At 71.6% G+C, this 55,206-nt stretch carries 55 protein-coding genes and 1 other RNA gene (2 of these 56 running past the window's edge); 28 read left to right on the top strand and 28 right to left on the bottom strand.

Annotated features, from left to right (window positions below; translation table 11 throughout):
• The 4 genes in view from EDC34_RS10115 to EDC34_RS10100 are tightly spaced (at most 10 nt apart) and all read left to right on the top strand, a layout consistent with a single transcriptional unit that may run on beyond the window.
• A protein-coding gene (locus EDC34_RS10115; protein ID WP_114960593.1) for a cytochrome ubiquinol oxidase subunit I crosses the window boundary here: on the top strand, window positions 1-258 show its final stretch. It extends 1,356 nt beyond the left edge of the window; the window shows 258 of its 1,614 coding nt (coding positions 1,357-1,614); its start codon lies off the left edge, out of view; the stop codon is at window positions 256-258.
• Window positions 251-1,384, top strand: a complete 1,134-nt coding sequence (gene cydB / locus EDC34_RS10110) for a cytochrome d ubiquinol oxidase subunit II (RefSeq protein ID WP_114960594.1) — start codon at window positions 251-253, stop codon at window positions 1,382-1,384. Before EDC34_RS10115 ends, cydB begins: the two co-directional genes overlap by 8 nt.
• Complete coding sequence (gene cydX, locus EDC34_RS10105; protein WP_114960595.1) at window positions 1,384-1,509, top strand: cytochrome bd-I oxidase subunit CydX; 126 nt, start codon at window positions 1,384-1,386, stop codon at window positions 1,507-1,509. Before cydB ends, cydX begins: the two co-directional genes overlap by 1 nt.
• Before the next feature lie 10 nt (window positions 1,510-1,519).
• A complete protein-coding gene (locus EDC34_RS10100; RefSeq protein WP_114960596.1) occupies window positions 1,520-1,780 on the top strand; it encodes a cyd operon YbgE family protein in 261 nt (86 codons plus the stop codon).
• A gap of 25 nt (window positions 1,781-1,805) precedes the next feature.
• Here the strand turns inward: EDC34_RS10100 and EDC34_RS10095 are convergent, their stop codons facing one another.
• The 10 genes from EDC34_RS10095 to EDC34_RS10050 all read right to left on the bottom strand — a co-directional run bounded on the left by EDC34_RS10095 (window position 1,806) and on the right by EDC34_RS10050 (window position 12,339).
• Window positions 1,806-2,936 (bottom strand): NAD(P)/FAD-dependent oxidoreductase, encoded by a 1,131-nt coding sequence (locus EDC34_RS10095; protein ID WP_114960597.1) that lies wholly within the window; start codon window positions 2,934-2,936, stop codon window positions 1,806-1,808.
• On the bottom strand, window positions 2,933-3,451 hold the full coding sequence (locus tag EDC34_RS10090; protein WP_114960598.1) for a protein tyrosine phosphatase family protein: 519 nt from the start codon (window positions 3,449-3,451) through the stop codon (window positions 2,933-2,935). The genes EDC34_RS10095 and EDC34_RS10090 overlap by 4 nt, the downstream gene beginning before the upstream one ends.
• 91 nt (window positions 3,452-3,542) lie before the next feature.
• Window positions 3,543-3,983, bottom strand: a complete 441-nt coding sequence (gene trxC / locus EDC34_RS10085; protein ID WP_114960599.1) for a thioredoxin TrxC — start codon at window positions 3,981-3,983, stop codon at window positions 3,543-3,545.
• A gap of 42 nt (window positions 3,984-4,025) precedes the next feature.
• Window positions 4,026-5,330 (bottom strand): NAD(P)/FAD-dependent oxidoreductase, encoded by a 1,305-nt coding sequence (locus EDC34_RS10080; RefSeq protein WP_114960600.1) that lies wholly within the window; start codon window positions 5,328-5,330, stop codon window positions 4,026-4,028.
• A 106-nt stretch (window positions 5,331-5,436) separates the two neighbouring features.
• Complete coding sequence (locus tag EDC34_RS10075; protein WP_114960601.1) at window positions 5,437-5,862, bottom strand: phosphate-starvation-inducible PsiE family protein; 426 nt, start codon at window positions 5,860-5,862, stop codon at window positions 5,437-5,439.
• Between the two features lie 33 nt (window positions 5,863-5,895).
• The gene (locus EDC34_RS10070) at window positions 5,896-6,369 is read right to left on the bottom strand and encodes an OsmC family protein (protein ID WP_114960602.1); all 474 of its coding nucleotides are present in this window, start codon (window positions 6,367-6,369) and stop codon (window positions 5,896-5,898) included.
• Between the two features lie 78 nt (window positions 6,370-6,447).
• Complete coding sequence (locus EDC34_RS10065) at window positions 6,448-9,687, bottom strand: efflux RND transporter permease subunit (protein WP_425477481.1); 3,240 nt, start codon at window positions 9,685-9,687, stop codon at window positions 6,448-6,450.
• Window positions 9,680-10,771, bottom strand: a complete 1,092-nt coding sequence (locus tag EDC34_RS10060; RefSeq protein ID WP_162797707.1) for an efflux RND transporter periplasmic adaptor subunit — start codon at window positions 10,769-10,771, stop codon at window positions 9,680-9,682. The genes EDC34_RS10065 and EDC34_RS10060 overlap by 8 nt, the downstream gene beginning before the upstream one ends.
• Window positions 10,758-10,964 (bottom strand): YgaP family membrane protein, encoded by a 207-nt coding sequence (locus EDC34_RS10055; RefSeq protein ID WP_114960605.1) that lies wholly within the window; start codon window positions 10,962-10,964, stop codon window positions 10,758-10,760. The genes EDC34_RS10060 and EDC34_RS10055 overlap by 14 nt, the downstream gene beginning before the upstream one ends.
• 85 nt (window positions 10,965-11,049) lie before the next feature.
• Window positions 11,050-12,339, bottom strand: coding sequence for an NAD(P)/FAD-dependent oxidoreductase (locus EDC34_RS10050; RefSeq protein ID WP_114960606.1), 1,290 nt, complete (start codon window positions 12,337-12,339; stop codon window positions 11,050-11,052).
• Between the two features lie 156 nt (window positions 12,340-12,495).
• Between EDC34_RS10050 and EDC34_RS10045 the strand changes: the two genes are divergently transcribed.
• A complete protein-coding gene (locus EDC34_RS10045; protein ID WP_205388073.1) occupies window positions 12,496-12,846 on the top strand; it encodes an ArsR/SmtB family transcription factor in 351 nt (116 codons plus the stop codon).
• A 27-nt stretch (window positions 12,847-12,873) separates the two neighbouring features.
• On the opposite strand, the gene recG is transcribed toward EDC34_RS10045, so the two are convergent.
• From recG to EDC34_RS10015, 6 genes are all read right to left on the bottom strand, one after another.
• Window positions 12,874-14,961, bottom strand: a complete 2,088-nt coding sequence (gene recG, locus EDC34_RS10040; RefSeq protein ID WP_114960607.1) for an ATP-dependent DNA helicase RecG — start codon at window positions 14,959-14,961, stop codon at window positions 12,874-12,876.
• Between the two features lie 111 nt (window positions 14,962-15,072).
• Window positions 15,073-15,453, bottom strand: a complete 381-nt coding sequence (locus EDC34_RS10035) for a RidA family protein (protein ID WP_114960608.1) — start codon at window positions 15,451-15,453, stop codon at window positions 15,073-15,075.
• Window positions 15,454-15,528: 75 nt separating this feature from the next.
• Window positions 15,529-17,712 carry a RelA/SpoT family protein gene (locus EDC34_RS10030; RefSeq protein ID WP_114960609.1) on the bottom strand — a complete coding sequence of 728 codons (2,184 nt, stop codon included), beginning with the start codon at window positions 17,710-17,712 and terminating at the stop codon, window positions 15,529-15,531.
• 137 nt (window positions 17,713-17,849) lie between these two features.
• The gene (gene rpoZ / locus EDC34_RS10025; protein WP_114960610.1) at window positions 17,850-18,149 is read right to left on the bottom strand and encodes a DNA-directed RNA polymerase subunit omega; all 300 of its coding nucleotides are present in this window, start codon (window positions 18,147-18,149) and stop codon (window positions 17,850-17,852) included.
• Between the two features lie 134 nt (window positions 18,150-18,283).
• Window positions 18,284-18,901 (bottom strand): guanylate kinase, encoded by a 618-nt coding sequence (gmk, locus tag EDC34_RS10020; RefSeq protein WP_114960611.1) that lies wholly within the window; start codon window positions 18,899-18,901, stop codon window positions 18,284-18,286.
• A 17-nt stretch (window positions 18,902-18,918) separates the two neighbouring features.
• Window positions 18,919-19,782: a YicC/YloC family endoribonuclease gene (locus EDC34_RS10015; RefSeq protein WP_114960612.1), complete on the bottom strand. Its 864-nt coding sequence runs from the start codon at window positions 19,780-19,782 to the stop codon at window positions 18,919-18,921.
• A gap of 73 nt (window positions 19,783-19,855) precedes the next feature.
• Here EDC34_RS10015 and rph point away from each other — a divergent pair, with 73 nt between their 5' ends.
• The 6 genes from rph (at window position 19,856) to pepQ (ending at window position 26,583) form a co-directional block, all read left to right on the top strand.
• Entirely contained in the window at window positions 19,856-20,584 is a 729-nt protein-coding gene (gene rph / locus EDC34_RS10010; RefSeq protein WP_114960613.1) for a ribonuclease PH, read from the top strand.
• Window positions 20,581-21,171 (top strand): RdgB/HAM1 family non-canonical purine NTP pyrophosphatase, encoded by a 591-nt coding sequence (gene rdgB, locus EDC34_RS10005; RefSeq protein WP_114960614.1) that lies wholly within the window; start codon window positions 20,581-20,583, stop codon window positions 21,169-21,171. Before rph ends, rdgB begins: the two co-directional genes overlap by 4 nt.
• 9 nt (window positions 21,172-21,180) lie before the next feature.
• Entirely contained in the window at window positions 21,181-22,362 is a 1,182-nt protein-coding gene (hemW, locus tag EDC34_RS10000) for a radical SAM family heme chaperone HemW (RefSeq protein ID WP_240311110.1), read from the top strand.
• Between the two features lie 144 nt (window positions 22,363-22,506).
• A complete protein-coding gene (locus EDC34_RS09995) occupies window positions 22,507-24,849 on the top strand; it encodes a DUF1631 family protein (protein ID WP_162797708.1) in 2,343 nt (780 codons plus the stop codon).
• Complete coding sequence (locus EDC34_RS09990) at window positions 24,839-25,180, top strand: PilZ domain-containing protein (protein WP_114960616.1); 342 nt, start codon at window positions 24,839-24,841, stop codon at window positions 25,178-25,180. The genes EDC34_RS09995 and EDC34_RS09990 overlap by 11 nt, the downstream gene beginning before the upstream one ends.
• Before the next feature lie 65 nt (window positions 25,181-25,245).
• Window positions 25,246-26,583, top strand: a complete 1,338-nt coding sequence (gene pepQ / locus EDC34_RS09985; RefSeq protein WP_205388074.1) for a Xaa-Pro dipeptidase — start codon at window positions 25,246-25,248, stop codon at window positions 26,581-26,583.
• 47 nt (window positions 26,584-26,630) lie between these two features.
• On the opposite strand, the gene EDC34_RS09980 is transcribed toward pepQ, so the two are convergent.
• Both EDC34_RS09980 and EDC34_RS09975 read right to left on the bottom strand, forming a co-directional pair.
• Window positions 26,631-27,953: an aminopeptidase P N-terminal domain-containing protein gene (locus EDC34_RS09980; protein WP_114960617.1), complete on the bottom strand. Its 1,323-nt coding sequence runs from the start codon at window positions 27,951-27,953 to the stop codon at window positions 26,631-26,633.
• A 10-nt stretch (window positions 27,954-27,963) separates the two neighbouring features.
• The gene (locus EDC34_RS09975; protein WP_114960687.1) at window positions 27,964-28,497 is read right to left on the bottom strand and encodes a UPF0149 family protein; all 534 of its coding nucleotides are present in this window, start codon (window positions 28,495-28,497) and stop codon (window positions 27,964-27,966) included.
• Between the two features lie 96 nt (window positions 28,498-28,593).
• Between EDC34_RS09975 and EDC34_RS09970 the strand changes: the two genes are divergently transcribed.
• The 10 genes from EDC34_RS09970 to EDC34_RS09925 all read left to right on the top strand — a co-directional run bounded on the left by EDC34_RS09970 (window position 28,594) and on the right by EDC34_RS09925 (window position 36,331).
• Window positions 28,594-30,891 (top strand): putative bifunctional diguanylate cyclase/phosphodiesterase, encoded by a 2,298-nt coding sequence (locus tag EDC34_RS09970; protein ID WP_114960618.1) that lies wholly within the window; start codon window positions 28,594-28,596, stop codon window positions 30,889-30,891.
• Between the two features lie 9 nt (window positions 30,892-30,900).
• Window positions 30,901-31,122 (top strand): TIGR02449 family protein, encoded by a 222-nt coding sequence (locus EDC34_RS09965; RefSeq protein WP_114960619.1) that lies wholly within the window; start codon window positions 30,901-30,903, stop codon window positions 31,120-31,122.
• Window positions 31,119-31,406, top strand: a complete 288-nt coding sequence (locus tag EDC34_RS09960) for a cell division protein ZapA (protein WP_114960620.1) — start codon at window positions 31,119-31,121, stop codon at window positions 31,404-31,406. Before EDC34_RS09965 ends, EDC34_RS09960 begins: the two co-directional genes overlap by 4 nt.
• A 68-nt stretch (window positions 31,407-31,474) precedes the next feature.
• Window positions 31,475-31,658, top strand: a non-coding RNA gene (ssrS, locus tag EDC34_RS09955) — 6S RNA.
• 31 nt (window positions 31,659-31,689) lie between these two features.
• The gene (locus tag EDC34_RS09950; protein ID WP_240311111.1) at window positions 31,690-32,283 is read left to right on the top strand and encodes a 5-formyltetrahydrofolate cyclo-ligase; all 594 of its coding nucleotides are present in this window, start codon (window positions 31,690-31,692) and stop codon (window positions 32,281-32,283) included.
• A gap of 10 nt (window positions 32,284-32,293) precedes the next feature.
• On the top strand, window positions 32,294-32,764 hold the full coding sequence (locus EDC34_RS09945) for an EVE domain-containing protein (RefSeq protein ID WP_114960621.1): 471 nt from the start codon (window positions 32,294-32,296) through the stop codon (window positions 32,762-32,764).
• Between the two features lie 55 nt (window positions 32,765-32,819).
• Window positions 32,820-33,467 carry a ribose-5-phosphate isomerase RpiA gene (gene rpiA / locus EDC34_RS09940; protein WP_114960622.1) on the top strand — a complete coding sequence of 216 codons (648 nt, stop codon included), beginning with the start codon at window positions 32,820-32,822 and terminating at the stop codon, window positions 33,465-33,467.
• A gap of 54 nt (window positions 33,468-33,521) precedes the next feature.
• Complete coding sequence (locus tag EDC34_RS09935) at window positions 33,522-34,199, top strand: TetR/AcrR family transcriptional regulator (RefSeq protein ID WP_114960623.1); 678 nt, start codon at window positions 33,522-33,524, stop codon at window positions 34,197-34,199.
• A 132-nt stretch (window positions 34,200-34,331) separates the two neighbouring features.
• Complete coding sequence (locus EDC34_RS09930) at window positions 34,332-34,985, top strand: protein-L-isoaspartate O-methyltransferase family protein (protein ID WP_114960624.1); 654 nt, start codon at window positions 34,332-34,334, stop codon at window positions 34,983-34,985.
• Window positions 34,986-35,002: 17 nt separating this feature from the next.
• Entirely contained in the window at window positions 35,003-36,331 is a 1,329-nt protein-coding gene (locus EDC34_RS09925; RefSeq protein ID WP_114960625.1) for a TolC family outer membrane protein, read from the top strand.
• 86 nt (window positions 36,332-36,417) lie between these two features.
• Here EDC34_RS09925 and waaA read toward each other — a convergent pair whose 3' ends face one another.
• The gene (waaA, locus tag EDC34_RS09920; RefSeq protein ID WP_114960626.1) at window positions 36,418-37,707 is read right to left on the bottom strand and encodes a lipid IV(A) 3-deoxy-D-manno-octulosonic acid transferase; all 1,290 of its coding nucleotides are present in this window, start codon (window positions 37,705-37,707) and stop codon (window positions 36,418-36,420) included.
• Between the two features lie 43 nt (window positions 37,708-37,750).
• On the opposite strand from waaA, the gene lpxL reads away from it, so the two are divergent.
• Window positions 37,751-38,659 (top strand): LpxL/LpxP family Kdo(2)-lipid IV(A) lauroyl/palmitoleoyl acyltransferase, encoded by a 909-nt coding sequence (gene lpxL / locus EDC34_RS09915; RefSeq protein ID WP_114960627.1) that lies wholly within the window; start codon window positions 37,751-37,753, stop codon window positions 38,657-38,659.
• On the opposite strand, the gene EDC34_RS09910 is transcribed toward lpxL, so the two are convergent.
• From EDC34_RS09910 to EDC34_RS09890, 5 genes are all read right to left on the bottom strand, one after another.
• Entirely contained in the window at window positions 38,650-39,969 is a 1,320-nt protein-coding gene (locus EDC34_RS09910; protein WP_114960628.1) for an O-antigen ligase family protein, read from the bottom strand. The two genes, lpxL and EDC34_RS09910, sit on opposite strands and share 10 nt — an antisense overlap.
• Window positions 39,966-41,075, bottom strand: a complete 1,110-nt coding sequence (locus EDC34_RS09905) for a glycosyltransferase (protein WP_114960629.1) — start codon at window positions 41,073-41,075, stop codon at window positions 39,966-39,968. Before EDC34_RS09905 ends, EDC34_RS09910 begins: the two co-directional genes overlap by 4 nt.
• A gap of 13 nt (window positions 41,076-41,088) precedes the next feature.
• Window positions 41,089-41,292: a zinc-finger domain-containing protein gene (locus EDC34_RS09900; RefSeq protein WP_114960630.1), complete on the bottom strand. Its 204-nt coding sequence runs from the start codon at window positions 41,290-41,292 to the stop codon at window positions 41,089-41,091.
• A 63-nt stretch (window positions 41,293-41,355) separates the two neighbouring features.
• A complete protein-coding gene (locus tag EDC34_RS09895; RefSeq protein ID WP_114960631.1) occupies window positions 41,356-42,063 on the bottom strand; it encodes a pirin family protein in 708 nt (235 codons plus the stop codon).
• Between the two features lie 37 nt (window positions 42,064-42,100).
• The gene (locus EDC34_RS09890; RefSeq protein WP_114960632.1) at window positions 42,101-42,691 is read right to left on the bottom strand and encodes a malonic semialdehyde reductase; all 591 of its coding nucleotides are present in this window, start codon (window positions 42,689-42,691) and stop codon (window positions 42,101-42,103) included.
• Between the two features lie 102 nt (window positions 42,692-42,793).
• On the opposite strand from EDC34_RS09890, the gene EDC34_RS09885 reads away from it, so the two are divergent.
• The gene (locus EDC34_RS09885) at window positions 42,794-43,762 is read left to right on the top strand and encodes a mitochondrial fission ELM1 family protein (RefSeq protein ID WP_114960633.1); all 969 of its coding nucleotides are present in this window, start codon (window positions 42,794-42,796) and stop codon (window positions 43,760-43,762) included.
• Here the strand turns inward: EDC34_RS09885 and glnE are convergent.
• From glnE to groES, 4 genes are all read right to left on the bottom strand, one after another.
• Window positions 43,736-46,561, bottom strand: coding sequence for a bifunctional [glutamate--ammonia ligase]-adenylyl-L-tyrosine phosphorylase/[glutamate--ammonia-ligase] adenylyltransferase (glnE, locus tag EDC34_RS09880; protein WP_114960634.1), 2,826 nt, complete (start codon window positions 46,559-46,561; stop codon window positions 43,736-43,738). The two genes, EDC34_RS09885 and glnE, sit on opposite strands and share 27 nt — an antisense overlap.
• A 416-nt stretch (window positions 46,562-46,977) precedes the next feature.
• A complete protein-coding gene (locus tag EDC34_RS09875; RefSeq protein ID WP_114960689.1) occupies window positions 46,978-48,606 on the bottom strand; it encodes a phytoene desaturase family protein in 1,629 nt (542 codons plus the stop codon).
• A 108-nt stretch (window positions 48,607-48,714) separates the two neighbouring features.
• Window positions 48,715-50,352 (bottom strand): chaperonin GroEL, encoded by a 1,638-nt coding sequence (gene groL / locus EDC34_RS09870; RefSeq protein ID WP_114960635.1) that lies wholly within the window; start codon window positions 50,350-50,352, stop codon window positions 48,715-48,717.
• A 52-nt stretch (window positions 50,353-50,404) separates the two neighbouring features.
• Window positions 50,405-50,695: a co-chaperone GroES gene (gene groES, locus EDC34_RS09865; protein WP_114960636.1), complete on the bottom strand. Its 291-nt coding sequence runs from the start codon at window positions 50,693-50,695 to the stop codon at window positions 50,405-50,407.
• Between the two features lie 185 nt (window positions 50,696-50,880).
• Here groES and cutA point away from each other — a divergent pair, with 185 nt between their 5' ends.
• The 5 genes from cutA to accB all read left to right on the top strand — a co-directional run.
• Window positions 50,881-51,204 (top strand): divalent-cation tolerance protein CutA, encoded by a 324-nt coding sequence (cutA, locus tag EDC34_RS09860; protein WP_114960637.1) that lies wholly within the window; start codon window positions 50,881-50,883, stop codon window positions 51,202-51,204.
• Between the two features lie 4 nt (window positions 51,205-51,208).
• Window positions 51,209-53,533: a protein-disulfide reductase DsbD family protein gene (locus EDC34_RS09855; RefSeq protein WP_114960638.1), complete on the top strand. Its 2,325-nt coding sequence runs from the start codon at window positions 51,209-51,211 to the stop codon at window positions 53,531-53,533.
• A gap of 17 nt (window positions 53,534-53,550) precedes the next feature.
• Window positions 53,551-54,150: a TlpA family protein disulfide reductase gene (locus EDC34_RS09850; RefSeq protein ID WP_240311112.1), complete on the top strand. Its 600-nt coding sequence runs from the start codon at window positions 53,551-53,553 to the stop codon at window positions 54,148-54,150.
• Window positions 54,151-54,282: 132 nt separating this feature from the next.
• The gene (aroQ, locus tag EDC34_RS09845; RefSeq protein ID WP_114960639.1) at window positions 54,283-54,723 is read left to right on the top strand and encodes a type II 3-dehydroquinate dehydratase; all 441 of its coding nucleotides are present in this window, start codon (window positions 54,283-54,285) and stop codon (window positions 54,721-54,723) included.
• A 26-nt stretch (window positions 54,724-54,749) separates the two neighbouring features.
• Window positions 54,750-55,206 carry the 5' portion of an acetyl-CoA carboxylase biotin carboxyl carrier protein gene (gene accB / locus EDC34_RS09840; RefSeq protein WP_114960640.1) on the top strand. It continues 26 nt past the right edge of the window, so 457 of the gene's 483 nt are visible here — the first part of the coding sequence; its start codon is at window positions 54,750-54,752; its stop codon lies off the right edge, out of view.

The following is a 55,206-nucleotide window of genomic DNA, read 5'->3' as shown; positions in this document are numbered from 1 at the left end:
GCGATCGACGGCGTGCTGCCGACCTTCCTCGGCGTGTCCTCGACCAGCGCGGCGCAGGTGACCGGCAGCCTGGTCGGGTTCGTGGTGCTGTACACCACGCTGGCGGTGTTCGACGTGTTCCTGATGCGCAAGATGGCCAAGGCCGGGCCGGAGGGCCTGAAGCTGTGGCCGCTGCCGCAGGCACGGATGGCGCACGAGACCGAGGCCGCGGCGCCCTCGCAGAACAATCCGCAGACCAAGGAGAACGGCCATGTTTGATTACGGCACCCTGCGCGAGATCTGGTGGCTGCTGCTGGGCGTGCTGCTGATCGGGTTCGCCCTGACCGACGGCTACGACCTGGGCCTGGGCGCGATCTACCGCTTCATCACCCGCGACGACACCGAGCGGCGGATGGCGCTGGAGGCGATCGAGCCGCACTGGGAAGGCCACCAGGTGTGGTTCATCCTCGGCGGCGGCGCGGTGTTCGCGGCCTGGCCGATGCTGTATGCGGCCTCGTTCTCGGGCTTCTACTTCGCCATGCTGCTGGTGCTGCTGGCGCTGATCCTGCGTCCGGTCGGCTTCAACTTCCGCAACAAGGTGGAAAACCCCGCCTGGCGCAATCTGTGGGACTGGGCGCTGACGGTGGCCGGCGCAGTGCCGGCGCTGGTGTTCGGGGTCGCGTTCGGCAACCTGTTCCTGGGCGTGCCGTTCCACCTCACCGACAGCCTGCTGCCGGTGTACGACGGCCACTTCTTCGGCCTGTTCCACCCGTTCGCGCTGCTCGCCGGCGTGGTCAGCCTGGCGATGCTGGTGATGCACGGGGCCAGTTTCGGTGCGATGAAGATTGAAGGCGCGGTGGGCGAGCGCGCGCACAAGGTCGCCAGGGGCGCGGCGATCGTCACCCTGCTGGCCTTCATCGCCGCCGGGGCGTGGCTGAGCGTGCTGCCGGGCCACGCCATCGTCAGTGCGGTCGCGCCCGATGGCCCGTCCAACCCGCTGCACAAGCAGGTGGCGGTGACGGCCGGCACGTGGCTGGCCAACCAGCAGGCGCACCCGCTGCTGTGGCTGGTGCCGTCGCTGGCCGCCGCGGCGATGCTGGCGGTGGCCCTGCTGCGCCGGCGCGTGGCCGGCTTCGTCGCCAGCTGCCTGGCGGTGGCCAGCATCATCCTGACCGCCGGCATCGCGCTGTTCCCGTTCCTGCTGCCCTCGTCCACCAACCCGGCGCACGGGCTGACGGTCTGGGACGCCTCGTCCAGCGCGCGTACGCTCGGGATCATGCTGTTCGCGGCGGTGGTGTTCCTGCCGCTGATCCTGGCCTACAGCACCTGGGCCTTCCGCATCATGCGCGGGCAGGTGACCCGCGCGCACGTTGAAGAACAAGCCCGCAATGGAGGTGGCTACTGATGTGGTACTTCTCGTGGATCCTCGGCATCGCCTTCGCGGCGGCCTTCGCCATCCTCAATGCGATGTGGTACGAGATGAAGAGCGACCGCGCGCGCGGCGTGAAGGCCCCGTTCGAAGCGCCCTGAGTCCCGCACGATGGCGCGCCTGACCTCGCTGCTGTTGGGCGCGCTGCTGGCGCTGGGGCTGCTGTTCCTGCCCGCCGCGCGCGGGCGGGAACTGAGCCCCGCCGAGCACGGCTGGATGACCCTCGTGCTGCTGGCGGTGTGCGCGCTGTTCGTGCACGGCAGCGGCTTCCGCTTCGAGTCCGGCGTGCTGCGCCGGCTGTTTTACCCGTGGCTGCTGTGGCCGCTGGCACTGCTGTGCACGGCAGGCTTCGCCTGGCGCGCCGCGGGCTGATCCGTCCACGGCGCGCGCGCGGCGCTCAGCGGTACTGGCGCAGGTAGCGCTTCTCGAACGCCGCCTTGGCCCAGTGCATCAGTCGCAGCGGCGGCAATGCGCGCGCGCGCTGCCCCTTGCGGCTGACCAGCAGGCCACGATCGAGGGTATCCACGATGCAGATCAGCTCGGCGGTGAACGTCTCCTCCACCGGCTCGCCGCGCAGGGTACGCAGCAGGTTGCGCGCGGCCACCCCGGCCTGCAGGTCGGCCTGGTGCGCCTGCTTGGGCAGCCAGTCCGGACCGGGGAAGCTGCCGCCGTCGCCGGCCACGAAGGTGCAGGCCACGCCGGACACCCGGCACTGCGCATCGCCCCGCACGAACCCGCCCGGCGAGCGCGGCAGCGCCGTGGCATCCAGCCATGCCTGCCCGGTCAGGCCAGGCATGAACAAGGTCATCGCGCTTTCCAAGCGAGTGCGCTCCAGCTGCACCGCATCGGCCTCGAAGCGCACCGGTTTTTCGCCCAGCACGGTGTCGATGCCGCGCTTGCGCATCTCGGCCAGGAGCATGCCCACCGCTTTCTCGCCCAGGCGCGCACCCGGTTTGTCCGACGGGCTGAAGAACACCAGGCGGAACCGCTCGCGGCGACGCTGCCTGCGCAGCAGGGTGTCGATGCCGAACGCGAACTCGAACACCGGGCCGCCGCGCATGGCGACCGGCTCGTTCGGGTTGGCGCCGAAACCGAAGCACAGGGTGCCGCCGTCCAGCGCGGCCAGGCGGTCGCGGATGGCCTCGCCGGCGGCGATGCCGTCGCACGGGATGATCGCGTGCTCGATCCCCGGCAGCTTGCGCAGGAAGCGCGCACCGGTGGCGATGATCAACCCATCATTGACGACCTCGCCGGCATCGGTGTGCAGCACCCGCGCATCCGCCGACAGGCCGGTGGCATGCGCCTGGTGGAAGCGGATGCGCTGGCGGGTGAGGAAGTCGTGCAGGGGCACCACCAGGTCCTCGCGGCGGCGGGTGCCGGCCGGCAGCCAGATGCTGCCCGGCAGGTAGTGCAGCTCGGCGCGCGGCGCGACCAGGGTCAGCTCCGCCTCGGGCGCGTGCCGGCGCAGGGTGCGCAGCGCGGTCAATCCGGCGAAGCCGGCGCCGACCACGGTGATGCGCGGCTTCATTTCGCCTCCGGCGCGTCCAGGCCCAGCACTCCGCGCAGCGTCCCGCGCAGGCCGGTGACACCGGCCTGCTCACCCAATTGCAGGGCGCGGGCGGGCGGGAGCGCATCGAAGCGCTCCTGCTCCAGCGCCAGCAGGGCGCCGGCGCGGTTGCCGCTGGAGCAGTGCACCAGCACCCCGCCGTGGGCCGGCGCCAGCACCGCGTGCAGGGCGCGCGCATTGGCCTCGGTCAGGCCCTTGCCACCCTCCACCGGGATGTTGACGTAGCGCAGCCCGGCGGCGCGCACTTCGGCCGCTTCATCGCGCCCCTTCAACTCGCCGGGCAGGCGCAGGTCCACCACCGTGCGCACGCCGCGCGCCTTCAGCACGCGCCAGTCGCCCGGTGCCGGCTGGCCTGAGGTGTACAGCCCCGGCAGCGGCTCGTGCAGTTGGACTTCGGTCACCGCCGGCACCGGCGCATGCGCGCAGCCACCGGCCACGGCCACCACCAGCAGCGGGCCCAGGATGAGATGCGGCATACGCCTCCGGACGCCCAGAACCCGTGGCGGCAGGGTCAAGGAGTGTGGCTGCTTCGGGAAACGGGGATCGACCATGCTGCCCCTCTCTTGCTCAAAGATACTGGCGCGTCCAGCGCACGATATCTGCCACGCCCATCGCCCCGGCCTGCCGCGCCAGCTCGCGCCCGCCCTTGAACAGGGCGAGCGTGGGAATGCTGCGGATGCCGAAACGCGCGCCCAGCGCCGGCTGCGCCTCGGTATCGACCTTGGCCAGACGCACGTATGGCTCCAGCTGCGCCGCCGCGGCCTCGAACTGCGGCGCCATCATCCGGCACGGGCCGCACCAGGGCGCCCAGAAATCGACCAGCACCGGCAGATCGGCGCGCTCCACATGTGCATGGAAGCCGGCCTCATCCAGCGCCACCGGTTTGCCCGGAAACAGCGCCGCGCCGCATTTGCCGCATTTGGGATAGTCGCCCAGTCGCGCCTGCGGCACGCGGTTGAGCGCGTGGCAGGCCGGACAGGCGATGAGCAGGGAGTCGGGATCGTTCAAGCAGGGCTCCTTTGGCCGCGCGCGGGCGCGGCCGGGTGTGGGTCATCCGGTATGGCCCTCGGCCAGCAGTTCGGCCAGGTCGAGGCCCCAGTCCGGGGTCTTGCCGTGGGTCTGGAAGAACAGGTCGCGGTAGCGCATCTTCAGGAAGTAGGCCATCCGCCCCATCTTCAGCACCGCGGTATCGCCGCCGTACCAGGTGTTGGAGCGGATGTAGAAGGCCTTGCCGCCGCCCATGTCGCCGATGCAGTACACGACCGGCTGCAGCGGCCTGTCGGCCTCCTCGGCAGTGAGCGCGCCGAGGTCCTTCGCGATCTGGCGGCCGACGATCTCGGTCTGCTGGTGGCCGATCGCGCCGAGCTTGGGCACGGTCACCGCCGCCGCATCACCCGCTGCGAACACGCTGGGGTAGTCGGGGTTGCGCATCAGCAGGTCGGTCTTCACGAAGCCCATGTCGTCGCAGATCGGCAGGCCTTTCAGGAAATCGTGCGCGACCCAGTCCGGGAAGATGATCTTCAGCTCGGCCTCGACGCTGCGGCCGTCCGCGAATTCGATGCCGTCGGCGGTGAGGCGGCGGATGTCCTGGGTCTTGTTCATGTAGTGGAAGCCCATGCCGGAGGCGATCTCCAGCAGCTGCTTCACCACCGTTTCGCCGGCGTCCTCGGCGATCAGCTCGGCCGGAGTGAACACGGTGACCTTGTCCGGCCCGCCCAGGCCGTGCTTGCCGAGCCAGGTCGCCATGGACAGCATCACCTCCACCGGCGGGCCCTCGCAGGCGGCCAGCGCATCCGGGATGCTGCCGCCCGGATACGGCTGCAGGCCCTTGGCGCCATTGCCCTGGTGGAAGCGCGCGGAGCCGATCGCCACCGGGCCGCCGCGGTAGCCGCCGCGATGCAGGTACTCACGCAGGCGGTTGCCGTGGTAGAGGTCGGACACGGTGTGCCCGAATTCGGCGAAGCCCTCGATCGCGTCGTAGGCCAGGCGGTTTCCGACCGCGATCACCAGGTAGTCGTAGCCGATCGCCTGGGTCTCGCTGCCGGGGCGCTCGTTCGGCACGAACTCCACCCGCTTGCGGTCCACGTCGATCGCCTTGACCTCGCCCTGCACGAAGGCGATGTCGTCCTTGGCCAGCACCTCGCGCAATTCCATGCGCTGGCGCAGCGCGGGGTCCTGGTCCTCGAACACGTCGGCCGGGATGTTGGGGACGAACAGCAGGTAGTCCTTGCGGTCGATCACGGTGATCCGCACCGACGGCCCGGCGAACTGGCGCACGCGCTGGGCGCTGGAAAGGCCGGCGAAATTGCCGCCGAGGACGAGGACGTGCGGGCCGATACTGGAGGGCGATGCCATGGGCGTGACTCCTTGGGGGAAGTAAGGCCAGCTTGGGCGCGACGGCGTTATCCGCAGGCGAAGGCCGATGCCGCTTGGCTGCCCGCGGATGAACGTGCGCGCAACGCTAGATCGCCTCGTCCTGTCCGTAGGGAAAGCGGGTATGGCCGTAGCGCACCACCAGCACGGCCGCCGCCAGCACCAGGATCGCCCCGGCGCCGGCCAGCAACGCCCACGGCGCGGCCAGCGAGGTGTCGGTCATCATGTGCCGGGCCACGCCGACCATGGCGATGTACAGCGGCATGCGCACCGACATCTTGCCCTTGCTCCAGTACATTCCGACCAGCGCCACCATCTCCAGGTACATGAACAGCAGGAGCAGGTCGGGGATGTCCACCTTGCCCTTGCCGAGCATGTGCAACACCTCGGCCACCATCGCCACCAGGGTGGCGGCCAGGATCACCATCAGCCCGGCGCGCTCCAGCAGGCGGATCGCCTGGCCCACGGTATGCACCGGCCGCGCCAGCGCCGGGGTTTTTCCGTCATCGACCATTGCTGCCTCCTCGCGCCGCCCGCGTGGCCTGCCTCAGTTACCGGGGATGAACTCCGCGCCGTCGGCATCCACCACCTTCACGTCCACCTGCATGCCCTCGCGCACGCTCTGGGTGACGATGCAGAACTGCTCGAACTGCGCCAGCACGCGGTCGAAATGCTCCATCCCGGCGGCGGCATCGGACAGATGGATGGTCACAGTCGCCTGCGGGATGCGCCAGCGCCCGGCCGCGTTGCGCGCCTTGTGGGCGACGATCTCGGTGCGGATCGGGCCGGGTGCGTTCTTGAACTTGCGCAATGCGAACAACAGGCTGGAGGACAGGCAGTTGGCCACCCCTGCCAGCAGCAGGTGCGAGGGATTGGGGCCGCTGCCGCCGCCCAGCGGGGCCGGCTCGTCGCTGTGCAGCGCCTCCAGCCCGGTGCCTTCGAAGCTGATCCGGAACGCGTACGGGCCTTCCTGTTCCAGCAGCAGGCGGATGCCCTCGCCGGTGCCTTCGCCTTCGCTCATGCCATGCCTCCTGTTCGCGTAAGCCTTCGTGGTCGTCGCGGCGCGCCACCCGGTCGCACGGGGGCCGCGCCCGGTGGTTCAAGCACTCGCCGCCCTGGCCAGCGCGTGCTTGCGCAGGACGTAGTACAGCAGCGGGATCACCACCAGCGTGAGCAGCGTGCTGACGAAGATGCCGAAGATCAGCGAGATCGCCAGCCCGTTGAAGATCGGGTCGTCGAGGATGAAGAACGCGCCCAGCATCGCCGCCACGCCGGTCAGCACGATGGGCTTGGCGCGCACCGCGCAGGCATCGATCACCGCCTCCACCAGCGGCACCCCGCGCGCGGTTTCCTGGTTGATGAAGTCCACCAGCAGGATCGAGTTGCGCACGATGATGCCGGCCAGCGCGATCATGCCGATCATGCTGGTGGCGGTGAACTGCTTGCCCAGCAGCGCGTGCCCCGGCATCACCCCGATGATGGTCAGCGGGATCGGCGCCATGATCACCAGCGGCACCAGATAGCTGCGGAACTGCGCCACCACCAGCAGGTAGATCAGCACCATGCCGGCCGCATAGGCAATGCCCATGTCGCGGAAGGTTTCATAGGTGATCTGCCATTCGCCATCCCACTTGACCGCATAGTCGCTGGTGTCTTCCGGCTGCGCGATGAAGGTCTGCGCGAGCTGCTGGCCATTCACCTTGGTGTGGTTGAGCTGGCCGACGATGCCGAACATGCCGTACAGCGGGCTGTCCAGCTTGCCGGCCTCGTCCGCGGTGACGTACACCACCGGCAGGCCGTCCTTGTGGTAGATGGCCCCATCCCAGCGCGCCTTCTCCACCCGCACCAGCTCCGACAGCGGCACCAGCTGGCCCTGCGCGCCGCGCACCTTGAGCGCCAGCAGCGAGGACAGCGCGGCCTGGTCCTGCGCTGGCAGGCGCAGGCGCACCGGGCGCGGATACTTGGACACCCCGTCATGCACATAGGTGGCATCCAGCCCGGACACGCCCATCGCGATGGCGTCGGCGATCGCCGATTGCGGCACGCCCAGGCGCGCGGCACGCTCGCGGTCCACCACGATCTGCTCGCGCGGGGCGTCGGCTTCCACCGTGGTGTCGATGTCCACGATGCCGTCGGTGGTGGCGAAGCGCTCCTTCGCCAGCGCCAGGCCCACCTTGCGCTGGCCGGCGTAGTCCGGCCCGTACACCTCGGCCACCAGCGGCGACAGCACCGGCGGGCCCGGCGGCACTTCCACCACCTTCACCGAGGCGCCGTACTTCTGCCCCAGCTTGGCCAGCATCGGCCGCATCGCCAGCGCGATCTCGTGGCTCTGGCGCTTGCGGTGGTGCTTGTCCACCAGGTTGATCTGCAGATCGCCCATGTAGCTGGCGTTGCGCAGGAAGTACTGGCGCACCAGGCCGTTGAAGTTGATCGGTGAGGCGGTACCGGCATAGCCCTGGTAATTGAGCACTTCCGGCACCGTGTCCACCGCCGCGGCCAGCTCGGTGAGCAGGGCATTGGTCTGCTCGAGCGTGCTGCCCTCGGGCATGTCCACCACCACCTGCACCTCCGACTTGTTGTCGAACGGCAGCATCTTCAGGACCACCAGCTTGAACACCGCCAGCGAGGCCGCCAGCGCCACCAGCCCGACCATCGAGGCGAACAGCAGCCCGCGCCGGCGCCCGGCGCGCTCGCCGCGCAGGAACGGCGACATCACCCGCTCGAACAGGCGGTGCAGCCAGGTGGCCTGCTTTTCCTCGTGGTCGTGGTCGGTGTCGGCGGCGTGCCCGTGGCGGGCCAGCAGCTTCAGCGACAGCCACGGGGTGACGATCAGCGCGATCGCCAGCGACAGCAGCATGCCGACCGAGGCGTTGATCGGGATCGGGCGCATGTACGGGCCCATCAGCCCGGTGACGAACGCCATCGGCATCAGCGCCGCGATCACGGTGAAGGTGGCCAGGATGGTCGGCCCGCCGACTTCGTCCACCGCCGGCGGGATCGCCTCGAACAACGACTTGCCGTCGCGCGCCATGTGCCGGTGGATGTTCTCCACCACCACGATGGCATCGTCCACCAGGATGCCGATCGAGAAGATCAGCGCGAACAGCGACACCCGGTTCAGGGTGAAGCCCATGACCTTGGACGCGAACAGGGTCACCGCCAGGGTCAGGATGACCGCGGCGCCGACCACGATGGCCTCGCGCCAGCCGAGCGCGAACAGCACCAGCAGCACCACGCTGCCGGTGGCGAACACCAGTTTCTGGATCAGCTTCTGCGCCTTGTCGCTGGCGGTCGCGCCGTAGTCGCGGGTCACGCTGACGTGCACGCCGGCCGGGATCAGTTCGCCCTTGAGCTGCTGCAGGCGCTGCGCGATCGCGTTGGTGATGTCGCTGGCGTTGCTGCCGGGCTTCTTGGCGATGGCGATGGTGACCGCCGGCGCGATGCCGGCCTGCGGGCCGGTGCGCCCGGGCGGAGCCCCGAACCAGACGTAGCGGGTGGGAAGATCCCCGCGCGGCTCGATGCTGGCCACGTCGGAGAGCAGGATCGGCTTGCCGTCGCGGCTGCCGATCACCAGGTTGGCGACATCATCGGCACTGGCCAGGTAGCGCCCGGCGGTCACCGGCACCGCGCCCTGCGCGGCGTCCACGCGCTCGCCGGCCTGGTGCACCAGGTTGGCCGCCTGCAGCGCTTGCGCGAGGTCGTTGACGCCCATGCCGTAGGCGGCGAGCTTGGCCGCATCGAGTGTCACCAGCACGCTCTGGTCGGGCGCGCCGATGGTGTAGATGTCGCGGGTGCCGGGGATGCGCTTGAGCTCGGCCTCCAGCGTGTGCGCGACCTCCGCCAGCCGGGTGGCGTCGGTCTGCGGGTCATCGCTCCACAGGGTGAGCGCCATCACCGGCACGTCGTCGATGCCCTTGGGCTTGACGATCGGTTGGCCGACGCCGGCGCGCTGCGGCAGGAAGTCGGCATTCGAGAACACCTGGTTGTACAGGCGCACCAGCGCGGGCTGGCGCTGCACGCCGACCTCGAATTCCACCGTCAGCACGGCCACGCCGGGACGGCTGATCGAATAGACGTGCTTGACGCCTTCGATCTCGGACAGCTTCTGCTCCAGCGGCGTGGCCACCCACTGCTCGACGTCGCGGCTGCTGGCGCCGTCGAACGGGACGATGACGTTGGCCATCGTCACGTCGATCTGCGGCTCTTCCTCGCGCGGGGTGATGGCCACCGCCAGCAGGCCCAGCAACAGCCCCATGACCGCCAGGATCGGGGTCAGCGGGTTGTTCTGGAAGGCCGCGGCCAGCCGCCCGGAGATGCCCATGCGCGCGCGCTCAGTCACGGCCGCCTCCCGCCTTGCGCTGGGCCGCCAGCGCCTGCAGCGCGGCGACCGGGTCGCGCACCACCACGTCGCCCGCCTTCAGGCCGGAGATGACTTCCACGCTGTCGCCGACGCGCGCGCCCAGGCGCAGCTGGCGCAGCAGCAGACGGCCGTCCTGCACCACGTAGGCGCCGGCCAGCTCGCCGCGCTGGGCGACGCTGGCGGCCGGGATGCGGATCGCGGCGGCGGCCTCGGCGGGGCCGGCGGCATCCGCGGCGAACACCACCTTGGCGGTGGTGCCGGGCGCGACCGGCGGGTCCAGCGCGGGCAGGTTCACGCGCACATTGACGCTGTGACTGACCGGATCGGCCGCGGGAAACACGATCACGCTCTCCGGCTTCACCCGGCGCCCGTCGGCCAGGGTGACGGTGGCAGCCGGATCGCGGCGGATCGCCTCCGCGCGGCTCTGCGGCACCGCCACTTCGATGCGCAGTGCCTCCGGCGCGTACACGCTCATCAGCGGCATGCCCGGGGCGACGGTCTCGCCCGGCTCCACGTCGCGGCGCGCCACCACGCCCGCATAGGGCGCGCGCACCACGGTGTAGGCGGCCTGCTGGCTGGCCTGCGCCAGCGCGGCGGCGGCGGCGTTGCGGGCGGCCACCGCGGCATCGCGCGCGGCGCGGGCCTGGTCGATCTGCGCCTTCGACACGTACTGCGCGTCGGCCAGCGCGGCGAAGCGGCGGTAGTTCTGCTCGGCCTCGGCGGCATTGGCCTCGGCCGCGCGCAGCTGCGCGCGCGCCAGCTCGGCGCCGGCCTGCTGCTCCACCGCGGTGATCCGCAGCAGCACGTCGCCGGCCTTGACCGGCTGGTTCACGTCCACCAGCACCGCCTGCACGCGGCCGGCGGTCTGCGCGGCGAGGTCGGCGCGGCGCACCGCCTCGACCACGCCGTCCCAGCCGCGGCCGTGTAGGCCCTGCCCGGCCTCGACCTTGAAGGTGGCGAGATCGCGGGGCAACGCGGGAATAGCGGCCGGCTTCTCGCCGCCGCAGGCGGCCAGCGCCAGCGCCAGCAGCGACGGCAGCAGCAGGCGCTTACTGGAACGCACAGCCGCCTCCACGCACGCCCAGCTTCTTGAAGATCATCGCCGCCGGGCAGAAGCCAGTGAAGCTGGCCTGCAGCATGTTCAGGCCGATGAAGGCAGTAAACAGCAGCCACCACGGCGAGACGAAATACACCAGCGCCACGCTGATCAGGATCATCACGCCGGCGAAGGCCATCACGGCACGGTCGAGGTTCATGGGGGTGTCTCCTTGCGAATGCTTTGGAATGGGCGGGCGCGGGGTGCGCGCCCGGGGTCGGACAGGAAAGGCGCGGGCGCGGCGGTCAGGACGGGCGCTTGCCGTCCTTCAGGCGCTCGATGCCGAGCAGGCCGAGGATGTGCTTTTCATAGATCGGCTCGCTGGTGCCGTTGCGCATCTTGTAGAGGAAGTATTTCTCGAAGCCGATCTTGGCCAGGTGCACCCACTTGCCGATCTTGGTCCAGGTGACGTTGCGCGGCGGGATCTGCGGCAGCGCCACGAAGGCCGCGCCGGTATCGCCCATGTCGGCCAGGCACACCGCGTTCCAGGTGCCCTCGAAGTCGGGCGTCTTGCCCTCCAGCTCGGCCTTGATGTTGCGCACGATGGTGGTGACCATCGACTCGATCATGAAGCCGGTCTTGGGCGCGCCGGTCGGCACCGGGGTCGCCTCCACCGGCGGGATCGCCACGCACACGCCGGCCGAGAAGATCTTCGGGAACTTCGGGCTGCGCTGGTGCTTGTCCACGATCACGAAGCCGCGCGGGTTGCACAGGCCCTCGACCGCGGCCACCGCCTCCACGCCCTTGAACGCCGGCAGCAGCATCGAGAACTTGAACGGCACCACCTGCGGCTCCAGCGGCTGGCCCTTGGCGTCGTGCGGCACCACGGTCATCTCGCCCTCGCGCACCTCGGCGACCTTGGCGTTCTCGATCCACTTGATGTGGCGCTGGCGCATCTCCGATTCCATCAGGCCCTTGGAGTCGCCGACGCCGCCCAAGCCCATGTGGCCGATGTACGGCTCGCTGGTGACGAAGGTGATCGGCACCTTGTCGCGCAGCTTGCGCTTGCGCAGGTCGGCGTCGAGGATCATCACGAACTCGTAGGCGGGGCCGAAGCAGCTGGCGCCCTGCACCGCGCCGATCACGATCGGGCCGGGGTTCTTCAGGAATTCCTGGTAGGCCTGCCACGCGTGCTCGGCGTGCGGCGTGGTGCACACCGACTGGGTGAAGCCGCCGTCCGGGCCGGTGCCGGGCACTTCCTCGAACGCCAGCTTCGGGCCGGTGCAGATCATCAGGTAGTCGTAGCCGATGCGCTCGCCGGTGCCGGTGATGACCGCATCGCCCTCGGCGTCGATCTTGGCCACGCCATCGCCGTTGAAGCGGATGCCGTGCTTGCCGACGTAATCGGACACCTTCAGCGTGATGTCCTCCGGCTTGCGCCAGCCGACCGCCAGCCAAGGGTTGGAGGGCGTGAAGCTGAACATGTCGCCCTTGCCCACCAGCACGATCTCGTGCCCCTTGCCCAGCACCTCGCGCAGCTCGTACGCCGCGCTCATGCCACCCAGCCCCGCACCCATCACCACGATCCTGGCCATTGTCTTGGTCCCCGTTGTCGCCTTCCGGCAGTGTGTCGATAATTTAGGCGTTGCTTATATTAGTGTCAACTGATATAAAATCAAGCCTGAACCCACCCCCGGCAGCCGCCGGCCATCGCTGGCACACTTCCGCCCTTTCGACGCCATCCCCCGACCATGAGCAAGGCCCGCCGCCCCACGCCGCCGCCATCGCTGGACCCGGAAGCCATGCGCGAGCACGCTTCCGACGCGGCCCAGCTGCTGCGCACACTGGCCAACGACAAGCGACTGATGCTGCTGTGCCTGCTGGTGGCCGGCGAGCGCTCGGTCAGCGAACTCAATGCCAAGGTGGAATTGAGCCAGTCCGCGCTCTCCCAGCATCTGGCGGTGCTGCGCGCGGACGGGCTGGTGAGCACCCGGCGCGAGGCGCAGACGATCTACTACCGGCTCGCGGACGGCCCGGCCCAGCGCATCCTCGGCATCCTGCACGACATCTATTGCGGCAATGCCCAGGCCTGCCCGGCCTGAGCGCTCGCCTGCGATCAGGCCCCGCGTTCAGGCCGCGGCATAGCGCGCGGCGCCACCGACCCAGCGCGCGATGATGCGTTCGGCCACGTCCGGGGCTTCGCCCAGCAGGCGGTCGGCCAGCGCATGCACCTGCGGCAGCAGGTCGGCATCGCGCACCAGGTCGGCCATGCGGAAGCTGGCCAGCCCGGTCTGGCGGGTGCCCAGTAGCTCGCCCGGGCCGCGCAGCTCGAGGTCTTTTTCCGCGATCACGAAACCGTCGTTGGTCTGGCGCAGGGTGTCCAGGCGCTGGCGCGCCAGCGCCGACAGCGGCGGCTGGTAGAGCAGCACGCAGGTCGAAGCGACGCTGCCGCGGCCCACCCGCCCGCGCAATTGATGCAGCTGCGCCAGGCCCAGGCGCTCGGCGTTCTCGATCACCATCAGCGAGGCGTTGGGCACGTCCACGCCGACCTCGATCACGGTGGTCGCCACCAGCAGGCCGAGCGCGCCGTCCTTGAACGCACGCATGGTCGCCTGCTTCTCCGCGGCCTTCATGCGCCCGTGCACCAGCCCCACCCGCACCCCGGGCAATACCGTTTGCAATGCCTCGAAGGTGGACTGCGCGGCCTGCGCCTGCACCTCGTCGGAGTCGTCGATCAGGGTGCACACCCAGTAGGCCTGGCGCCCTTCCGCACAGGCGGCGCGGATGCGCTCGACCAGTTCCGGGCGGCGCTCGGCGGACAGCGCGATGGTGGTGACGGGCGTGCGCCCGGGCGGTAGCTCGTCGATCGCGGACACATCGAGATCGGCATAGGCGCTCATCGCCAGGGTGCGCGGGATCGGGGTGGCGGTCATCACCAGCTGATGCGGCACCCCGCGCCGGCCCTTGTCGCGCAGCGCCAGCCGCTGGTGCACGCCGAAGCGGTGCTGTTCATCGATGATCGCCAGCGCAAGATCGTGAAACTCCACGCCCTCCTGCATCAGCGCATGCGTTCCGACGACGACCTGCGCCGCGCCGGAGGCCACCGCCTGCAGCGCCTGCGCGCGCGCCTTGCCGGTGACCTTGCCGGCCAGCCAGCACACCTCCACGCCCAGTGGCTGCAGCCAGGTGCGCAGGTTGGCCAGGTGCTGCTCGGCCAGCAGCTCGGTCGGCGCCATCAGCGCCGCCTGGCGGCCATCGGCCACCGCCAGCAGCGCGGCCAGCGCGGCCACCACCGTCTTGCCGCTGCCGACATCCCCCTGCACCAGCCGCAGCATCGGCCGCGGCTGCCGCAGGTCGGCGCGCAGCTGCGCGTACACCCGCTCCTGCGCGCCGGTCAGCGTGAACGGCAACGCCGCGCGCAGCTGCCGCACCAGGCGTTCATCGCCGCGCAGCGCGCGCGCGCCCTCGGCCTGCAGCGCCAGCCGCTGCCGGCGCAGGCCGAGCTGGTGCGCCAGCAGTTCCTCCAGCGCCAGCCGCCGCTGCGCCGGATGCCGGCCGGCCTGCAGCGCGGCGAGGTCGGCGTCCTTCGGCGGGGTGTGCAGGGTGAGGATGGCGGTGTGCAGCGACGGCAGGCCGAGCGCGCGCAGCCAGTCCTCGGGCAGCAGTTCCAGCGCCGCCTCCGGCGGCAGGTGGCGCAGCGCCTGCAGCACCAGCTTGCGCAGGCTGGCGGGGCCGATGCCCTCGATCGCCGGATACACCGGGTCCAGCGCCTCCCCCAGCGCGTGCTCGCCGGCGCCGAGCAGGGTGTAGCCGGGATGCACCATCTCCAGCCCCAGCGCACCCGGGCGCGGGGTGCCGTAGGCGCGCACGCGCGCCCCGACCGCGAACTGCGCCGCCTGCGCCGCGCGGAAATGGAAGAACCGCAGCACCAGCGTTGCGCGCGACTCGTCGGTGAGCGCCACCTTCAGCTGTGGGCGGTAGCGGAAGCCGCGCTCGACCGCCTCCACCCGCCCTTCCACCTGCGCCGCCACCCCGGGCTGCAGGGCGCGGATCGGGGTCAGCGCGGTGCGGTCCTCGTAGCTGCGCGGCAGGTGCAGCCAGAGGTCCTGCAGGGTCAGCAGCCCGCGCGCGGCCAGCTTCTCGCGCAGCGCGGGCCCTACCCCGGCCAGCACCGACAGGGGCGTCTCAGCCAGCGCGGGACTCGGCGCAGCGCTCATCCCGGCAACGCATGCGCAGCGGGGCGAACGAAGAACGCCGCGCGAAGCGGCGCACGCTGGACCATCCGCAGGCTCAGTCCGCACTCCGCCACTCCGTTTCCTCGCCCGCCCTCACAGCACCATGATCGCGTCCACCTCGAACGCCGCGCCCTTGGGCAGCGCGGAGACCTCGATGGTGGAACGCGCCGGGTACGGCTGCGCGAAGTACTCGCCCATTACCGCGTTGACCGCAGCGAACTGCGACAGGTCGGTGAGGTACAGGCCGACCCGCACGATGTCCTCCATGCGCCCGCCGGCCGCCGCGCAGACCGCCTTGAGGTTCTCGAACGCGCGCCGCGCCTGCGCTTCGATATCGCCTTCGACCAGCGCGCCGGTGGCGGGGTCGAGCGGGATCTGGCCGCTGAAGAACACCAGGTTGCCGGCACGGGTGGCCTGCGAATACGGGCCGATGGCAGCGGGCGCGGCGTCGGTATGGATCGGGGTGCGGGGCATGGCGGCTCCTGTCGGGCGTGGGGACGAAGGGATGCGGGACGCGATGCCGCGATTGTAGCCGCCCGCCCGCGCGCCTCACCCGCGCTGCACGTCCTGCACCACCCGCAGCCGGCGCACCCCGCGCAACACCTCGGCCAGGTGGCGCTCGTCGGTGACCTCGATCCCGAAGCGCAGCACCGCGATGCTGCTGTCGCGCTCCAGGTATTCGACCTTGTCGATGTTCGACTCGGCCTGCGCCACCGCCGCGGCGACCTGGGCAAGCACGCCCGGACGGTTCTCGACCTCGATCCGGATCGAGACGTTGAAGTTGCCGGCCACCTCGCGCGCCCAGTCCACCGGCACCCAGCGTTCGGGCGACTTGCGGTATTCGGCGATATTCGGGCAATCCAGCCGGTGCACCACCACGCCCTTGCCCGCGGTGTGGTAGCCCATGATGTCATCCCGCGGAATCGGCTGGCAGCACTGCGCGAAGCTGATCACGCCGCGCTCGCCGCCGGTGATCAGGATGCGCTCCTGCGGCACGCCCGCGGGCGCCGCCTGGGCGGCCTCCGGCGCGGCGTCCGGCGGCTGCGCCAGGGCCAGCGCCACCTGCGAGGGCATGCGGTTGCCCAGCGCGATGTCGGCCAGCAGCGCCTCCAGCCGCGAGTAGCGGTTCTCGGCGAGGAAGGCATCCAGCCGTTCCATCGGGATCCGGTCCAGCGCGGTGCCCTGCGCGCCGAGCGCGCGGTCGAGCATGTAGTGCCCCAGCTGCACCGCGTCCTCGTGCTCGAGCTGCTTGAGCTGCTGGCGGATCGCGGTGCGCGCCTTGCTGGTCACCACGAACTCCAGCCACTGGGTGCTGGGTACCGCGGACTTCGCGGTGATGATCTCCACCGACTGCCCGCTGGCCAGCTTGGTGCGCAGCGGCGCCAGCCGCTTGTCCACCCGCGCGGTGACCGCGTGGTTGCCGACGTCGGTGTGCACCGCGTAGGCGAAATCGAGGGCGGTGGCGTTGCGCGGCAGCGCCAGGATGTCGCCCTTGGGCGTGAACAGGTAGACCTCGTCCGGGAACAGGTCCACCTTCACGTTCTCCAGGAACTCCAGCGACGAGCCGGTGCCGCGCTGGCTTTCCACCAGGTTGGCGATCCAGGTCGCCGCGCGGCTCTGCGCGCTGTTGCCGGCGTCCTGCTCGCCCGCCTTGTAGGCCCAGTGCGCGGCCACCCCGCGCTCGGCGATCAGGTCCATCTCGCGGGTGCGGATCTGCACCTCGATCGGCGAGCCGTACGGCCCGAACAGCACGGTGTGCAGCGACTGGTAGCCGTTCGCCTTGGGGATCGCGATGAAGTCGCGGAAGCGGCCGTCCAGCGGCTTGTACGCCGCATGCACCACGCCGAGCGCGTGGTAGCAGTCGGCCACCGAGCCCACCACCACGCGGAACCCGAACACGTCCATCACCTGGTCGAAGCTGCGCCCTTCCGCGCGCATCTTGGTGTACACGCTCCACGGCGTCTTCACCCGTCCCACCAGGCGATGCTCGAGCCCTTCCATTGCCAGCCGCTGCGCCAGCCTTGCCTCGATCTGGGCCAGCGCCTCGCGGCGCACCAGCGGCTGGCTACGGATGCGCTTCTCGATCACCGCGTGCCGCCACGGATGCAGCATGCGGAAGCCGAGGTCCTGCAGCTCGGCCTTCATCAGGTTCATGCCCAGCCGCTGCGCGATCGGGGCGTAGATCTCCAGGGTCTCGATCGCGATCCGGCGGCGCGCCTCCGGCGACTGCGCGCCCAGGGTGCGCATATTGTGCAGGCGGTCGGCCAGCTTGATCAGGATGACGCGCAGGTCGCGCGACATCGCCAGCAGCATCTTGCGGAAGCTCTCGGCCGCCGCCTCCTGGCGGTTCGCGAAGCGCACCTTGTCCAGCTTGGTGACGCCGTCCACCAGCTCGGCCACGGTCTCGCCGAACTGGGCCGCCACCTCGGCGCGGGTCAGCGGGGTGTCCTCGATGGTGTCGTGCAGGATCGCCGCCACCAGGGTTTCCACGTCCAGCCCCTGCTCGGCCAGCACCTGCGCCACCGCCACCGGATGGGTGATGTACGGCTCGCCCGACTTGCGGCTCTGGCCCACGTGCGCGGCCGCGCCCACCGCCCAGGCCCGGCGCAGCATCGCGCGCTGCTCGGCGTTCAGGTAGCTGGCGGCGCGCTCCAGCGCCTGCACGTAGTCCGGCACCGCGCCGTCGTCGGGCGTGGCGTCGGTGCGGGCAAGCGCAGGATCGGCGGGAGTCATGCGCCGAGACTAACCCCGCCGCGGGCCACGCGTAAACGGGAATCAGGCGCAGCCGGCCGCGGGGCCGCAACGAAAAACGGCCCCGGAGGGCCGCTTTTCATGGTGCATCCGGATGGATGCGGCGATCGCGCCGACGCTCAGTCGTCGCCCTTCATGTCGTCGTCGCCGGCCACCACTTCGGCCGCGGCCCACTCCAGCGCCTCGCGCTCCTTGCGCTCGCGCTCGGCCTTCTCCACCGCGTCGATGTACTGGGCGTCGATCGCGCGCGCGGCGATCTCGCGCAGCGCCAGCACGGTCGGCTTGTCCTGGGCCTCGCTGTTGTCCAGCTTCGGCTCCACGCCGGTGGCCAGCTGGCGCGCGCGCTTGGCCGCCATCATCACGAGTTCGAAGCGGTTGTCGACCACCTGCAGGCAGTCTTCGACGGTAATCCGGGCCATGTGTGTCCTGCGGCGCAGGGCCGCTGCGAGGTTCGAAAGGGCGGGAAGTGTAGCCGCCGGCGTGGGAATCCGCAAGCCGACACCTTGCAAATCATGAACTTACCGCAAACATCCGGGTGCAGCCCCGCGCCCGCTCAGGGCGTTTCCAGCAGCGCCGCGAGCAGGTCGGCGTGGCGCGCGGCCTGGGCCTCGCGGCGCAGGCGGCTGGCGGTGAAGATGCTGCACATCTCGGCGACCGCGGTGTCGAACACCTCGTTCACGATCACGTAGTCGAACTCGGCGTAGTGGCTCATCTCCTCGCGCGCGGCGGCCAGCCGGCGCTGGATGACCTCCTCGCTGTCCTGCCCGCGCTTGCGCATGCGCTCCTCCAGCGCGGCCCGCGAGGGTGGCAGGATGAACACGCTGACCGCGTCCGGCACCTTCTGCCGCACCTGGCGCGCGCCCTGCCAGTCGATCTCCAGCAGCACGTCGTGGCCGGCCGCCAGCGCCGGCTCCACCGACTGCCGCGCGGTGCCCTTCCAGTCGCCGTGGACGCGGGCGTATTCGAAGAAATCGCCGGCCGCCACCATCGCCTCGAACTCGGCCGCGCTGACGAAGTTGTAGTGCTCGGCGTGGCGCTCGCCGGGACGCGGCGCGCGCGAGGTGAACGAGATCGACAGGCGGATGCCCGGGTCGCGCGCCAGCACCGCGTTGACGATGCTGGACTTCCCGGCCCCCGAGGGCGCGGCGACGATGTAGAGGGTTCCGCGCATGGGCGACTGCCTGCCTTTCACTCGATGTTCTGGATCTGTTCGCGGATCTGGTCGATCAGCACCTTCAGCTCGATCGCCGCATTGCTGGTGCGCGCGTCCACCGACTTGCTGCCCAGCGTGTTGGCCTCGCGGTTGAACTCCTGCAGCAGGAAGTCCAGGCGGCGCCCGACCGGCTCGCGACCGCCCTTGAGGATGCGCCGCAGTTCGACGAGGTGGCTGTCGAGGCGATCGAGTTCCTCGTCCACGTCGAGCTTCTGCAGCCACAGGACCAGCTCCTGCTCCATCCGGCCCGGGTCAGCCGGCTGCGCCAGGTCGGCCAGCCGCGCCTCCAGTTTCTGGCGCTGGCCGGCGCGGATCAGCGGCACCAGCGCGCGCACCTCGCCGGCGATCCGTGCGATCGCCTCGGCGCGCTCAGCGATCACCGCCGCCAGCTTGCCGCCCTCGCGCTCGCGCGCCGCGGTGAACTCGTCCAGCACCGTATCCAGCAGAGCCAGCGCCTCGCGCTGCAGGGCCTCGCCGTCCACCCCGCGCGAATGCAGCACGCCCGGGAACTGCAGCAGGTCGGTGAACTGCACCTGCAGCTGCGGGAACTGCACCTGCAGCTGGTCCGCCAGCGCGGCCAGCCGCGCCACCCGCGCGGAGTCCACCTGCAGGCCATCGCCCGCGGCATCGGCGCGCAGGCGCAGCACCAGGTCGAGCTTGCCGCGCGAAACCCGCGCCACCACCCGTTCGCGCAGCGCCGGTTCGGCCGCGCGCAGCTCGTCCGGCAGGCGCAGGCCAAGCTCGAGGAAGCGGTGGTTCACCGCGCGCAGTTCGGCCGACAGCAGCCCCCATTCGGTGCTGCGCTCGCCGGCGGCGAAAGCGGTCATGCTGCGGATCATGCGCGTCCCGGGTGCGACAAAGGCCGAATGGTAATCTAGCGGCCCGCCGATTGCCGCGCCCCCGGAACCCCGCATGTCCCTCGTCCGCCCCAGTGGCCGCGCCGCCGGCCAGCTGCGTCCCGTCTCCCTGCAGCGCGGCTTCACCCGCCACGCCGAAGGCTCGGTGCTGGTCAGCTTCGGCGATACCCGCGTGCTGTGCACGGCGAGCGTGGAGAACAAGGTGCCGGCGTTCCTGCGCGGCAAGGGCGAAGGCTGGGTCACCGCCGAATACGGCATGTTGCCGCGCGCCACCCATACCCGCAGCGACCGCGAGGCCGCGCGCGGCAAGCAGGGCGGACGCACGCTGGAGATCCAGCGCCTGATCGGGCGCAGCCTGCGTGCCTGCGTGGACCGCGCGGCGCTGGGCGAGCGCACCATCACCCTCGACTGCGACGTGCTGCAGGCCGACGGCGGCACCCGCACCGCCGCCATCACCGGCGCCTACGTAGCGCTGGTGGACGCGGTGGCGCCACTGCTGGCGCGCGGCGAACTCAAGCGCAACCCGGTGTTCGGGGCGGTCGCCGCGGTCTCGGTCGGCATCTACCAGGGCGTGCCGGTGCTGGACCTCGACTACGCCGAGGACAGCGCCTGCGACACCGACATGAACGTGGTGATGAACGACGGCGGCGGCTTCATCGAACTGCAGGGCACGGCAGAGGGCCATGCCTTCCGCCGCGACGAGCTGGACGCCCTGCTGGCGCTGGCCGAACAGGGCTGCGCCGCGCTGTTCGCGGCCCAGCGCGAGGCGCTGGCGCAGGCATGAGGCTGGTGCTGGCCAGCGGCAACGCCGGCAAGCTGGCGGAGCTGCGGGAGCTGCTGGGCGCCGGCTTCACGCTGCATGCGCAGTCCGAATTCGGGCTCGCCGATGCCGAAGAGACCGGCGCCTCGTTCATCGAGAACGCGATCCTGAAAGCACGCCACGCCGCGCGCGCCACCGGCCTGCCGGCGCTGGGCGACGATTCCGGGCTGTGCGTGGACGCGCTGGATGGCGCGCCGGGGCTGTATTCGGCGCGCTATGCCGGCACCCATGGCGACAGCGAGGCGAATATCGACAAGCTGCTGCGCGAGCTCGACGGGGTGCCCGATGCCGAACGCAGCGCGCGCTTCGTCTGCGTGCTGGCGCTGCTGCGGCATGCCGACGACCCGCTGCCGCTGATCGCGCAGGGGATCTGGGAAGGCCGCATCCTGCACGCACGCCAGGGCCGCGGCGGGTTCGGCTACGACCCGGTGTTCTTCTCGCCGGCACACGGTTGCAGCGCGGCCGAGCTGCCGGCGGACATCAAGAACCGCGACAGCCACCGCGGCCGCGCGCTGGCCCAGCTGCGCGCGCAACTGGCGCTGCGGCGCTGAAAGCCGCGCATGTCCGACCCTGCTGCTGCAATGCAGACCATGCTCACCCCACCGCCGCTTGCACTGTACGTGCACCTGCCCTGGTGCGTGCGCAAATGCCCGTACTGCGACTTCAACTCGCACGAGCACAAGGGCGCGCCGCCGTTCGACGCCTACGTCGATGCCCTGCTGCGCGACCTCGATTTCGACCTGCCGCTGGCCTGGGGCCGGGTGGTGCACAGCGTGTTCTTCGGCGGCGGCACGCCCTCGCTGTTCCCGCCGCAGGCGATCGACCGCTTCCTGCAGGGCGCAGCCGCACGGCTGCGCTTTGCGCCCGACATCGAGATCACCCTGGAGACCAACCCCGGCACCGTCGAACACGGCCCGTTCGCCGGCTACCGCGCGGCCGGCGTGAACCGCCTGAGCTTCGGCGTGCAGAGCTTCGACGATGGCTGCCTGCAGCGGCTGGGGCGGATCCACTCCAGCGGCGACGCCGAGCGCGCGGTCAAGGCGGCGCAGGACGCCGGCCTCGACAACCTCAACCTCGACCTGATGTACGCGCTGCCGGGGCAGACCCTGGCGATGGCGGTGGACGACATCGCGCGCGCGCTGGACCTGCAGCCTGCGCACATCAGCCATTACCAGCTGACCCTGGAGCCGGGCACCCGCTTCGCCGCGCGCCCGCCGCAGGACCTGCCCGACATCGACGCCGCCTGGGACATGCAGGAGGCCTGCCAGGCGCAGCTGGCCACGGCCGGCTTCGCCCAGTACGAAGTCAGTGCCTATGCGCGGGAAGGGCGCCAATGCCGGCACAACCTCAACTACTGGCAGTTCGGCGACTACCTGGGGATCGGGGCCGGCGCCCACGGCAAGCTGACCCTGGGCGCGCAACAGCAGGTCATGCGCCGCTGGAAGATCCGGCATCCGCTGCTGTACCTGGAGAAAGCCGGCACCGCGGCGGCGATCGGCGGCGATGAAACCCTGGCCGAAGCGCGCCTGCCGTTCGACTTCATGCTCAATGCCCTGCGCCTGAACGCCGGGGTGCCGCTGGCGCTGTTCGAGGCGCGCACCGGGCTGCCGCGCGCGGCCATCGCCGCGCGCCTGGCCACCGCGCGCGCGCGCGGCTGGCTGGAGGACGACCCCGACTGGCTGCGCCCCACCGAACTCGGCCGCCGCTTCACCAATGACGTGGTGGGTCTGTTTCTTGACTGAGGCCACGACCGCAGCCAAAGGCGCGACCGCGCCGGCCGGCGGCCACTCCCGGGGGCGGCCGACCGCCGGAGCGCCTGCGATTGAGGCGCATGGCGATCGCGCATACCATGCGGGCGTTGCCGGAGCGCAGGGGGCGCAACTGCAGTGACGATCGCGGCCAGCACAACCCGGAAGCCACCCGCGACGCTCGCCGAGGCCGCGCTGCCCCGGCGCGCGCGGCAGGCATTGGAACGCCTGCTGGTGGACGTACGCGCGGAGATGGGGCAACAGCTGCCGCAGCTGCTGCAGGACACCGAGCTTGGCCTGAGCCGCGCCACCCCCAGCAGCGAGCCGGCGCTGGAAACCGCGCGCCTGGCCGCGATCCGCAGCCTCGGCCGCGGCGGCCATGCGTTCACCACCCGCTTCATGGCCCAGGTCGAAGCCTCGCTGGCCACCCTGCAGGCCGCACGCGCGGCGCATGCCAAAGCCGACGCCGCCTCGTTCACCGAGTTGAGGCTGCTGGAGGACGACGAGCTCAGCGACGAAACCACGCTGCAGAACATGGCCAGCCGGATGGAAGCCCGCAACAGCCTGGCCCTGCAGCTGCTGGGCCATCGGCTGGGCGTGCTGGCGGCCGCGCCGGCGCTGGAGGGCGAGGCGCTGCCGCTGGGGCCGTATGCGCTCTGCAACGCCCTGGCCGACGCCGCGGACGGGCTGGAGCTGTCGCGCTACGCACGCCTGCAGCTGTTCCAGCAGTTCGAAAAGGCGATGGCGGAGTTCTACCCGCCGATGCTGGAGGCGGCCAATGCGCGCCTGGCCCAGGACGGGATCCTGCCGTTCCTGAGCTTCGTCCCGGTGCGGGTGCGCCCGGGATCGGCCGCGCCGTCCACCCTGCTGGACGACAAGGGCGCGAACGCGCCATCCGCTGCCGGCCAGCGCGAGGCGCGCGGCACGGAAGGCGGCGCCACGGGCCGCACGCCCGGCCATGGCGGGCCCGGCCATGCCGCGGGCAGCCCCGGCGCCGGCATGGCCGGTGGCGCTGCGCCCGGGGCGGGTGCCGGCGTCCCGCTCGCCTTCACGGGCGGCCGCGCCGGGCGCCCGACCAATCCCGCCTTCAACGCCCTGCAAGGCCTGCTGCACCGGCGCCGCCTGCTGCTGGCCAAGCTGCGCCCCGGCGGGGTGGACGAGCGCGTGCGCGAAACCCTGCGCGCAGACGAGGTACTGGGCGCGCTGCAACGCATGCGCAGCACCGCCACCAAGGCCGAAAGCCTGGCCGATTACCGCCAGATCCTGCTGGCGCAGGCGCGCCAGCTGCACGGCCACGGGGTGGCGCTGTCCGACATCGACAACGACAGCTTCGACCTGCTCGCGCTCTACCTCACCCAGCTGCAGCGCGAACTGCGCCGGCACAGCCCCGGCGAGACCCTGGTCGAGCGCCTGCGCCTGCCGCTGGCGCAGTTGGCCCTGCGCGACCAGCGCTTCTTCACCGACCCGGCGCATCCGGCGCGCCAGCTGCTGAACGCGGTCTCGCTGGCCGGCGCGCGCTGGCTGGCCGAGGACGACCTCGACAGCCAGTGGCTGGGCCTGCTGCAGCGCGCGGTGGCGGCGGTGCAGCAGGACAGCGAGGGCGCGCTGGACACCTTCATCGAGGCCAACCGCACCCTGCAATCCGGCCTGCAGGCGCAGGCGCGCAAGGCGGAAATGACCGAACGCCGGCAAGTGGAGGCCGCGCGCGGGCGCGAGAAACTGGCGCTGGCCCGCCAGCGCGCGAACGAGGAAGTGCAGCGGCTGCTGCATGGGCGCAGCCTGCCGCGGTTCCAGGCCATCCTGATCGAACAGGCGTGGATCGACGTGCTGGCGCTGACCCACCTGCGCAGCGGCGAAGCCTCCGAGGCCTGGCGGGACGTGCTCGCCACCAGCGCGCGCATCATCGACCTCGCCACCGGCGAAGCCGCGGCCGCCGGCGACGATGCCCTGGCCGCGCAGATCCGCGGCGCACTCGAGCAGGTCGGCTACCACGCCGAGGACGCCACCACCATCGCCCACCAGCTGGGCCACGGCGGCGCGCAGGAAGGCGACCTTGCCTCGCGCACGGAATTGCTGGTGCAGCTGCGCGCGCGCGCGCGCCTGGGCGAAGGCAACGAGGTGGCGCTGGAACCGCCGGCACCGCTGGCGCCTACCGAGCTGGCGGCGCGCGACCGCCTGCGCGCGTTGCAGACCCCGGCCTGGGTGGAACTGCTGGACGCCAGCGACTTCCCGCTGCGGCGCCGGCTGGCCTGGGCCAGCACGCAGACGTCGCAGGCGCTGCTGGTCAACCGCCGTGGCCAGCGCGCCAGCGGCGAGGACCTGGACGTGCTGGCGCGGATGCTCGCCGCCGGCAACCTGCGCCTGCTGGACGGCGACCCGAGCCCGGCCGAAATGGCCTGGGACGCCACCCTCGCCAGCCTGCAACGGATCGGCCAAGGCGATTCCGACGCCACCGGCATGGAGCCCACCGATGGGAATTGAATCCCGCCGCCAGGCCCGCCGCAGCGTGCCCGGCATGGTCGAAGTGTTCGACACCATCCTCGAGGAGCCGGTCGGCTACCTCGGCAACGTCTCGGTCGGTGGCATGCTGCTGATCGCCAATCGCCGCCTGCCCGACGACGCCCTGTTCCAGTTCCGGTTCCAGCTGCCCGACCAGGCGCCCGGCGCGCCCGCGCTGGAGGTCGGCGCGCACGTGCTGTGGCAGGACAAGGCTGGCGCGCCCGGGCAGTCCTGGGTGGGCATGCGCTTCCTCGGACTTTCTCCCGAGGCGCTGCAGCGCCTGCGCCTGTGGGTGGCCCAGGCGGAGGACTGAGGCGCCTGCGCGGCACCGCGGGATGCGCGAGAATCGGGCTTCCCCACGACCGCCGGTACCGCCCGATGACGATCTCCGCGCCGCTGTCCCCGCACACGCCCGCTGCCCTGTACCCCGCCCACCTCTCCGTCCTGCAGGAGCGCGCCGCCGAGGCGCTGCGCCGTGGCGGTTTCGATCATCTGGTGATCCCCAGCGGCACCCTGCACTACCAGGCCTTCGACGATCGCGACTATCCCTACGCGGTGAACCCGCAGTTCAAGGCCTGGCTGCCGCTGACCCAGGCGCCGGGCAGCTGGCTGGTGATCACCCCGGGCAAGCGGCCGGCGCTCATTTTCCTGCAGCCGCACGATTACTGGCACGCGGTGCCGGCGATGCCGCGCGATTACTGGGTCGAGCACTTCGACATCACGGTGATCCGCACCCCGGAGGAGGCCGCGCGCCTGCTGCCTCCGGTATTCCGCTGCGCCATCCTCGGCGAGCCGCAGAGCGCGCTGGGCAGCTATGTACCCAACAACCCGGAGCCGGTGCTGCAGTATCTGGACTACCACCGCGCCTTCAAGACGCCCTACGAGGTGGCGATGCTGCGCCAGGCCAGCCGCATCGGCGTGCGCGCCCATCGCGCGGCCGAACGCGCGTTCCGCGCCGGCGCCAGCGAGTTCGGCATCCACCTGGCCTACTGCCAGGCCGCGGGGCAGGACGCCAACGACCTGCCCTACGGCAACATCATCGCGCTCAATGAACATGCGGCAGTGCTGCACTACACCCTGCGCGACCGCCTGCCGCCAAAGCCGCTGCGCAGCATCCTGATCGACGCCGGCGCCAGCTTCGGCGGCTACGCCAGCGACATCACCCGCACCTATTCGGCGCAGGAGGATGACTTCGCGGCGATGATCCGCGCGGTGGATGCGGTGCAACTGCGGCTGTGCGACCAGGTCCGCGCCGGCACCGACTATCGGCAGATCCACCTCGACGCCCACCTGCTGCTGGCCGGCGTGCTGCACGAGTCCGGCCTCATCACGGTGGCGCCGGAGGAGGCCGTCGCGCGCGGCATCTCCAGCGCGTTCTTCCCGCACGGCATCGGCCACGGGATCGGCCTGCAGGTGCACGACGTGGCCGGCTTCGCCGCCTCCGATGCCGGCGGCACCATCGCCAAGCCCGAAGGCCACCCCTATCTGCGCCTGACGCGCACCCTGGCGCCGGGGATGGTGGTGACCATCGAGCCGGGGATCTACTTCATCGATATGCTGCTGGACGAACTGCAGGCCAAGGGCCTGGGCGATGCCGTGGACTGGGAGCGGGTGGCCGCGTTCAAGCCGTATGGGGGCATCCGCATCGAGGACGATGTGGTGTGCACCGAGGATGCGCCGATCAACCTGACCCGCGAGGCGTTCGCGGAGGCCTGACGGCACCCTGACGGCACCGGGCATCCGCCGCCACGCAGGCGGCGCGCTCAGCCCGCCATCAGCGCTTCCATCTCCTCCGCGCTGCGCTCCAGCGCGGCGGTGAGCACGCGGTGGCCGCCCTGGGTGATGAGCACGTCGTCCTCGATGCGGATGCCGATGCCGCGCCACTCCGGCGCCACCGTCGCATCATCGGCGGGGATGTACAGCCCCGGCTCGATGGTCAGCACCATGCCCGGCTCCAGCAGGCGCGAGGCGCCGTCGATCCGGTATTCGCCGACATCGTGCACGTCCAGCCCCAGCCAGTGCCCGGTCTTGTGCCGGTAGTAGCGCTGGTAGTCACCGCTGGCGATGACGTCCTCCAGCGTGCCGCGCAGCAGCCCGAGCGAGAGCAGGCCCTCGGCCAGGGTCTGCACCGCCGCCTCGTGGATCGCGGCATACGGCCGCCCCGGGCACGCCTGCGCCAGCGCCGCCGCCTGCGCGCGGCAGACCAGCTCGTGCAGCGCACACTGGGCGCGGGTGAAGCGGCCGGAGACCGGGAAGGTGCGGGTGATGTCGGCGGCGTAACCGGCGTATTCGGCACCGGCGTCGATCAGCACCAGCTCGCCGGCGCGCGCCCTGGCGGCATTGGCGGTGTAATGCAGGATGCAGGCATTGGCGCCGGCGCCGACGATGCTGGGATAGGCCGGCTGCGCCCCATGCCGGCGGAACACGTATTCCAGCTCCGCCTGCAGTTCGTATTCGTGGATGCCAGGGCGCGCCGCGCGGATCGCGGCGCGGTGCGCCTCCACGCTGATGTCGGCCGCCTTCTGCATCAGCGCGACCTCCTCGGCCGACTTGAACAGGCGCATTTCGTCCAGCAGGTGGCCCAGTTCCAGGAACTCCTGCGGCGGCTGCGCGCCCTGGCGCGCCTGCGCGCGCACGCGATTGAGCCAGCCGATCAGCTTGAGGTCGAACTCGGCGTCGCGGCCGAGGTGGTAGTACACCCGGCGCCGGCCTTCCAGCAGGCCGGGCAGGATGTCGTCGATGTCGCCGATCGGGTAGGCATCGTCCAGCCCGAGCGCGTCCACCGCGCCTTCCGGCCCCAGCCGCGGGCCGTCCCACCCTTCGCGCTCGGGATCGCGCTCGCGGCAGAACAGGATCGCCTCGCCGTGGCGGCGGCCGGGCACCAGCACCAGCACCGCCTCGGGCTCGGCGCAGCCGGTGAGGTACCAGAAGTCCGAATCCTGGCGATAGGGATAGTGGGTGTCGCGGCTGCGGATGCGTTCCGGTGCCGCGGGCAGGATCAGGATGGCCTCGCCGCCGGCGGCCTGCATCAGCGCCTGCCGGCGCCGGGCCAGGAGCTTGCGGGTGCGGGCGCTGCCGGCCTGCATCGCGGGCCCGTCAGTGCAGGCGCGCGCGGTGCTGCGGCCCGAGCGCGCAATCGGCGTGCAGCAGCAGGACCGCCATGCGCAGGTACTCCTCGATCTCGACCAGGGCTTCCTCGTCGCTGCCGTCGTCGTTGGCGTCGATCTGCGCCGCGCCCAGACTGGCGAGGTCGCGCAACGCTTCCTGTCCCTCCTCCGACAGCGGCTTGCCCTCCACCGCCAGCCCGAACCCGCCGAGGAAGGCGCGGCACCAGGCGAACAGCGCGGCGGCGCGCACCACCGGCGGCTCGCCGTCCGGCAGCAGCAGGGTGAAGCCGAAATCGGCATCGCCGAGCTGGGCGACGCTGGCGCTGCGCAGGCGGTCCAGGGCATCGCCCGCCTGCGGCGCGGGCACGCCGGGATCGGCCATCACCCGCGCCGGCCAGTCGGGCGCATCCGCGCCGCCGGCGGCCAGCCAGCCGCACAGCGCGCCGTGGAGTTCGGCCGGGGAGCTGGCCAGGGCCAGGCGGTCGGCGGCCTGCGCCACTTCGTTCCAATCCGGCAACTCGATCGCACTCACTTGCAAGGCCTCGGCGGGGGAGCCGGCAGTGTAGCAACCCGCCGCCGGCGCTTGTTGCAGCGGAAGCGGGCCGCCTACACTCCGCGCATGGGGGCTCCTTCCACGCCGCGTTCGCCCTGGCCCGCCGGCCTGCTGCTGGCGCCGCTGGGCGTGCACGCCGGCAACGACGGAAACGGCATCAACGACGGCCTGATCCTGCTGCTGGCGATGCTGGTGCTGCTGCTGGCCTGGCTGGCGCTGGAAGTGCACCGCCGGCGCGCGCGCGACCAGCAGGCGCACCTGCGGCTGCTGCAGGAACGCGAGCAGCGCCTGCGGCTGGCGCTGTGGGCCTCGAACGAGCTGTACTGGCAGTTCGACCTGCGCGCACGCACGCTGGAGATCACCCGCGCCGCACCCGGCCAGGCCGACGACCTGGCCATGCACACCGTGCTGGACGACGATCCACGCATCCACCCGGACGATCTGCCCGGGGTGCGCGACCGGTTGGTGGCCTACCTGCGCGGGGAAACCCCGATCTTCGTGTCCGAGCACCGCATCCGCGGCGAGAACGGGCAGTGGCAGTGGATGCGCGCCCGCGGGCGCGCGATCGCGCACGACGCGGCCGGCCGCGTGCTGCGGCTGGCCGGTACCGCCCGCAACATCGACGCCCTGCGCGAGATGGAGAGCCAGCAGCAGATCGCCGCCGAGGTCCTGCGCAACATGGCCGAGTCGGTGGCGGTGCTGGACGAACAGTTCAAGTTCGTCGCCGCCAACCCGGCGTTCAGCCGCATGAGCGGCTACGAACTGGAGGAGGTGATCGGCAAGGACACCTCCCTGCTCAACGGCGACCGCCATCCGCCCGAGTTCTACCAGCAGGCGCGCCAGGCGATCCGCGAGCACGCCAGCTGGAGCGGCGAGATGTGGCAGCGGCGCAAGGACGGCCGCGACTTCCTGTGCGCGATGCAGTGCAACGCCATCGACGATCCCGGCACCCGCCGCCGGCTGTACGTGCTGGTGACCTCCGACATCACCGAACGCCGCCGGATCGAGCACGAGCTGCGCTACCTGGCCAACTACGACCCGCTGACCAACCTGCCCAACCGCACCCAGCTTACGGAGCGGTTGTCGCACGCGATCGTGCAGGCCCGCCGCAGCGGTCGCAGGCTGGCGCTGCTGTTCCTCGACCTCGACAACTTCAAGGACATCAACGACTCGCAGGGCCACGCCACCGGCGACCGCGTGCTGCGCGCGGTCGCGCGCCGGCTGCAGGACGTGGTCGGCCCCGGACGCACGGTGGCGCGCATCAGCGGCGACGAGTTCGCGGTGGTGCTGGAGGACATCGCCGACGGCGCCGAGGCCGACCAATGCGCGCAGCGGATCATCGAGGCGTTCGAGGCGCCGCTGCACCTCGACGATCGCCACGAAGCGACCATCTCGCCGTCGATCGGCATCAGCCTGTTCCCAGACCACGCGCAGGTACCCACCGACCTGCTCAAGCACGCGGACACCGCGATGTACCGCGCCAAGCGCGGCGGCAAGCGCGGCCACGTGCGCTATCTGCAGGAGATGGAGACCGACAGCCGCCGCCGCGCCGGCCTGATCGCCGCGCTGCGGCGGGCGATCGAGCGCGACGAGCTGCACCTGGCCTACCAGCCCGAGCTGCGCCTGGCCGACGGCCGCATCGCCGCGGTGGAGGCGCTGCTGCGCTGGGACAGCGCCGAGCACGGCAGCATCGCCCCGGACGAGTTCATCCCGCTGGCCGAGGAAACCGGGCTGATCGTGCCGATCGGCGAATGGGTGCTGGACGCGGCCTGCCGCACCCTGGCCGGGTGGCGGCGCGCAGGCGTGGATCCGCGCCTGAAGGTATCGATCAATGTGTCCGCGCTGCAGCTGCTGCGCAGCGAGCTGCCGGACGCGGTGGCCGCCGCCCTGCGCCGGCACGGCCTGCCCGCGTCCGCGCTGGAGCTGGAGCTGACCGAAAGCGTGCTGATGGACAATGCCGCGCTGGCCGGCGACCGCCTGCGCGCGTTCCGCGACCTCGGCGTCTCGATCGCGGTGGACGACTTCGGCACCGGCTATTCCTCGCTGTCCTACCTGCACCGGCTGCCGATCAACACCCTGAAGATCGACAAGGCCTTCATCGACGGCATCGCCTCGCCCGATGACCACGAGGACGCCACCATCACCACCACCGTGATCGCGATGGCGCGCACACTCGGCCTGCAGGTGGTGGCGGAGGGCGTGGAAACCGCCGCCCAGCTGGCGTTCCTGCAGCGCAATGCCTGCGACATCGCACAGGGCTACTGGATCTCGCGTCCGCTCGCCGCCGATGCCTGCCTGCGCTTCCTGCTGGATGCCCAGGCCGGCGCCGGCGCGCGGCTTGACCGGGCCGGCGCGCCTGCCTAAGGTGCGCGGATGGACCAGCGCGACCTGCACGGCGAACTGCACAAACTGCTGGCGCGGATCGACCTGCTCGCCGCGCGCATGCAGCGCCTGCAGGACGAGAACCGCAGCCTGCGCGCGCAGGTGGAACAGATGGCGGGCGAACGCGCGCAGCTGCTGTCCAAGCAGGAGCAGGCACGCAGCCGGGTCGAGGCGATGATCGGCCGCCTGAAGTCGCTGGAGCAGCACACGTGAGCGAGCCGGTCACCGTCCGCATCCTCGACCGCGAGTACACGGTCGGCGTGAGCGAGGCCGAGCGCGATTCGCTGATGGCCGCGGCGCGCCTACTGGACGCGCGCATGCGCGAGCTGCGCGGCGGCAACAAGATGGTCGCCGCTGATCGCCTGGCCGTGCTCACCGCGCTCAACCTGGCGCACGAATTGCAGCAGAGCCGCGCCGGCGGCCACGCGCAGGCCGGGAGCGATGCCTTCGCCCTGCTCGACGCCGCCAACCGCAAGCTGGACGCGCTGCTGGCGTGAACCGGAACCCGCCGTGCGCAGGCGCGCACGACGGCTTCCGGCGGCGACCCGGCGGGCTATACTGTCGGCGTTCTCTGCTGTGTGCGACAGCGTGCGCAACATTCGCCTTGTCCCTTAATGACGACCCTGGGGACGCACCGGCAGCCGGGAGTGCATGTCCGCCGCGAGCGGAAAGCCCGATGGCCGCCCCGCGTTCCCACTTGAACCCCGGGTTCAAGGTCGTTCCGCACGCATCGCCACGGCGGAGACATTCCCTCCCTCCCCGCAGCCCGGCCCGCCCCGCGTGAGTCCGCCCCCAGACCGCACCGCGCTGCGCCAGTCCCTGCGCGAACGCCGCCGCGCCCTGCCCGCTGCCACCCGCATCGCCGCCGCCGAAGCGCTGGCGGAGCGCCTGCTGGCGCTGCCGTTCCTGCCCGCCAGCGGCTACGTAGGCGGCTACTGGGCGATGGATGGCGAGATCGGCCTGCACGCGTTCCAGCTGCGGTTGCCGCCGGGGCTGGTGTACTGCCTGCCGCTGCTGCACGCCGACGGCAGCCTGCGCTTCGCGCCGTGGCGCGCGGGTGATCCGCTGGTCACCAACCGCTTCGGCATCCCCGAGCCCGACCTGCATGCCGAAGGCGCGCTGCGCGCCGAAGACATGGCCATGGTGGTGCTGCCGCTGGTCGGCTTCGATCCGGCCTGCCACCGGCTGGGCATGGGCGGCGGCTGGTACGACCGCAGCCTGGCCTTCCGCCAGCACGCCGCGCCGCCGCCGTGGCTGGTCGGCGCCGCGTTTTCCGCGCAGCAGGTGGACGCGCTGCCGCAGGCGGCCTGGGACGTGCGCCTGGATGCGGTCTGCTGCGAACATGCCACCTTCCTCGCCTCGACCACCGGATAGGAACCACCGCATGGGCACGCGCAAGCGCTACTGGATGATGAAGACCGAGCCGGAGACGTTCTCGATCGACGATCTCGCGCGGGTCGGCACCGAACCGTGGAATGGCGTACGCAACTACCAGGCGCGCAACTTCATGCGCGACGGGATGCAGCTCGGCGACGGGGTGATGATCTACCACTCCAACTGCAAGGTTCCGGGCATCGCCGGGCTGGCCACGGTGGCCAGCCGCGCCTATCCCGACCCCACCCAGTTCGATCCCCAGTCCGACTACTTCGATCCCGCCTCCAGCCGCGAGAACCCGCGCTGGCAGCTGGTGGACGTGGCGTTCGAGCGCAAGCTGCGGCGGCTGATCCCGCTGGAAGAGGTCAAGCGCCATGCCGATGCGCTGGGCGAAGGCTTTCCCCTGACCGCGCGCGGCAACCGGCTGTCGGTATTCCCGGTCACCGCCGCGCAATGGAAGCTGCTGCTGTCGCTGGAATGAGCGCCACGCGCGCGACCGCCTGACCCTCCCCTGCACCCTGCCCACGGAAACCGCCATGTCCGACGCCAAGAAACTCGCCGCCGAAAAAGCCATCGACTACGTGCAGGACGGGATGATCGTCGGGGTCGGCACCGGCTCCACCGTCGCCTACTTCATCGACGCGCTGGCGGCGTGGAAGGACCGCATCGCCGGCGCGGTGTCCAGCTCCGAGCAGAGCACCGCGCGCCTGCAGGCGCACGGGATCGAGGTGATCGACCTCAACGCCGCCGGACCGCTGGCGCTGTACGTGGACGGCGCCGACGAGTGCGACGGCCACAAGCGCCTGATCAAGGGCGGTGGGGCCGCGCTGACGCGCGAGAAGATCATCGCCGAGGCCAGCGCGCGCTTCGTCTGCATCATCGACCCCAGCAAACAGGTCGATGTGCTGGGCCGCTTCCCGCTGCCGGTGGAGGTGATCCCGATGGCGCGCAGCCTGGTCGCGCGCGAGATCCTGCGCATGACCGGCGGCCAGCCGGTCTGGCGCGACGGCGTCATCACCGACAACGGCAACGTGATCCTGGACGTGCACAACCTGTCCATCACCGACCCGGTGGCGATGGAACGCGAGCTCAACCAGATCCCCGGGGTGGTCAGCGTCGGCCTGTTCGCACGCCGCCCGGCCGACGTGGTGATCGTCGGCGGGCAGCCGCCGCGGGTACTGTGAGCCGCGCCGACAGGCATTCATCAAAATGTGAACCGGGTGGTTTACTATAGGCGCATGACCGCCTCCAAACCCGCCCGCACTCCCGCCAGTCCGCCCAAGGCCGCCAGCCCCGGCCGCCCCAAGGACCTCGCCAAGCGCGCGGCGATCCTGGAAGCCGCCAAGCGGATGTTCGTGCAGCACGGCTTCGAGCGGGTCAGCATGGACCAGGTCGCGGCCGAGGCCGGGGTGTCCAAGCTCACCGTGTACAGCCACTTCGGCGACAAGGACAGCCTGTTCGCCGAAGCGGTACGCGCGCATTGCGAGCAGAACCTGCCGGCGCGGCTGTTCGAGTCGGAGCCCGGCACCCCCCTGCGCGAGCGCCTGCTGGCGATCGGACAGGCATTCTTCGCGATGGTCATGGCCCCGGAAGCGGTGGCCGGGCATCGCGTCCTGTGCTCGCCGCAGGTGGCCGCGCGCGGCATGGCCGGGATGTTCTGGGAAGCCGGCCCGGAGCGGGTCAAGACCGCCTTCCGCAGCCTGCTGGAAGACCGCATCGCGCGCGGCGAGCTGGAGATCGACGACCCCGCGCGCGCCGCCGGCCACTTCTTCGCCCTGCTCAAGGGCGACCCGCACGCGCAAGCGGTGCTGGGCTGCGAGGGCAGCGACTGCTGCGAGGCCGCGCAGGCGCACGTGGCCAGCGTGGTGGACCTGTTCCTGCGCGCCTACGCGGTCCGCGGCCATGGCCGTGGCTGAACGCTTCCCACGCCGGGCCGGCGGCGATGACTTCCGGCACTGCGTGCTGGTGTACCAGTACGCCCAGACTGCCCGCCAACCCGGGGAGTGCGGCACTACAATACGCAGTCCCCTGCAACGGATTTCCGACTCATGAGCATCGATTTCGCCCGCGCCCGTGAAACCATGGTGGAGCAGCAGGTGCGCCCCTGGGACGTGCTGGACGTGCGCGTGCTGGACACCCTGGCGCAGGTCCCGCGCGAGGCATACGTGCCCGAGGCGCTGCGTGCGCTGGCCTATGCCGACACCGAACTGCCGATCGGCCACGGCGAGACCATGCTCAAGCCGGTGCTGGAAGGCCGCGCGCTGCAGGCGCTGGGCGTGCAGGCACACGAGAGCGTGCTCGAGATCGGCACCGGCAGCGGCTACATGGCCGCCTGCCTGGCCCGCCTGGGGCGCGAGGTGGTGAGCATCGAGCGCCACCCCGACCTGGCCGAGGCCGCGCGCGCGCGTCTGGCTGCGCAGGGCGTCGGCAACGCCAGCGTGCAGGCTGCGGACGCCTTCGCGTGGGCACCGGGCCGGACCTTCGACGTGATTTGTGTCACTGGCGCGGTGGCCACGGTGCCGGCACGCTTCGTCGAGTGGCTGGCGGCGGGCGGCCGCATGTTCGTGGTGCACGGCCGTTCGCCGGCGATGGAAGCGGCGCTGGTGCATCCCGGCGTCAACGGCCTGCGTATCGAGTCGTTGTTCGAAACCGACCTGCCCTACCTCGCGGGCGCCGAGCCCACCCCCGTCTTCACCTTGTGACCCCTTAAGGATCCCCCATGCCGCGTCGCTCGCTCGCCCTTGCCCTTGCTGCCCTCCTGCTGCCCGCCGCGGCGCAGGCGGATGACCTGCTGCAGAGCTACCAGAACGCACGCAGCAACGACCCGCAATACGCCTCCGCGGAAGCCAACCGCGCGGTGTCCGCGGAACTGCCGGTGCGCGCGCGCTCGGTGCTGCTGCCGAACATCGGCGGCAGCGTCGGCAGCACCCGCTACGACGATGGCATGGGCGCGGTGCGCACCGGCTCCTGGGGCGTGAATCTCAAGCAGTCGCTGTTCGACTTCGGCAGCTACAAGTCGCTGCAGGGCGCCAAGGCGCAGGACCGCGCCAGCGGCTTCACCCTCGAAGCCGCGGGACAAAGCCTGATCACCCGCACCGCCTCGGCCTACTTCAACGTCCTGGTGCAGTTGGAGACGCTGGCCGCGGCCGAGGCCGCCGAGACCGCGCTGAAGAAGCAGTTCGACTTCGCCAGCAAGCGCCTCGAGGTCGGCCTGGCGCCGATCACCGACGTGTACGAAGCGCAGGCCCAGTACGACGCCGCGCGCGCCAATACCCTGCTGGCGCGCAACGCCGCGCAGGACGCCTACCAGGCCCTGCTGGAGATCACCAACACCCCGACCGGCAACCTCAAGGCCCTGCCGGACGACTTCAAGCCGGCGCTGCCGGCGGAGAAGGACGCCAATGCCTGGGTGGCCACGGCACTGGCCAACAACCCCGGCCTGAAGGCGCAGCAGGCCAGCCTGGATGCGGCCGAATCGAGCGTCGCGGCGGCGCGCGCCGGGCACCTGCCCACGCTCGGCCTGCAGGCCTCCTACGGCAAGGCCATCCCGAGCCTGTACGACCCGGCCTTCATCGGTGCCAACAAGGCCACCACCAGCGTCGGCCTGACCCTGAACATCCCGATCTTCGCCGGCGGCGCCACCCAGTCGAACGTGCGCTCCGCCCTGGCCCAGCGCGATGCCGCCGCCGATGCGCTGGAGCAGACCAAGCGCTCGATCGAGCGCAGCACCCGCAGCGCCTACCAGGCGGTGATGGCCGGCATCAGCGAAGTGGAAGCCCGCCGGCTGGCGGTGGTGTCCGCGCAAAGCGCATACGACGCCTCCCAGGTCGGGCTGGAAGTGGGAACCCGTACCGTGCTGGACGTGCTGACCAACCAGCGCAACCTGTTCGCCGCCCAGCAGGCCTACGCGCAGGCGAAATACAGCTTCCTGCTCAGCCGCCTGCAGCTGGCGCAGGCCGCCGGCACCCTGGACGTGGCGGGCCTGGAGGACATCAACCGCCTGCTGACCGCGGACAAGCCGATCGACAAGAGCATTTCCGCGCGCTGACCCGCGCGCGCCGGGACACCGGCATCCCGATTCGACGCAAGAGCGGGCCCTGCCCGCTCTTCGCGTTTCAGCGCGGGTACCGCCGCTCAGTCCGGCAGCAGCGGAGCGATCAGCGCCAGGGTGCGCGCCAGCGCGCCGCGACCTTCTTCCAGCAGGCGGCGGGCGGCCCCGGTCATCGCCTCGCATTCCTCCGGATGCCCGAACAACCGGACCAGCGCCTGCGCCAGCGCCGGCGCATCGGCCACCAGCTGCATCGCATGCGCCTCGCGCAGGCGGCGCGAGATGTCGGCGAAGTTGTGCAGGTGCGGGCCGCTGAGGATGGCGGTCCCGGTCGCCGCCGGCTCCAGCAGGTTGTGGCCGCCGATGGCCTGCAGGCTGCCGCCGACGAAGGCCACCTGCGCGCAGGCATAGAAGTTCAGCAGCTCGCCCAGGGTATCCACCACGAACACCTCGGTATCCGCCTGCGGCCATGTCTGCTCGCTGCGCTGGGCCACCATGAAACCGGCCTCGCGCGCGCGCTGGGCCGCGGCGCGGAAGCGTTCCGGATGCCGCGGCGCCCACAGCAGCAGCGCGTCCGGGTAGTCCGCGCGCAGCCTCGCATGCGCTTCCAGCACCGGGGCTTCCTCGTCCTCGTGGGTGCTGGCCGCGATCCATACCGGCCGCGGCCGCCCCAGCGCGGCGCGGAACGCGGCCACGAACGCCTCCGTCTGCAGCGGGGGCAGGTCGAACTTGAGGTTGCCGGTGGCCTTAACGCGTGCAGGATCGGCCCCCAACGCGATGAACCGGCGCGCGTCCTCCGGCGACTGCGCTGCGATCAGGTGCACCCCGGAGAGCGCGCGCCGGATCAATGGTGCCAGCAGGCGGTAGCCGCGCAGCGAGCGTGCCGACAGGCGCGCGTTGAGGATGCAGGCGGGAATGCCGTGCGCGCGACAGCCGAACAGCAGGTTCGGCCACAGCTCGGTCTCCACGATCAGCGCCAGCGCCGGGCGGAAGTGGCGCAGAAAGCGCGCGACCGCGCCCGGCAGGTCATACGGCAGATAGACGTGCGCGACCGCATCGCCCCACAACGCGCGCACGCGCTCGGAACCCGTAGGCGTGATGGTGGTGACCACCAGGCGCAGGTCGGGATGCATCGCGCGCAGGCGGTCCACCAGCGGCGCGGCGGCATTCACCTCGCCCACCGACACCGCATGCACCCACACCGGCGCCGGCTCCCCCGGCTGCGCATAGCTGGCGTAGCGCTCGTCCCAGCGCTGGAAATAGGCGCGCTGGCGGAAGCCGCGCCAGATCAGGTGGTACAGCGTGATCGGCAGCAGCAGGTAGAGCACGGCCGAGTACAGGCCGCGCAGCACGCGTTCGGTGAAGGTGGCCCGCATTCGCACAGGATAGCGAAGCCGGCGCGCCCGGTAGAATCCCCGCATGGCCGATCAACCGCCGCCCCGCCCGCCGTTCTCGCCGCGCCTGTGGCCGCAGTGGCTGGGCGTGGGGCTGATGATGGCCGCCGCGCGGCTGCCGTGGCCGCTGCAGCGGCGGCTGGGCGCGGCCATCGGCTGGCTGGCGCTGCGCCTGTTGCCGGATCGCCGCGAGGCCGCGCGCACCAACCTTGCGCTGTGCCTGCCGGAGCTCGACGACGACGCGCGCGAGGCCCTGCTGCGCGCCAATTTCCGCGACGTCGGCATCGGCCTGTTCGAGTTCGCGCGCGCCTGGTGGGGCGAGGTCGCGCCGATGCGCGCCACGGCGCACATCGAAGGGCTGGAAATCCTGCAACAGCTGCGCGCAGAGGGCCGCGGCATCCTGCTGGTGTCGGGCCATTTCATGACCCTGGAGCTGTGCGGACGGCTGCTGTGCGACCACGTACCTCTGGCCGGGATGTACCGCCCGCACCGCGGGGTGGTGCTGGAATGGGCGGTGCTGCGCGGGCGGCTGCGCTATGCGCGCGCGATGTTCGCCAACCGCGATACCCGCGGCGCGCTGCGCTACCTCAAGCATGGCGGCATCCTGTGGTATGCGCCGGATCAGGACATGCGCGGCAAGGACACCGTGTTCGCGCCGTTCTTCGGCATCCCGGCGGCCACCATCACCGCCACCCACCAGTTCGCGCGCCTGACCGGCTGCGCGGTGGTGCCGTTCTTCCACCGCCGCGAGGGCGACCGCTACCTGCTGCGCATCGGCGCGCCGCTGGCGCCGTTCCCGACCAATGACGTGCTCGCCGATACCACCGCGGTGAATGCGGCGATCGAAGCGATGGTGCGGCAGGCGCCCAGCCAGTATCTATGGCTGCACCGCCGCTTCAAGCGCCAGCCGGACGGCGCCTCGCGCTATCGCTGAGGCGTGCCGGGCGCCGGCTCCACCGCGCCCCACAGGCTGCCGACGTAGAGCCCGGCCAGCAGCAGCAATACGCCGCCCCAGAAGGTCGAATACGCGGCCAGATGGGTGTTCAGCGGAAACACGCTGACCGCCAGCGCCAGCATTGCCGGGTGCGCGCGCGCACGCGCGGCGGGGTCGGCATAGCGCCAGGCCCGCCACGCCAGCGCGGCACCGGCCAGCCACAGCAGCAGGCCAATGAGGCCGGTTTCGCTGGCCACTTCCAGCACCAGCTGGTGCGCATGCAGGGCCGCGCCCTCGCCCCAGGCCGGGGCCTGGCCCGGCTGCGGATCGCAGGCCGGGAACGCGGCGCGGAAACCGCGCACCCCCACGCCGTTGACTGGATGTTCGCGCAGCATGCACAGCGCGGCCGACCAGATCCGCAGCCGCCCGGACAGCGCGGCGTCCACCGCCTGCGGCTGCGCCTTCAGCACCTGCGCGCTGCGCTGCACACGCTCCTGCACCGCGGGCACCGCCACCGCCAGCGCCACCATCGCCAGCGCGGCCACCGCCACCAGCGCCAGCAGCCCACGCCGGCCCAGCACGCGCCAGCCCGACCCCAGCAGCACCAGCGCATACGCCAGCCACGCCGCGCGCGCGCCGGCCAGCACCACCACCGCGCCGATCGCCAGCGCCGCCAGCCACCAGCCAGGGCGTCCCGCGCGCTGCCAGACCGCCTCCAGCGCGAACGGCGACAGGCTGGCCAGCACGATCCCGAGCTTGGGATTGCACGGCCCGAACACCCCGGCCAGGCGCCCCGGGGCGATGACATCCTCGGCCCGGCACAGCGGCTGCCCCAGCAACGCCCGCCGGCCCTGGTCGAGCAGCCAGAACAGCGGGCTGGTGCCAGTGACGGCCGCAACCAGCGCATCCAGCGTCCACGCCAGCGTGATTGCCGCCACTCCGGCAAACACCCGGCGCCGCCCGTCTTCGCGCGCGACCGCGATCGCCACCAGGCACAGCAGCGGCAGCGCCAGCACGTCGGTGAGCACCTTGCGCGCCGCCTGGCCCAGGTCCGCCGCCCCCGGCAGCGACAGCAGCTCCGGCAGCCAGTAGGCGCAAAACAGCACGCAGGCCAGCGCCCACGCCGGCCCCGACAGCAGGCCCAGGCCGCCGCGGAAGCGGCGCAGCGCCAGCTCGGCCAGCCCTGCCAGCGCGCCCGCGGCCAGCAGCGCGGCCGCGATCCCGTGCAGCGACCACAGCGCGACCACCAGCAGCACCCAGGCCGGCGCCCAGCGCAGGGCGCGCGCCGGTTCGATCCGCGCTTCGTTCATGCCCCCAGCACCGCGTGGTAGAGCGCCAAACCTGCCTCCTGCATCGCCTGCAGCGACGGCGGCATCGTAGCCGGCAATGCCGGCGGATGCAGGCACCACGCGCGCACACGTGCATGCAATGCGGCCTGATCGAACGGCGCGATCGCGCCCTCCGGCAGCCAGTGCCGCAGCGATTCGCCCACCCCGCCATGCGCCCAGCCCAGCACCGGCCGCCCTACCGCCCAGGCCTCGAGCACGGTGCGCCCGAACGCCTCCGGCTGGCGCGACAGCTGCAACACCAGATCGCAGGCGGCATACGCCTCGGCGATGGCCTCGATGGGCGCGGTGATCGCCAGCGCCTGCGCCACCCCGGCCGCGTGCGCCTGCGCCCGCAGTTCGCGCACATAACGCGCGCGCCCCGGCTGCTGCGCGCCGGCCAGCCACAGCCGCGCGTCCTGCCCGTCCGCGCGCAGATGCGCCAGCAGCGCGATGGCATCGGCATGGCCCTTCAGCCGGGTGCCGCGCCCGGGCAGCAGCAGCAGCGGGCCGTCCCCGCCCAGTTCCGGATGCCGCCGCGCCACCCGCGCGCGCGCCTTCGGGTCGGGCCGCGGCGCGCGTGGAAATGTCGAAGGATCGACCCCGCGCGGGATCACCACCAGCCGCGCCGGGTCGGTCGCCGGATAGTGCCGCAGCACATGCGCGCGCACGGCCTCGGACACGCATTCCACCCGCTCGCCGTACGTCAGGATGGCGCTGTAGCGCGAGGGCGAGTTGAGCCCGTGCACGCTGGTGACGAACCGCGGCCGCGTCGCCGCCGGCATCCCGCGCAAGGCCAGATACGCCAGCCAGGCCGGCAGGCGCGAGCGCGCGTGCACGATGTCGGCCGTGGCGAACAGGCGCCGCAGTGCGGGCAGATGGCGCAGGACCAGCGGCGACTTGCGGCCGATGGCCAGCGCGACGTGCTCGGCGCCGAGCGCCTTTAGCTGCGGCAGCAGGCGCCCGCCGGCCGCGACCACGCTGGCGCGGTGGCCGGCGCGCACCAAGGCCTGCGCCATTTCCAGGGTGGAGCGCTCGACGCCACCGGCGTCCAGCGCGGGCAAGAGCTGGATGACGTGCAGGCGGCGCACGCCCGCGGCGCGGTCAGTCCACCAGCACGTATTCGGTGCCGCAGTACGGGCACTTGCTGTGGCCGCCGTCCTCCACGATCGGGAGATACACCCGCGGATGCTCGTTCCACACCGCCATCGACGGCAGCGGGCAGCTCAATGGCAGATCGGCGCGATGCACCGGATGCGGCTGCGGGCGCGTGGCGGACGAGGACGGATGGGAAGCAGGCTGGGCCATGGGGATCTGACGCGGTTGCGGAAACCGCGCCAGTTTACCGCGCACCACGGTGAGCGCGCCGGTTCAGCCCGGCAGTTCGAACACCAGCACGTCGCTGCCATCGGCATGACCACGCAGCGCCAGCGTTCCGGATTCACCCTCCAGCCCCAGCGCATCGCCGGCGGCGAGCCGGCGCGCATCCACGTCCAGCGCGCCGGTGGCCACGTGCAGCCAGTAGCGGCGACCCGCCTGCAGCGGCAGATCGAGCGTATCGCCGGCATGCAGGCGGGTGGCCAACACCCGCGCCTGCTGGCGGATCGCGAGCGACCCTTCCGCCCCGTCCGGCGAGGCCAGCACCGCCCAGCGCGCACGCCGCTCCTCGGGATCGAAATGGCGCTGGGCATAGGCCGGCGCGTGGTTGAGCCGCTCCGGCTGGATCCAGATCTGCAAAAAATGCACCGGCGCGGCCGGATCGGCGTTGTATTCGCTGTGTTCGATGCCGTGCCCGGCGCTCATCCACTGCACGTCGCCGGCACGGATCACGCCTTCGTTGCCGGCGCTGTCCTTGTGCGCCAGCGCCCCGTCCAGCACCACGCTGAGGATCTCCATGTTGGCGTGGCGGTGCGGGGCGAAGCCGCCGCCCGGCGCCACCACGTCCTCGTTGATCACGCGCAGCACGCCAAAGCCCATCCACGCCGGGTCGTAGTAGTGCCCGAACGAGAACGTGTGGCGGCTATGCAGCCAGTCCAGACGGACGTCGCCGCGTTCGGCGGAGGGGCGTTCGAGGATCATGCGCGTGTCCTGCGGCGGGTGCGGGGCGGGGTGGCGGTCACAGGATCCGGCAGGCTTCGTCGAACGGCAGCCGCGGCGAACGCGGGAAGATGCTGGCCGGATCGCCGTGGCCGATGTTGACCAGGATGTTGGAACGGATCGAGGTGCCGGCGAAGAAGGCCGCGTCCACCTTGGCGTTGTCGAACCCGGTCATCGGACCGCAGTCCAGCCCCAGCGCGCGCGCGGCCAGGATCAGGTAGGCGGTCTGCAGCGCGCTGCTGCGCATCGCCACCCAGGCCAGGTTGTCCGGCGCGCGGTGCTCGAACCACGGCTTGGCGTCGGTGTGCGGGAACAGCACCGGCAGCTTGTCGAAGAAGCGCAGGTCGTAGCCGACGATGGCCACTACCGGCGCCGCCATGGTCTTCTTGTAGTTGCCTTCCGACAGCGCCGGGCCGAGCTTGGCCCTGGCCTCCTGCGACTTCACGAACACGATCCGCGCCGGGGTGGTGTTGGCCTCGGTGGGACCGAACTTCATCAGGTCGTAGAGCTGGCGCAGGGTGTCGTCCGACACCTCGCCGGTGAAGGCGTTGTAGGTGCGGGCGGTGCGGAACAGCTGGTCAAGGGCGGCGTCGTTCAGCGTCGAATGCATGGCGGGCTCCACGGGTAAGGGCGGGATGAAGCGAATGCCGCACAGTTTATAGTTCCACCAAAGCGCGCAATAACGCATGCGCGGAACGTATCGACGCCCAGCATGAAACAATCCACCGCCACCGCGCTCGCCGCCTGCCTGGCCGTGCACGATGGCCGCGCCGGCAATGCGCGACAGGCGCTGGCGCTGGCGCGCGCGCTGCAGCCGCAGGCGGGCGAGCTGGTGCTGCAGCCGCGCGCGCCCTGGCGCTGGTGGGCGCCGCGCCGGCTACCGGGCGCCGCGTTCGGACTCGGCGCACCATTGCGAACGGCGCTGACGCAGCCGCCCGGGTTGGCGGTGGGCTGCGGGCGCCAGGCCGCGCTGGCCACCCGCCTGCTGCGGCGGGCCGGCGCGCGCGCGGTGCAGATCCTCGACCCCCGCCTGCCGCCGCGGCACTGGGACCTGCTGGTGGTGCCCGAACACGACCGCCTGCGCGGCGACAACGTGCTGACCGTGCGCGGCAGCCTGCATCCGGTAGACGACGACTGGCTGCTGCGGGCGGTGCCGGCCTTCCCCGCGCTGGCCGCGCTGCCGGCGCCGCATACCGTGCTGCTGGTGGGTGGCCCCAGCCGGCATGCGGCGCTGGATGACACCGAATTCGCGGCCCTGCTGCGGCAATTGGCCGCGCACGCGCGCGCCGAAGGCGGCAGCTTCAGCGCGATCGCCTCGCGGCGCACGCCGCCGGCCTGGCGCGCCGCGCTGGGGGCGGTGGATGCCGGCGTCCCCGGCCTGCGCTGGCGCGATACCGGCGACGGCGCCAACCCCTACGCCGGCCTGCTGGCGCACGCCGACCGCCTGGTGTGCACTCCGGATTCGGTGAACATGCTCAGCGAAGCCGCGGCCACCCACGCGCCGCTGTTCCTGTGGCAGGCCGCGCGGGTGCGCGGGCGGGTGCAGCGCTTCGCCGCGCAGCTGCTGGACGACGGCCGCGCGCGCGCGCTGGACGCGGCGCTGGACGCCTACCCGGTCACCCCGCTGCGCGAAACCGCGTGGGTGGCGGCGCAGCTACGCCAGCGGCTCGGCCTGCGCTGAAGTCCCCAGTAGCCCCGCGCAGGCCGTGCAGATGGCGGCGCGCGCCTGCTCGATCGCGGGCGTGCGCGGGGAGCGCCGCGGACGGCGGTCGAGGGTGCAGCGCAGGCCGGCATCCAGCAGCGTCGCATGCGCCGCCTGCAAGGCCGCGTAGGTGGCCGTATCCAGTCCACCGGCCGCATGCACCGCCTCCAACAGACGCGCGGTGGCTCGCGGCTTCAGCAGTGCCGGATGCGCATGCGCATCGCGTAGCACCAGGTACTGCAGCAGGAACTCCAAATCCACCAGCCCGCCCTCGCCCTGCTTGAGGTCGAACAGTGCCGCGTCGCTGCGGTCCAGCTCGGCGCGCATGCGCCGGCGCATCGCCGCCACATCCGTGCGCAACCCCGGCTCCGCGCGCGGGCGCGCCAGCACCTGCGCCCGCACCGCCTCGAAATCGGCGGACAGCGCGGCATCGCCGGCGATCGCACGCGCGCGCACCAGCGCCTGGTGCTCCCAGGTCCACGCACGCTGGCACTGGTAGTCGCGGAAGCTGGCGAGGCTGGACACCAGCAACCCCTTGGCGCCGTCCGGGCGCAGGCGCACGTCCACGTCGAACAGGCGGCCGGCGCTGGTGCGCACGCCCAGCAGCGCCACCAGCTTCTGCCCCAGGCGTGCATACCAGCGCGGCGCGTCCAGCGCCCTGTCCCCATCGGAGACCGCCTCCGCCGGGGCGTCGTACAGGAACACCAGGTCGAGGTCGGAGCCGAAGCCCAGTTCCTCGCCGCCCAGGGTGCCGTAGCCGAGCACCGCGAAGCGGCCGCCGGGGATGCGACCGTGCGTGACCTCCAGCTCGTCACGGGCGAGGTGCAGCACCGCGGCCACCACCGCATCCGCCAGGTGCGCCAGATGGCGCGCGCAGTCCTGCGCATCGATGCGGCCGTCCAGCAGCGCCAGCGCGAAGCGGAAGCTCAGCGCCTGCCGCACCTCGTTGAGCGCATCCAGCGCGGCCTCGGTGTCGTCCGCGCGCAGCACCGCCGCGCAGGCCGCGCGCATCGCGTCGGCGTCCGGCAGCTCGCCGCCCACGCGCACGTCCAGCAGCTCGTCCAGCAGCAGCGGATAGGCGGCCAGGCGCTCGCCCAGCAGGGCGCTGCGCGCCAGCGTGCCGACCAGCCGCGCCAGCGCCGCCGGCTGTTCGTCGAGCAGGGCCAGGTAGCTGGTGCGGCGCAGGATCGCCTGCAGCAGCGGCAGCACCCGCCGCAGCACCATGTCCGGCTGCGCGCTGGCGGCGGCCTGTGCCAGCAGCGCCGGCAGCACCCGATCCAGGCGCGCGCGCGCGGCATCCGACAGGTCACGCACGCCGGGGCTGCGCGCGAAATCACGCAGGCTGGCGTGCAGCTCGGGCGCCTGCGCGAAGCCGGCCGCCTCCAGCGCTTCGGCGCGCGCATGCTCCGGCAGCCCCTGCCAGTAGGCCGCCAGGCCGTCGCCCTCTGCGCCGTCGCGGCGCCGGCGCGGCGCCAACAGCGCGGCGAACTCCTCGCTCACCCGCTTCCGCGTTGCCGCCAGGTCTGCCTGCAACGCGGCCCAATCCGCATAGCCGAGCCCTGCGGCGATGCGCGCCTGCGTGCGCGGATCGGCCGGCAGCGCGTGCGTCTGCGCATCGCCCAGCATCTGCAGGCGGTTCTCCAGCCGGCGCAGGAAGCGGTAGGCCTGCGCCAGCGCCGTCGCGGTCTGCGCCTGCACGTGCCCGGCGGCGGCCAGCGCCTGCAGCGCGTCGAGCAGGCCGCGCCGGCGCAGCGCCGGCTCGCGCCCGCCGCGGATCAGCTGCAGCGCCTGCACCAGGAACTCGATCTCGCGGATACCGCCGGGGCCGCGCTTGATGTCGTCGGCCAGATCCTGGCGCGCCACCTCGGCGGCGATCATCGCCTTCATCGCGCGCAGCCCGTCGAGCGCGCCGTAGTCGAGGTAACGGCGATACACGAACGGCCGCAGCGTCTCCAGCAGGCGCGCGCCGGCGGCCAGATCGCCGGCCACCGGGCGCGCCTTCTGCCAGGCGTAGCGCTCCCAGTCGCGGCCCTCGCGCTGGAAATAGGCCTCCATCGCGGCGAACGACAGCGCCACCCGGCCGGCGCTGCCGAACGGGCGCAGGCGCAGGTCCACGCGATGGCAGAAGCCGTCCGCCGTCACCTCGTCCAGCAGCTTGGCCAACTGCTGGCCCAGCCGCGCGAAGTAGTCCTGCGCATGCAGCGCACGCGCGCCCCCCGCCTTCGCGGGGGCAGGCTCGGACTCGCCCTCGTGCTCGTAGGCGTACACCAGGTCGATGTCGGAGCTGAAATTCAGCTCGCGCCCGCCCAGCTTGCCCAGCCCGAACACCACCAGCCGCTGCGGACTGCCGTCGGCCGCGCGCACCACCCCGAAGCGCTGCGCGAACTGCGCCTCCAGCGCCTCCAGCGCCAGCCGCAGGCAGGTCTCGGCCAATACCGTGCTGCCGCCCAGGATCTCCTCCACCGCAGCGCCGTCCACCACGTCGCGCCAGACCAGGCGCGCCGACTCCGCCTGTCGATAGCGGCGCAGCAGGCACGGCCATTCGCCGGGGGCGTCCGCCGGCAGCTGCGGAGGCGGCAGCGGGGTCGCGGCATCCGCGCGCAGGCGGGCGAGCAGTTCCGGCTGCCGCACCAGCACGTCGATGGCGAAATCGCTGGCCAGCGCCAGGCGCGCCAGCGCGGGCGCATCGGGGAGTGCGGTCGCATCCACCGCCGCGCGCAACCGCTGCAGCGCGCGCGCCTGAAGCTCTGCCAACGCCGGCGGGATGTCCTGGCTCATGCGCCGATTGTGGCATCCCCGTCGCGGCGGAACTCCCGCAATCCCCGGCGATGAACCATAAAAAAGCCCGCTTCGACCGAAGTCTCAGCGGGCCTGCTCCCTCCCCCACGTCGGGACGCGGGCCAATCGTGAAGGAATCGTGAGTGGGTTTGCACGCTGCACTGCAAAATAGGACTTGTGGGTATAGCAATACCCCCGAAATCCTGCTAAGCACGACGGCCGATCTGGCATGCCCGGACCGGTAGGCCCGGCCCCGTTTACCGTTCTACAGGCTCACCGCGAACGGGCACGAGGCAGGTCGCTCGCAGATGACACGGCCCGCAACTGGCCCACCACAAGCGGCCAGCGCCGCATCGCACCGCGATCCGGACTGCCGCGCCTTCGGAGCGACTGGCCGCTGAAGGCGGCCACCCGCGTCAGTCCGGACGCGGGCCGCGGCGCAGATCGCGCAGGATCTCGCGTGCGGCGTTGCGGCCCGGCAGGCCGGTGACGCCACCGCCGGGATGGCTGCCGGAGCCGCACAGGTAGAGCCCGCGGAACGCGCCGCGGTAGGCGCCCTGCCCCAGCAGCGGGCGCGCGCTGAACATCTGGTCCAGCCCCAGCGCGCCGTGGAAGATGTCGCCGCCGACCAGGCCGATGCGGCGCTCCAGGTCCAGCGGCGAGAGCGCCTCGTAGCCCAGCACGCTGCGCGCGAAATTCGGGGCATAGGCGTTGACGGTGTCGATCATCAGTTTCGCCACGGTGTCGCGGTGCGCATCCCAGCCGCCGTCCTCGTCGGCGAGGGTCGGGTTCACGTGCTGGCAGAACAGGCTGGCCACGTGCTGGCCCGGCGGCGCCAGGGTGTCGTCCAGGGTGGAGGAAATCACCACCTCCACGATGGGCTGGCGCGCCCAGCCGGGGTTGTGCGCGCGCGATTTGGCATCGAAATAGGCCTGCTCGAAATAGCGCAGCGACGGCCCGATCAGGATGCCGCTCTGGTGGTGCGGCTGTAGCCGGGTGCCGGGCATCGCGGTGAAGTCCGGCAGCTCGGACAGCGCCACGTTCATGCGGAAGGTGCCGGAGCCGCAGCGGTAGCGGCGGATGCGCTGCGCGGTGTCGTCATCGAGCTGGCCCGGTTCCACCAGCTGGGTGTAGAGCAGCTTCGGATTGAGATTGCTGGCAACGGTCGCCGCGCGCAGTTCGCGCCCGTCGGCCAGCGCCACGCCGACCGCCTTGCCATCGCTCACCAGCAGCTTCACGACCTCGGCCCCGGTCTCGATGGCCACGCCGCGCGCCTCGCATTCCTTGCGCATCGCCTGGGTGATCGCGCCCATGCCGCCGATGGCGTGGCCCCACGCACCGGCCTTGCCGTTCACTTCGCCGAACACGTGGTGCAGCAGCACGTAGGCGCTGCCCGGCGTGTACGGGCTGGCGAAGTTGCCGACCACCGAATCCCAACCCAGCGCCGCCTTGAGCGGCTCGCCCTCGAACCAGTCGTCCAGCAGCTCGCCGGCCGACTTGGTGAACAGGTCCAGCAGATCGCGGCGGCTGCGCATGTCCAGCGCCTTCAATTGCCTGCCGACAGCGATCGAATTCAACCAGTCCGCCAGCACGAAGCGGTTGCTCACGTTCGGCGGCGTGCGCCGCATCAACTCGCGCAGCACCACCACGATGCGGTCGAGCATGGCGTAGTACTCGGGCAGGCGCTGCGCGTCGCGCGCCGACCATTTCGCCACTTCGCTATGGGTATGTTCGCCGCCGAGGCGAAAGCTGCGCCCGTCCGGCAGCGGCAGGAAATTCGCATAGGGCCGCTCGACCACGCGCAGGCCATGCGCATGCAGGCGCAGGTCGCGGATCACCGCCGGGTTGAGCAGGCTGACCGTATAGCTGGCCACCGAGTTGCGGAATCCGGGATGGAACTCCTCGGTCACCGCCGCACCGCCGACGATGTGCCGGCGCTCCAGCACCCGCACCTTCAGGCCGGCGCCGGCCAGGTAGGCGGCGCAGACCAGGCCGTTGTGGCCGCCGCCGAGGATCAGGACATCGTCGTTGCAGGTCGCAGGCATCCACCGCCACTCCATCAGGAACTCGCCCGATCATCGCGGCCAGGCCGGAAAAACGGAAGGCCCGCCGAAGCGGGCCTTCCGGTGTCGCGTTGACGCGGTTGGCGCGGATCAGAAGTCCATGCCGCCCATGCCGCCCATGCCGCCGGCCGGCATCGCCGGCTCGTCCTTCTTCGGCAGATCGGCCACCATGGCCTCGGTGGTGATCATCAGGCCGGCGATGGAGGCTGCGTTCTGCAGCGCGGTGCGGGTGACCTTGGTCGGGTCCAGGATGCCGAACTCGAGCATGTCACCGAACTGACCGGTGGCGGCGTTGTAGCCGAACGCACCGCTGCCCTCGGCGACGCGGTTCAGCACCACGCTGGGCTCTTCGCCAGCGTTGGTGACGATCTCGCGCAGCGGGGCTTCCATCGCGCGCAGGGCGATCTGGATGCCGTGGTTCTGGTCCTCGTTGGCACACTTGAGGTCCTTGATCGCGGCCTTGGCGCGGATCAGGGCGACGCCGCCGCCCGGGACGATGCCTTCTTCCACGGCAGCGCGGGTGGCATGCAGGGCGTCCTCGACGCGCGCCTTCTTCTCCTTCATCTCGACTTCGGTGGCGGCGCCGACCTTGATGACGGCCACGCCGCCGGCCAGCTTGGCCACGCGCTCCTGCAGCTTCTCGCGGTCGTAGTCCGAGGTGGTCTCCTCGATCTGCGCCTTGATCTGCTTGATGCGCGCCTCGATCGCGGCGGTGTCGCCGGCGCCGTCGATGATGGTGGTGTTCTCCTTGCTGACCTGCACCTTCTTGGCACGGCCGAGGTCCTTGATGGTGGCCTTCTCCAGGGTCAGGCCCACTTCCTCGGAGATCACGGTGCCGCCGGTCAGGATGGCCATGTCTTCCAGCATCGCCTTGCGGCGGTCGCCGAAGCCCGGGGCCTTCACCGCGCAGACCTTGACGATGCCGCGGATGGTGTTGACCACCAGGGTCGCCAGCGCCTCGCCCTCGACCTCTTCCGCCACGATCAGCAGCGGCTTGCCGGCCTTGGCCACGCCCTCGAGGACGGGCAGCAGGTCACGCACGTTGGAGATCTTCTTGTCGTGCAGCAGGATGTACGGGTCGTCCAGCTCGGCCTGCATCGACTGCTGGTTGTTGATGAAGTACGGCGACAGGTAGCCGCGGTCGAACTGCATGCCCTCGACCACGTCCAGCTCGTTCTCCAGGCCCGAACCGTCCTCGACGGTGATCACGCCTTCCTTGCCGACCTTGTCCATCGCCTGCGCGATCAGCTCGCCGATGTTGGCGTCGCTGTTGGCCGAGATGGTGCCGACCTGGGCGATTTCCTTGCTGGTGGAGCTGGGCTTGCTGATCTTCTTCAGCTCCTCGACCGCCGCGCTCACGGCCTTGTCGATGCCGCGCTTGAGGTCCATCGGGTTCATGCCGGCGGCGACCGCCTTCATGCCCTCGCGGATGAACGCCTGCGCCAGCACGGTGGCGGTGGTGGTGCCGTCACCGGCGTTGTCGGAGGTCTTGGAGGCGACTTCCTTCACCATCTGCGCGCCCATGTTCTCGAACGCGTCGGCCAGTTCGATCTCCTTGGCGACGGACACGCCGTCCTTGGTGATGGTGGGGGCGCCGAAGCTCTTCTGCAGCACGACGTTGCGGCCCTTCGGGCCCAGGGTGGCCTTGACGGCATTGGCGAGCACGTTGACGCCGCGCACCATGCGCACGCGGGCGTCTTCGCCGAAACGGATATCCTTGGCAGCCATTGCGATTACCTCAGTCAGTATTCAGTGGGATGGGGTGGGAAGCGACGCGCGATCAGCCGAGGATCGCGAACAGGTCGTCTTCCTTCACGACCAGCAGTTCGACGCCATCCAGCTTCACTTCCGTTCCGCTGTACTTGCCGAACAGGACCTTGTCGCCGACCTTGACCTGCGGAGCGCGCACCTGGCCGTTGTCCAGCACCTTGCCGGTGCCCACGGCGATCACTTCGCCCTTGATCGGCTTCTCGGTGGCGCTGTCGGGGATGACGATGCCGCCCGCAGACAGCTTCTCTTCTTCCATGCGCTTGATGACCACGCGGTCGTACAGCGGCTTGATGTTGGACATGTGCAACCTCTGCAAATGGTTGATTGTGTGGAGAAAACCCGGAGATTTTAGCAGCCTGCCTTGGCGACTGCCAAAACACGGGACGCAAATCGCCCCGACGCCGGGATGGCCGCAAGATGGGGCGCCCGCCGGGGCTTTCAAGGGGTGGCCGCGCAAATCCGGCGGGCGGGCCGTAGGCTATGCGGATGTCGCTGCTGCTGTGCCTGACCACCTGCCCCGACCCCGACAGCGCCGGCCGCCTGGCCCGCGCGCTGGTGGAAGAGCGCCTGGCCGCCTGCGTCAGCGTGCTGCCCGGCGTGCAGTCCACCTACCGCTGGCAGGGCGCGCTGGAACAGGCCAGCGAATACCTGCTGCTGATCAAGACCACCCGCGCGCGCTATCCCGCGCTACAGGCCCGGCTGCCGGCCCTGCATCCGTATGAACTGCCGGAGCTGGTGGCGGTCGAATCCAGCGCCGCACTGCCGGCGTACCTGCAATGGGTGGCCGCCGCCACCGCGCCCCTGGAATGAACCGATGACCGTCTTCCCCCCTCGCCTGCGCCGCTGGCTGGCCGCACTCGCGCTGGCCGCCGGCCTGCCCGCCGTGGCGCCCGCCCCCGCGGCCATCGTCGGCGAACTGCCGCCGGTGGATTCCGTGTTCGTGCTCTCGGCCCGCGCCACCGCGCCGAACCGGATCGAGGTGCGCTGGAAGATCGCCGAGGGCTATTACCTCTACCGCCATCGCACGTCGGTGCAGGCCCGCGCCGGGTTCACCGACGCCGTGCTGGCGCTGCCGAACGGCGACCGCCACCACGACGAATTCTTCGGCGACGTGGAGACCTACCGCCGGCAGCTGGTCGGCGTGCTCAGCGGCACCCCGGCCCCCGGCGCGCAGGCGGTGGCGCTGACGGTCAAGTACCAGGGCTGCGCGGATGCCGGGGTGTGCTACCCCCCGCAGACCCGCACCTTGAGCGTGGTGCTGCCGACCACGGCCGATGCCGGCACCAATGCCGGTGCCGATGGCGCGCCGCTGCTGGGCCGCGCCGGCCGCCGCGGCCTGCTCGCACTGGACGGCGCCGCCGGCGCGCAGGAGGCCCCGCCGCTGCCGCCGGAGCAGGCGTTCACCAGCGAGGTGATCGCGCTCGACGGCAACACCCTGCTGCTGCGGCTGACCCCGGCGCGCGGCTATTACCTGTACCGCGACAAGCTCTCGGTGCGGCTGGAGGGCGCCGCCGGGCTGTCCACCGCGCTGCCGTCGCCGTCCCGGCTGCCGCCGGCGCGCGCCCACCGCGACGAGCACTTCGGCGACGTGGCGGTGTATTTCGACCAGGTGGAGATCCCGCTGCCGGTGGCACGCACCCGCACCGCGGCGGCCCCCGCCACCCTGGTGCTGGGCCTGCAGGGCTGCCAGACCGACGGCATCTGCTATCCGCCGATGACCCGCCGGCTGGCGGTGACGCTGCCGGCCGGCCACCTGGCCGCCACCACGGAAAGCAGCGACCCGGCCGCGGCAGCCACGCCTGCGCCAGCGGCCTCCACCGCCCCGCCGGACGCCACGCCCACCACGCCGCAGGCCGTCGCCACCTCCGGCGACAGCAGCGCCCTCCCCGCCGCGCCGGCTCCGGCGCGCGAGGCGCCGCCGACCCGCGCCACGCCCGGCCTGCTGCTGGCCCTGCTGCTGGCGCTGGGCGGCGGCCTAGTCCTCAACCTGATGCCTTGCGTGCTGCCGGTGCTGTCGCTGAAGGCGTTGTCGCTGGCGCAGGGCGGGGCCGGCCTGCCGCGCGCGCGCCGGCAGGCGCTGGCCTACACCGCCGGGGTGCTGGCCTCGATGCTGGCACTGGGCGCCCTGGTGCTGGCGCTGCGCCATGCCGGACTGGCGCTGGGCTGGGGCTTCCAGCTGCAGCAACCGCTGGTGCTGGCGGTGCTGGCGCTGGTGATGTTCGCGCTGGGGCTGTCGCTGTCCGGGCTGTGGCAGGCCAACCTCGCGCTGGGCGCACGCACCGGCGCGCTGCTGCAGGGCGACGGCCTGCGCGCCGACTTCTTCACCGGGGTGCTGGCGGTGGTGCTGGCCACGCCCTGCACCGCGCCGTTCATGGGCGCCGCGCTGGCCTACGCCTTCACCGGTCCGGTCGCCGGCGCGCTGCTGGTGTTCCTGCTGCTGGGGCTGGGGCTGGCGCTGCCGTTCCTGTTGATCGGCTTCGTGCCGGCGCTGGCCCGCCGGCTGCCGAAGCCTGGCGCGTGGATGGAAACGCTGAAGCAGCTGCTGGCGTTCCCGCTGTATGCCACCGCCGCCTGGCTGGTGTGGGTGCTGGCCAAGCTGCGCGGGGCCGATGCCGCCGGGCTGTGGCTGGCCGCGGCGATCCTGCTGGCACTGGCGGCCTGGGCGTGGACGCGCGGCGGTGGCCGCCGCTGGCGGACGCTGGCGCTGCTGGCCCTGCTGGCGGTGGCCTGGCCGCTGGCCCAGCTGCAGGCCCTGCCGCGGCCGCAAGCCGGCGCGCGCGCGGCGGCCGACACCGCCAGCGCGGCGTGGTCGGAGCAGGCGCTGGCCGACCTGCGCGCGCAGGGGCGGCCGGTGTTCGTGAACATGACCGCCGACTGGTGCGTGAGCTGCAAGGCCAACGAGAAGGCGGTGTTCTCCGGCCAGCGCTTCCGCGACGCGCTCGCCGCGGCGCATGCGGTGTACATGGTCGGCGACTACACCGACGTGGACCCGGCCATCACCGCCTACCTGGAGCGTTACCGCGCGGTGGGCGTGCCGCTGTACGTGGTGTACCCGCGCGACGGCGGCGAGGGTCAGGTCCTGCCCACCCTGCTCACCCCGGGCATGGTGGAAGAGGCCCTGCGCGAGGCCGCGCGCTGATTCCCTCGCACCGGGTGGTGGTGGCGGTGGCGCTGCTGGCCGGCCTGGCCGGGGCCGCGGCCAGCCTGCTGCTGGAACCCACGATCGGGGTGCGCCTGGCGTCCACTGCGCTCGGCCAGCGCGTGCTCGGGGCCGCGCTGCAGGCGCGCGCGCCGGCGCCGCCGGCCGGGCTGGCCATCGCCCGCACCGGCGCGCCGCTGCCGGCCATGACGCTGCACGATGTGGACGGCGTGGCGGTCGAGGTGCCGCGCGCCTGGGCCGGGCGCCCGACCCTGGTCAACCTGTGGGCCACCTGGTGCGGCCCCTGCCTGAAGGAAATGCCCGACCTGCAGGCCTTCGCCCGCACCCAGGGCGACCGCGGCGTGCAAGTGGTCGGCATCGCGCTGGACGAGGCCGCGGCGGTGCGCGCCTTTCTGCCAGCGCACGGCATCACCTACCCGGTGCTGGTGGACGCGCCGGGACCGGCGGATGCCGGGGTGCGGCTGGGCAATCCGGCCGGGGTGCTGCCGTTCTCGGCGCTGGTGGCCGCCGATGGTCGCCTGCTGAAAACCCGCATCGGCCCGTTCGCGGACGCCGCCGACATCGCCGCGTGGACGGCGGATGCGGCGGCGCGCTGACCCGGCGTTTTAGAGCCACCACTCAAACATTCGCTTAAAATTCCACTATCCGGCAAAAGTTCGCCGAACTGGACAGCATCCTCCTTTCGCGGGACACTGCGCGCCTGTTTCCGGAGGACCCCGGCCCACCCGATGGCGAAGCTCCTGCTCCTGCACGGCCCCAACCTCAACCTGCTCGGCACCCGCGAGCCGGAGGTGTACGGGCGCACCACGCTTGCCGAGATCGATGCCGACCTCGCCGCGCGGGCGCAGGCCGCCGGGCACGTGCTGGAGGCGCTGCAGTCGAACGCCGAGCACGTGCTGGTGGAGCGGGTGCAGGCCGCACGCGACGACGGCACCGCCTTCGTGCTGATCAACCCGGCCGCCTTCACCCACACCTCGGTCGCCCTGCGCGACGCGCTGGCCGCGGTGGCCCTGCCCTTCATCGAAATCCACCTATCCAACCCGCACGCCCGCGAGCCCTTCCGCCAGCACAGCTACTTCAGCGACCTGGCCGTGGGAGTGATCTGCGGCTTCGGTGCGGATTCCTACCGCTACGCGCTGGATGCCGCCCTCAAGCGGCTGCCGGCCTGACCCGCACAATCCCAAGGAGCGTCCCGATGGACCTGCGCAAGATCAAGAAACTGATCGACCTGCTGGAAGAGTCGAACCTGGCCGAAATCGAAATCAAGGAAGGCGAGGAGTCGGTGCGCCTGGCGCGGGTGCCGAAGGGCGCGCTGCCGGCCCCCGCCCCGGCCCCGGCGGTGCACCACGTGCCGGCGCCGGCCGCGGCGCCGATGCCGATGCAGTCGCCGACCGAGTCCGCCACCGGCGGCAGCCACAAGCCGCACGGCCACGACCTGCCCGACGGCCACGTGGTGCGCGCGCCGATGGTCGGCACCTTCTACGCCAGCCCGGCCCCGGACAAGCCGGCGTTCGTCAGCGTCGGCCAGCAGGTCAAGGCCGGCGACACCCTCGGCATCATCGAGGCGATGAAGATGTTCAACCCGATCGAGGCCGACGTCTCCGGCACCGTGGTGGCGATCCAGTGCGAAAGCGGGCAGCCGGTCGAGTTCG

The organism is Thermomonas haemolytica, from assembly GCF_004346265.1.
Taxonomy (GTDB): domain Bacteria; phylum Pseudomonadota; class Gammaproteobacteria; order Xanthomonadales; family Xanthomonadaceae; genus Thermomonas; species Thermomonas haemolytica.
This window is presented reverse-complemented; position numbering and strand designations above follow the sequence as displayed.

Coding starts and splice junctions, on each gene's coding strand:
- cydB (WP_114960594.1), top strand. CDS start 251: ATGTTTGATTACGGCACCCTGCGCGAGATCTGGTGGCTGCTGCTGGGC.
- cydX (WP_114960595.1), top strand. CDS start 1,384: ATGTGGTACTTCTCGTGGATCCTCGGCATCGCCTTCGCGGCGGCCTTC.
- EDC34_RS10100 (WP_114960596.1), top strand. CDS start 1,520: ATGGCGCGCCTGACCTCGCTGCTGTTGGGCGCGCTGCTGGCGCTGGGG.
- EDC34_RS10095 (WP_114960597.1), bottom strand. CDS start 2,936: ATGAAGCCGCGCATCACCGTGGTCGGCGCCGGCTTCGCCGGATTGACC.
- EDC34_RS10090 (WP_114960598.1), bottom strand. CDS start 3,451: ATGCCGCATCTCATCCTGGGCCCGCTGCTGGTGGTGGCCGTGGCCGGT.
- EDC34_RS10080 (WP_114960600.1), bottom strand. CDS start 5,330: ATGGCATCGCCCTCCAGTATCGGCCCGCACGTCCTCGTCCTCGGCGGC.
- EDC34_RS10075 (WP_114960601.1), bottom strand. CDS start 5,862: ATGGTCGATGACGGAAAAACCCCGGCGCTGGCGCGGCCGGTGCATACC.
- EDC34_RS10070 (WP_114960602.1), bottom strand. CDS start 6,369: ATGAGCGAAGGCGAAGGCACCGGCGAGGGCATCCGCCTGCTGCTGGAA.
- EDC34_RS10055 (WP_114960605.1), bottom strand. CDS start 10,964: ATGAACCTCGACCGTGCCGTGATGGCCTTCGCCGGCGTGATGATCCTG.
- EDC34_RS10050 (WP_114960606.1), bottom strand. CDS start 12,339: ATGGCCAGGATCGTGGTGATGGGTGCGGGGCTGGGTGGCATGAGCGCG.
- EDC34_RS10045 (WP_205388073.1), top strand. CDS start 12,496: ATGAGCAAGGCCCGCCGCCCCACGCCGCCGCCATCGCTGGACCCGGAA.
- recG (WP_114960607.1), bottom strand. CDS start 14,961: ATGAGCGCTGCGCCGAGTCCCGCGCTGGCTGAGACGCCCCTGTCGGTG.
- EDC34_RS10035 (WP_114960608.1), bottom strand. CDS start 15,453: ATGCCCCGCACCCCGATCCATACCGACGCCGCGCCCGCTGCCATCGGC.
- EDC34_RS10030 (WP_114960609.1), bottom strand. CDS start 17,712: ATGACTCCCGCCGATCCTGCGCTTGCCCGCACCGACGCCACGCCCGAC.
- rpoZ (WP_114960610.1), bottom strand. CDS start 18,149: ATGGCCCGGATTACCGTCGAAGACTGCCTGCAGGTGGTCGACAACCGC.
- gmk (WP_114960611.1), bottom strand. CDS start 18,901: ATGCGCGGAACCCTCTACATCGTCGCCGCGCCCTCGGGGGCCGGGAAG.
- EDC34_RS10015 (WP_114960612.1), bottom strand. CDS start 19,782: ATGATCCGCAGCATGACCGCTTTCGCCGCCGGCGAGCGCAGCACCGAA.
- rph (WP_114960613.1), top strand. CDS start 19,856: ATGTCCCTCGTCCGCCCCAGTGGCCGCGCCGCCGGCCAGCTGCGTCCC.
- rdgB (WP_114960614.1), top strand. CDS start 20,581: ATGAGGCTGGTGCTGGCCAGCGGCAACGCCGGCAAGCTGGCGGAGCTG.
- hemW (WP_240311110.1), top strand. CDS start 21,181: ATGTCCGACCCTGCTGCTGCAATGCAGACCATGCTCACCCCACCGCCG.
- EDC34_RS09990 (WP_114960616.1), top strand. CDS start 24,839: ATGGGAATTGAATCCCGCCGCCAGGCCCGCCGCAGCGTGCCCGGCATG.
- pepQ (WP_205388074.1), top strand. CDS start 25,246: ATGACGATCTCCGCGCCGCTGTCCCCGCACACGCCCGCTGCCCTGTAC.
- EDC34_RS09980 (WP_114960617.1), bottom strand. CDS start 27,953: ATGCAGGCCGGCAGCGCCCGCACCCGCAAGCTCCTGGCCCGGCGCCGG.
- EDC34_RS09970 (WP_114960618.1), top strand. CDS start 28,594: ATGGGGGCTCCTTCCACGCCGCGTTCGCCCTGGCCCGCCGGCCTGCTG.
- EDC34_RS09965 (WP_114960619.1), top strand. CDS start 30,901: ATGGACCAGCGCGACCTGCACGGCGAACTGCACAAACTGCTGGCGCGG.
- EDC34_RS09945 (WP_114960621.1), top strand. CDS start 32,294: ATGGGCACGCGCAAGCGCTACTGGATGATGAAGACCGAGCCGGAGACG.
- rpiA (WP_114960622.1), top strand. CDS start 32,820: ATGTCCGACGCCAAGAAACTCGCCGCCGAAAAAGCCATCGACTACGTG.
- EDC34_RS09935 (WP_114960623.1), top strand. CDS start 33,522: ATGACCGCCTCCAAACCCGCCCGCACTCCCGCCAGTCCGCCCAAGGCC.
- EDC34_RS09930 (WP_114960624.1), top strand. CDS start 34,332: ATGAGCATCGATTTCGCCCGCGCCCGTGAAACCATGGTGGAGCAGCAG.
- EDC34_RS09925 (WP_114960625.1), top strand. CDS start 35,003: ATGCCGCGTCGCTCGCTCGCCCTTGCCCTTGCTGCCCTCCTGCTGCCC.
- waaA (WP_114960626.1), bottom strand. CDS start 37,707: ATGCGGGCCACCTTCACCGAACGCGTGCTGCGCGGCCTGTACTCGGCC.
- lpxL (WP_114960627.1), top strand. CDS start 37,751: ATGGCCGATCAACCGCCGCCCCGCCCGCCGTTCTCGCCGCGCCTGTGG.
- EDC34_RS09910 (WP_114960628.1), bottom strand. CDS start 39,969: ATGAACGAAGCGCGGATCGAACCGGCGCGCGCCCTGCGCTGGGCGCCG.
- EDC34_RS09900 (WP_114960630.1), bottom strand. CDS start 41,292: ATGGCCCAGCCTGCTTCCCATCCGTCCTCGTCCGCCACGCGCCCGCAG.
- EDC34_RS09895 (WP_114960631.1), bottom strand. CDS start 42,063: ATGATCCTCGAACGCCCCTCCGCCGAACGCGGCGACGTCCGTCTGGAC.
- EDC34_RS09890 (WP_114960632.1), bottom strand. CDS start 42,691: ATGCATTCGACGCTGAACGACGCCGCCCTTGACCAGCTGTTCCGCACC.
- EDC34_RS09885 (WP_114960633.1), top strand. CDS start 42,794: ATGAAACAATCCACCGCCACCGCGCTCGCCGCCTGCCTGGCCGTGCAC.
- glnE (WP_114960634.1), bottom strand. CDS start 46,561: ATGAGCCAGGACATCCCGCCGGCGTTGGCAGAGCTTCAGGCGCGCGCG.
- EDC34_RS09875 (WP_114960689.1), bottom strand. CDS start 48,606: ATGCCTGCGACCTGCAACGACGATGTCCTGATCCTCGGCGGCGGCCAC.
- groL (WP_114960635.1), bottom strand. CDS start 50,352: ATGGCTGCCAAGGATATCCGTTTCGGCGAAGACGCCCGCGTGCGCATG.
- groES (WP_114960636.1), bottom strand. CDS start 50,695: ATGTCCAACATCAAGCCGCTGTACGACCGCGTGGTCATCAAGCGCATG.
- cutA (WP_114960637.1), top strand. CDS start 50,881: ATGTCGCTGCTGCTGTGCCTGACCACCTGCCCCGACCCCGACAGCGCC.
- EDC34_RS09855 (WP_114960638.1), top strand. CDS start 51,209: ATGACCGTCTTCCCCCCTCGCCTGCGCCGCTGGCTGGCCGCACTCGCG.
- aroQ (WP_114960639.1), top strand. CDS start 54,283: ATGGCGAAGCTCCTGCTCCTGCACGGCCCCAACCTCAACCTGCTCGGC.